The 57276-nt window shown below is 69.9% G+C and carries 48 protein-coding genes (2 of these 48 cut by a window edge); 25 read left to right on the top strand and 23 right to left on the bottom strand.

Annotation, left to right across the window (positions count from 1 at the left end; all coding sequences use genetic code 11):
* Positions 1-752 carry the 3' portion of a LysR family transcriptional regulator gene (locus OHB21_RS28550; RefSeq protein ID WP_195124193.1) on the top strand. The gene continues 142 nt to the left of window position 1, outside the view, so only the last 752 of its 894 coding nucleotides appear in the window; its start codon lies beyond the left edge, outside the window; it ends in the stop codon at positions 750-752.
* Positions 753-769: 17 nt separating this feature from the next.
* Here the strand turns inward: OHB21_RS28550 and OHB21_RS28545 are convergent, their stop codons facing one another.
* On the bottom strand, positions 770-1246 hold the full coding sequence (locus OHB21_RS28545; protein WP_067501832.1) for a nitroreductase family deazaflavin-dependent oxidoreductase: 477 nt from the start codon (positions 1244-1246) through the stop codon (positions 770-772).
* 121 nt (positions 1247-1367) lie between these two features.
* On the opposite strand from OHB21_RS28545, the gene OHB21_RS28540 reads away from it, so the two are divergent.
* Entirely contained in the window at positions 1368-2096 is a 729-nt protein-coding gene (locus OHB21_RS28540; protein ID WP_067501835.1) for an endonuclease/exonuclease/phosphatase family protein, read from the top strand.
* A gap of 132 nt (positions 2097-2228) precedes the next feature.
* Complete coding sequence (locus OHB21_RS28535; RefSeq protein WP_067501837.1) at positions 2229-4421, top strand: MMPL family transporter; 2193 nt, start codon at positions 2229-2231, stop codon at positions 4419-4421.
* 21 nt (positions 4422-4442) lie between these two features.
* Here OHB21_RS28535 and OHB21_RS28530 read toward each other — a convergent pair whose 3' ends face one another.
* Positions 4443-5063 (bottom strand): alpha/beta hydrolase, encoded by a 621-nt coding sequence (locus OHB21_RS28530; protein ID WP_195124192.1) that lies wholly within the window; start codon positions 5061-5063, stop codon positions 4443-4445.
* Positions 5064-5510: 447 nt separating this feature from the next.
* Here OHB21_RS28530 and OHB21_RS28525 point away from each other — a divergent pair, with 447 nt between their 5' ends.
* Positions 5511-6833: a family 1 glycosylhydrolase gene (locus OHB21_RS28525; RefSeq protein ID WP_195124191.1), complete on the top strand. Its 1323-nt coding sequence runs from the start codon at positions 5511-5513 to the stop codon at positions 6831-6833.
* Here the strand turns inward: OHB21_RS28525 and OHB21_RS28520 are convergent.
* Both OHB21_RS28520 and OHB21_RS28515 read right to left on the bottom strand, forming a co-directional pair.
* The gene (locus OHB21_RS28520; protein ID WP_067501846.1) at positions 6817-8067 is read right to left on the bottom strand and encodes a PucR family transcriptional regulator; all 1251 of its coding nucleotides are present in this window, start codon (positions 8065-8067) and stop codon (positions 6817-6819) included. The genes OHB21_RS28525 and OHB21_RS28520 overlap by 17 nt on opposite strands.
* 140 nt (positions 8068-8207) lie before the next feature.
* Positions 8208-9827 (bottom strand): amidohydrolase, encoded by a 1620-nt coding sequence (locus tag OHB21_RS28515; RefSeq protein ID WP_195124190.1) that lies wholly within the window; start codon positions 9825-9827, stop codon positions 8208-8210.
* Positions 9828-10038: 211 nt separating this feature from the next.
* On the opposite strand from OHB21_RS28515, the gene OHB21_RS28510 reads away from it, so the two are divergent.
* Positions 10039-11259, top strand: coding sequence for a cytochrome P450 (locus OHB21_RS28510; protein ID WP_067501852.1), 1221 nt, complete (start codon positions 10039-10041; stop codon positions 11257-11259).
* Positions 11260-11293: 34 nt separating this feature from the next.
* A complete protein-coding gene (locus tag OHB21_RS28505) occupies positions 11294-11854 on the top strand; it encodes a TetR/AcrR family transcriptional regulator (protein WP_067501854.1) in 561 nt (186 codons plus the stop codon).
* Between the two features lie 64 nt (positions 11855-11918).
* On the opposite strand, the gene ctaD is transcribed toward OHB21_RS28505, so the two are convergent.
* Positions 11919-13661 carry an aa3-type cytochrome oxidase subunit I gene (ctaD, locus tag OHB21_RS28500; RefSeq protein WP_067502163.1) on the bottom strand — a complete coding sequence of 581 codons (1743 nt, stop codon included), beginning with the start codon at positions 13659-13661 and terminating at the stop codon, positions 11919-11921.
* Between the two features lie 432 nt (positions 13662-14093).
* On the opposite strand from ctaD, the gene OHB21_RS28495 reads away from it, so the two are divergent.
* Positions 14094-14822 (top strand): TetR/AcrR family transcriptional regulator, encoded by a 729-nt coding sequence (locus OHB21_RS28495; RefSeq protein ID WP_084537227.1) that lies wholly within the window; start codon positions 14094-14096, stop codon positions 14820-14822.
* A 3-nt stretch (positions 14823-14825) separates the two neighbouring features.
* Here OHB21_RS28495 and OHB21_RS28490 read toward each other — a convergent pair whose 3' ends face one another.
* The 4 genes from OHB21_RS28490 to OHB21_RS28475 form a co-directional block, all read right to left on the bottom strand.
* Complete coding sequence (locus tag OHB21_RS28490; RefSeq protein WP_195124189.1) at positions 14826-15815, bottom strand: AurF N-oxygenase family protein; 990 nt, start codon at positions 15813-15815, stop codon at positions 14826-14828.
* Positions 15816-15949: 134 nt separating this feature from the next.
* Positions 15950-17986 (bottom strand): CocE/NonD family hydrolase, encoded by a 2037-nt coding sequence (locus OHB21_RS28485; RefSeq protein WP_067502171.1) that lies wholly within the window; start codon positions 17984-17986, stop codon positions 15950-15952.
* A gap of 150 nt (positions 17987-18136) precedes the next feature.
* Positions 18137-18832 (bottom strand): TetR/AcrR family transcriptional regulator, encoded by a 696-nt coding sequence (locus OHB21_RS28480; RefSeq protein ID WP_067501860.1) that lies wholly within the window; start codon positions 18830-18832, stop codon positions 18137-18139.
* Between the two features lie 150 nt (positions 18833-18982).
* Positions 18983-19678, bottom strand: a complete 696-nt coding sequence (locus tag OHB21_RS28475) for a MerR family transcriptional regulator (RefSeq protein WP_067501864.1) — start codon at positions 19676-19678, stop codon at positions 18983-18985.
* 97 nt (positions 19679-19775) lie between these two features.
* On the opposite strand from OHB21_RS28475, the gene OHB21_RS28470 reads away from it, so the two are divergent.
* Positions 19776-21509, top strand: coding sequence for a GMC oxidoreductase (locus tag OHB21_RS28470; RefSeq protein ID WP_195124188.1), 1734 nt, complete (start codon positions 19776-19778; stop codon positions 21507-21509).
* A 257-nt stretch (positions 21510-21766) separates the two neighbouring features.
* Positions 21767-23338 (top strand): GMC family oxidoreductase N-terminal domain-containing protein, encoded by a 1572-nt coding sequence (locus OHB21_RS28465; protein ID WP_084537248.1) that lies wholly within the window; start codon positions 21767-21769, stop codon positions 23336-23338.
* Positions 23339-24036: 698 nt separating this feature from the next.
* Here the strand turns inward: OHB21_RS28465 and OHB21_RS28460 are convergent.
* The gene (locus OHB21_RS28460; RefSeq protein ID WP_067501876.1) at positions 24037-24768 is read right to left on the bottom strand and encodes a MerR family transcriptional regulator; all 732 of its coding nucleotides are present in this window, start codon (positions 24766-24768) and stop codon (positions 24037-24039) included.
* Between the two features lie 115 nt (positions 24769-24883).
* Here OHB21_RS28460 and OHB21_RS28455 point away from each other — a divergent pair, with 115 nt between their 5' ends.
* Positions 24884-26101 (top strand): erythromycin esterase family protein, encoded by a 1218-nt coding sequence (locus tag OHB21_RS28455; protein ID WP_067501879.1) that lies wholly within the window; start codon positions 24884-24886, stop codon positions 26099-26101.
* A 299-nt stretch (positions 26102-26400) separates the two neighbouring features.
* Positions 26401-27843 carry an NADP-dependent phosphogluconate dehydrogenase gene (gndA, locus tag OHB21_RS28450; RefSeq protein WP_067501882.1) on the top strand — a complete coding sequence of 481 codons (1443 nt, stop codon included), beginning with the start codon at positions 26401-26403 and terminating at the stop codon, positions 27841-27843.
* 74 nt (positions 27844-27917) lie between these two features.
* Here the strand turns inward: gndA and OHB21_RS28445 are convergent, their stop codons facing one another.
* A complete protein-coding gene (locus OHB21_RS28445; RefSeq protein ID WP_067501884.1) occupies positions 27918-28394 on the bottom strand; it encodes an HAD-IIIC family phosphatase in 477 nt (158 codons plus the stop codon).
* 743 nt (positions 28395-29137) lie between these two features.
* On the opposite strand from OHB21_RS28445, the gene OHB21_RS28440 reads away from it, so the two are divergent.
* The 3 genes from OHB21_RS28440 to OHB21_RS28430 all read left to right on the top strand — a co-directional run bounded on the left by OHB21_RS28440 (position 29138) and on the right by OHB21_RS28430 (position 32383).
* Entirely contained in the window at positions 29138-30358 is a 1221-nt protein-coding gene (locus tag OHB21_RS28440) for a PucR family transcriptional regulator (protein ID WP_067501887.1), read from the top strand.
* Between the two features lie 548 nt (positions 30359-30906).
* Positions 30907-31524, top strand: coding sequence for a YdcF family protein (locus tag OHB21_RS28435; protein ID WP_067501890.1), 618 nt, complete (start codon positions 30907-30909; stop codon positions 31522-31524).
* Between the two features lie 31 nt (positions 31525-31555).
* Positions 31556-32383 carry a hotdog family protein gene (locus tag OHB21_RS28430; RefSeq protein WP_067501893.1) on the top strand — a complete coding sequence of 276 codons (828 nt, stop codon included), beginning with the start codon at positions 31556-31558 and terminating at the stop codon, positions 32381-32383.
* 60 nt (positions 32384-32443) lie between these two features.
* On the opposite strand, the gene OHB21_RS28425 is transcribed toward OHB21_RS28430, so the two are convergent.
* From OHB21_RS28425 to OHB21_RS28410, 4 genes are all read right to left on the bottom strand, one after another.
* Positions 32444-33469, bottom strand: a complete 1026-nt coding sequence (locus tag OHB21_RS28425; RefSeq protein ID WP_067501896.1) for an MsnO8 family LLM class oxidoreductase — start codon at positions 33467-33469, stop codon at positions 32444-32446.
* A gap of 202 nt (positions 33470-33671) precedes the next feature.
* Positions 33672-34721 carry an alpha/beta hydrolase gene (locus OHB21_RS28420; protein WP_067501899.1) on the bottom strand — a complete coding sequence of 350 codons (1050 nt, stop codon included), beginning with the start codon at positions 34719-34721 and terminating at the stop codon, positions 33672-33674.
* On the bottom strand, positions 34718-34942 hold the full coding sequence (locus OHB21_RS28415; protein WP_195124187.1) for a hypothetical protein: 225 nt from the start codon (positions 34940-34942) through the stop codon (positions 34718-34720). The genes OHB21_RS28420 and OHB21_RS28415 overlap by 4 nt, the downstream gene beginning before the upstream one ends.
* Before the next feature lie 52 nt (positions 34943-34994).
* On the bottom strand, positions 34995-35990 hold the full coding sequence (locus tag OHB21_RS28410; RefSeq protein ID WP_067501904.1) for a hypothetical protein: 996 nt from the start codon (positions 35988-35990) through the stop codon (positions 34995-34997).
* A 385-nt stretch (positions 35991-36375) separates the two neighbouring features.
* Here OHB21_RS28410 and OHB21_RS28405 point away from each other — a divergent pair, with 385 nt between their 5' ends.
* Entirely contained in the window at positions 36376-37926 is a 1551-nt protein-coding gene (locus OHB21_RS28405; RefSeq protein WP_067501909.1) for an acyl-CoA carboxylase subunit beta, read from the top strand.
* 21 nt (positions 37927-37947) lie between these two features.
* Here OHB21_RS28405 and OHB21_RS28400 read toward each other — a convergent pair whose 3' ends face one another.
* Together OHB21_RS28400 and OHB21_RS28395 are read right to left on the bottom strand one after the other, a co-directional pair.
* The gene (locus OHB21_RS28400; RefSeq protein ID WP_067501912.1) at positions 37948-38538 is read right to left on the bottom strand and encodes an Rv1733c family protein; all 591 of its coding nucleotides are present in this window, start codon (positions 38536-38538) and stop codon (positions 37948-37950) included.
* The gene (locus OHB21_RS28395) at positions 38535-39182 is read right to left on the bottom strand and encodes a TetR/AcrR family transcriptional regulator (RefSeq protein ID WP_067501915.1); all 648 of its coding nucleotides are present in this window, start codon (positions 39180-39182) and stop codon (positions 38535-38537) included. Before OHB21_RS28395 ends, OHB21_RS28400 begins: the two co-directional genes overlap by 4 nt.
* Before the next feature lie 354 nt (positions 39183-39536).
* On the opposite strand from OHB21_RS28395, the gene OHB21_RS28390 reads away from it, so the two are divergent.
* On the top strand, positions 39537-41633 hold the full coding sequence (locus tag OHB21_RS28390) for an AMP-binding protein (protein WP_067501918.1): 2097 nt from the start codon (positions 39537-39539) through the stop codon (positions 41631-41633).
* 241 nt (positions 41634-41874) lie between these two features.
* On the opposite strand, the gene OHB21_RS28385 is transcribed toward OHB21_RS28390, so the two are convergent.
* Positions 41875-42732 carry a helix-turn-helix domain-containing protein gene (locus tag OHB21_RS28385; protein ID WP_067501921.1) on the bottom strand — a complete coding sequence of 286 codons (858 nt, stop codon included), beginning with the start codon at positions 42730-42732 and terminating at the stop codon, positions 41875-41877.
* Between the two features lie 294 nt (positions 42733-43026).
* On the opposite strand from OHB21_RS28385, the gene OHB21_RS28380 reads away from it, so the two are divergent.
* Positions 43027-44280, top strand: a complete 1254-nt coding sequence (locus OHB21_RS28380; protein WP_147265753.1) for a hypothetical protein — start codon at positions 43027-43029, stop codon at positions 44278-44280.
* A 4-nt stretch (positions 44281-44284) separates the two neighbouring features.
* Here OHB21_RS28380 and OHB21_RS28375 read toward each other — a convergent pair whose 3' ends face one another.
* Positions 44285-45706, bottom strand: a complete 1422-nt coding sequence (locus OHB21_RS28375; RefSeq protein WP_067501927.1) for a lipase family protein — start codon at positions 45704-45706, stop codon at positions 44285-44287.
* 229 nt (positions 45707-45935) lie between these two features.
* A complete protein-coding gene (locus OHB21_RS28370) occupies positions 45936-47150 on the bottom strand; it encodes a lipase family protein (RefSeq protein WP_195124186.1) in 1215 nt (404 codons plus the stop codon).
* Between the two features lie 276 nt (positions 47151-47426).
* Between OHB21_RS28370 and OHB21_RS28365 the strand changes: the two genes are divergently transcribed.
* Positions 47427-47669 carry a hypothetical protein gene (locus tag OHB21_RS28365; RefSeq protein WP_067501933.1) on the top strand — a complete coding sequence of 81 codons (243 nt, stop codon included), beginning with the start codon at positions 47427-47429 and terminating at the stop codon, positions 47667-47669.
* Here OHB21_RS28365 and OHB21_RS28360 read toward each other — a convergent pair.
* Positions 47666-48790: a lipase family protein gene (locus OHB21_RS28360; protein ID WP_067501936.1), complete on the bottom strand. Its 1125-nt coding sequence runs from the start codon at positions 48788-48790 to the stop codon at positions 47666-47668. The genes OHB21_RS28365 and OHB21_RS28360 overlap by 4 nt on opposite strands.
* Positions 48791-48959: 169 nt before the next feature.
* Between OHB21_RS28360 and OHB21_RS28355 the strand changes: the two genes are divergently transcribed.
* The 3 genes from OHB21_RS28355 (at position 48960) to OHB21_RS28345 (ending at position 51059) form a co-directional block, all read left to right on the top strand.
* Positions 48960-49481, top strand: coding sequence for a DUF2599 domain-containing protein (locus OHB21_RS28355; protein WP_232331583.1), 522 nt, complete (start codon positions 48960-48962; stop codon positions 49479-49481).
* Between the two features lie 57 nt (positions 49482-49538).
* The gene (locus OHB21_RS28350; RefSeq protein ID WP_067501942.1) at positions 49539-50198 is read left to right on the top strand and encodes an NAD(P)H-binding protein; all 660 of its coding nucleotides are present in this window, start codon (positions 49539-49541) and stop codon (positions 50196-50198) included.
* A 558-nt stretch (positions 50199-50756) separates the two neighbouring features.
* Positions 50757-51059: a hypothetical protein gene (locus OHB21_RS28345; protein WP_113974995.1), complete on the top strand. Its 303-nt coding sequence runs from the start codon at positions 50757-50759 to the stop codon at positions 51057-51059.
* A 1237-nt stretch (positions 51060-52296) separates the two neighbouring features.
* Here the strand turns inward: OHB21_RS28345 and OHB21_RS28340 are convergent.
* Positions 52297-53190 carry a helix-turn-helix domain-containing protein gene (locus tag OHB21_RS28340; protein WP_067501945.1) on the bottom strand — a complete coding sequence of 298 codons (894 nt, stop codon included), beginning with the start codon at positions 53188-53190 and terminating at the stop codon, positions 52297-52299.
* A gap of 89 nt (positions 53191-53279) precedes the next feature.
* Positions 53280-53510, bottom strand: coding sequence for a DUF397 domain-containing protein (locus OHB21_RS28335; RefSeq protein WP_067501948.1), 231 nt, complete (start codon positions 53508-53510; stop codon positions 53280-53282).
* A 364-nt stretch (positions 53511-53874) separates the two neighbouring features.
* Here OHB21_RS28335 and OHB21_RS28330 point away from each other — a divergent pair, with 364 nt between their 5' ends.
* The 4 genes from OHB21_RS28330 to OHB21_RS28315 form a co-directional block, all read left to right on the top strand.
* Positions 53875-54672: an SAM-dependent methyltransferase gene (locus OHB21_RS28330; protein ID WP_067501951.1), complete on the top strand. Its 798-nt coding sequence runs from the start codon at positions 53875-53877 to the stop codon at positions 54670-54672.
* Positions 54673-54888: 216 nt separating this feature from the next.
* The gene (locus tag OHB21_RS28325) at positions 54889-55119 is read left to right on the top strand and encodes a hypothetical protein (protein ID WP_067501954.1); all 231 of its coding nucleotides are present in this window, start codon (positions 54889-54891) and stop codon (positions 55117-55119) included.
* 988 nt (positions 55120-56107) lie between these two features.
* Complete coding sequence (locus OHB21_RS28320) at positions 56108-56287, top strand: hypothetical protein (protein WP_067501956.1); 180 nt, start codon at positions 56108-56110, stop codon at positions 56285-56287.
* Between the two features lie 707 nt (positions 56288-56994).
* Positions 56995-57276, top strand: the beginning of a protein-coding gene (locus tag OHB21_RS28315; RefSeq protein ID WP_067501958.1) for a PucR family transcriptional regulator. The gene runs 975 nt beyond the window's last position; only the first 282 of its 1257 coding nucleotides appear in the window; its start codon is at positions 56995-56997; its stop codon lies beyond the right edge, outside the window.

Here is a 57276-nt window from a genome sequence, read left to right as displayed (position 1 = left end):
TGCTCGAACGCACCGGCCGCAGCGTCACCCTCACCCCCGCCGGGCACACCCTCGTCGCGCACGCCGACGCCGTCCTGGCCCGCCTCGAAGAGGCCGAAGCCGACCTCGCCGACGCGCGCGCCGGACTCACCGGCCCGCTGCGCATCGGCGCGTTCCCCAGCGCCACACAGACTTTCATCCCGTCCACCCTCACCCGGCTGGCCGGCGACCACCCCGGCCTGGAACCCCGCGTCACCGAACTCGACCCCGCCGAGGTCGCCGACGCCCTGCGCGCGGGCACACTCGACGTCGCCCTCATCCACGACTACGACCTCGTGCCGTTCCCCACCGAACCCGGCATCCACACCGAACCGCTGCACCGCGAGGCCATGTTCCTCGCCGCCGCAGGCGCCACCCCGCACACCACCCTCGACACCTGGCGCGACGCACCCTGGATCGTCGCCACTCCGGGCACCCGCTGCCACGCCATGACCGTCCGAGCCTGCGCCGCAGCGGGTTTCACCCCGCACGTGCGCCACTACATCGACGACTTCGCCACCGTGCTGACCTTCGTGGCGCAAGGTCACGGCGTCGCGTTGATCCCCGAACTGAGCACCGCCGGTCCCCCGCCCGGCGTGCACCTCGCGCGGCTGCCCATCGCCCGCACCACCATCATCGCCTGCCGCGCGGGCGCGGGCCGCCACCCCGCCGTCAGCGCGTTCGCGGCCGCGGTGCGCGCGGCCGTCGACGGAGTCCGGGCGGATAGGCGGTGAATTCTGTTGCCGCGCAATCAGCTACGCGTCAGTTCGAAGATGCGGAACTCCCGCCCACCCGACAGCTCGTACTCCATCTCGTACCCCGGCCAGAACTCCACGGCGTGATCCCACGCCCGCTTGCGATCCACACCCGTGATCTCGGTGACGCGCACCGTGAACACCTCACCCCGGTGCCGCACCGTCGCCGACCTCGCCGCGCGCAGGTTCGCCGACCACGCCGGATGCGCCTTGCTCCCCCAATTCGAGCCGATCACAAGGAAATCCGCGCCGCGCGGCACATACAGCAGCGACGTGGTGCGCGGCAGACCCGACTTGCGGCCCGCCACCGTCACCTCGAGGGACGGCAGACCGGCCAGATCCAGCACGCCCAACCGGTCACCGCTGACGCGGCGCACGAACCGTTCCAGCGGCAGCACCACCGGCGCGGCGCGCATCATCCACGGCTGCCGCCCGAGGCGACGCGCCAGACCGGGCAGCGGATTCGACACCATGCCCGAATCCTGACATGCCGCAGCGCACACGCCCGCACGAGCGGGCCCGAGCGAGGGCGATCTCACACCCGGCGCGAGCAACCCGACAATTCCCCCCGCCCGATCGGTACCATCACCCCATGTGATCACCGTCGCCACCTGGAACGTGCTGCATCGCATCCACGCCGACAACTGGGGCGGGTTCGGCGGCGACCGCTGGCCCGACGAAGCCGAACGCGTCGCCGCCGTCACCGAGACGGTCGCGGGCCGCGCCGAACACATCATCGCGCTCCAGGAAGTCAGCGGCGATCTGCTCACCAGCCTGCGCCTGGCGCTGCCCGACCGGTCCGTGCACGCGCTGCGCTATCCGCGCGTGCCCATTCCGCGCCGGCGCGCCGCCGACCTCGTCGATCCCGCCGAGTATCTCGTGCTGCTGGTGGACGGTCCCGCGAAAGAGGTGGCCGCCGCGCCGTTTCCGGACGACCCGGGCAACGGCGCGATCACCGTGCACGCGTCGGGCTTGCGCGTCACCGCCACCCACATCACCGGGGACCGGCGCGGCCGGGGCCAGATCGCCTCCCTCGCAACGCAAGACGATCCCGTGGGCCGCCCGACCGTACTGCTCGGCGATTTCAACACCGACCGCGCCGGCGTGGCGGACGCCCTCGGCCCCGAGTTCACCCTCGCGCCGATCGACGAGACCGGCCTGCCCACGCGCCCGCGCACCAGCGGCCCCAAATCGCAGTTCATCGACCACATCGCGGTGCGCGGCGCGCACGTGGGCGCCGCCGTCGTCGAAGACGTGAAGGGCCGCTCCGATCACAACCTGGTGCGCGCGGTCATCGAGACCCGGCCCTCGGCGAATAGTTAAGCATTCTCATTTCAGAGTGTTCGGTACCTTGGAGGGCGGATCCATCCCGCACCGCCCTCCGAAAGGACGCGCTCCCTTGGCAATCCACGCGGCGACCACGGCACCCCACCCCCTCCCGCACGGAGCCCGCTGATGTTCGCGCGCTGGGGGGATCTCGTCTTCCGCCTGCGATTCGGCGTGCTCGGCGCCGTCATCGCGGGCCTGCTCACCCTCGGCTTCTACGGCATCGGCGTCGAGAACCACCTCAGCGCCAGTGGATTGGAAGACCCCGGCTCCGAATCCGCGCGCGCCGCACAGCTCAGCGATCAGGCGTGGGGCCGCGACCATGAATCCGATGTCCTGCTGCTGTTCACCGCCCCGGAGGGCGCCACCGTCGACGACCCGGCCTTCGCCGACAAGGTCATCGAACACCTCGACGCCCTCCCCCGGGAACACCCCGACCAGATCACCGGCGTCAACGGCGCCTACTGGCCCACCGAGACCGGACGTGTCAGCGGCGCCATGTTCGCCGACGACAGCCGCACCCACGCCTTCGCCTCCCTCGCCATCCGCGGCGACAACGACACCGAGATCATGCGCAACTACCGGGACGTCGAGGACGCGCTCACCCTCACCGGAGTCGACATGCAAGTGGCCGGGCTGCAACCGATCGCGGTCACCTTGCAGGACACCCTCACCGACGACATCAAACGGGTCGAAGTCCTCGCCCTGCCCGTCGTCGCGGTGCTGCTGTTCTTCATCTTCGGCGGCGTGGTCGCCGCGGCACTCCCCCTCGCCATGGGCGTGCTCACCATCGCGGGCGCGAACGGGATCATCCGGTGGCTCACCACCGTCACCGACGTCAACATCCTCATCACCGGCGTCGTCTCCATGATCGGCATCGGGCTGGCCATCGACTACGGACTGTTCATCGTCAGCCGCTTCCGCGAGGAACTCGCCGCCGGACACGACACACCCGCCGCCGTGCGGCGCGCCGTCACCACCGCCGGACGCACCGTGGTGTTCTCCGCCGTCATGATCGTCGCCAGCCTCGGCGGACTGCTGCTCTTCCCGCAAGGGTTCCTGAAATCCCTCGCCTACGGCGCCATCGCCGCCGTGCTGCTCGCCGCGCTCTGCGCCCTCACGATCCTGCCCGCCGCGCTGGGCATCCTCGGGCCGCGCGTGGACATGCTGGGCGTCAAGCGATTCCGGCGCACCAAATCCGCCGCCGAAGTGGAGCAAGGGTTCTGGGCGCGCACCACCGACTGGGTACTGCGCCGCCCCGGACGCGTCGCCGCGCCGATCCTGCTCGGGCTCGTGCTGCTCATCGTCCCCATGAACAACCTCGCCTTCGGCGGAATGAGCGAAACGTACCTGCCGCCGGACAATTCCACCCGCCTCGCGCAAGCCGAGTTCGACGAGACCTTCCCACTGCGCCAACCCGACCCGCTGCAACTGGTCGTGATCACCGAGAACCGCGACGCCATCGGCGATCTCTACGACCTCGTCAACGAAGCGCCCGGCCTCAGAACCGATTTCAGCGTGCCCGCCGACGCGCCCCAGCGCGACGACCTCTACCGCCTGCGCGCCACGCTCGAAGATGCCGACAACGCCGGGCCCACCATCGACTACCTGCGCGCGCTCGACCTCCCCGCCGACGTCACCCTCCTCGTCGGCGGACAACCCGCCATCCAGCACGACACCATCGACACGCTCCTCGAGCGCATGCCGATCATGATCGTCGTGGTCCTGCTCGTCACCACGCTGCTCATGTTCCTCACGTTCGGCTCGCTCATCCTGCCCATCAAGGCCGCGCTCATGAGCGCGCTCGGACTCGGCTCCACACTCGGCATCCTCACCTGGATCTTCATCGACGGGCACGGCGCCGGCCTGCTGAACTTCACCCCGCAACCGATCATGTCGGCGGTGCTCGTCGTCATCATCGCCGTCGTCTACGGACTGTCCACCGACTACGAGGTATTCCTGCTCTCCCGCATGGTCGAGGCGCGAGCGCGCGGCGCCACCACCGCCGAGGCCATCCGCGCCGGCACCGCCCACACCGGCGGCATCATCACCGCCGCGGCCCTCATCCTGCTCGTCGTCACCGGCGCCTTCGCCTTCTCCGACCTGGTGATGATGCAGTACGTCGCCTACGGCATGATCGCCGCACTCCTCATCGACGCCACCATCCTCCGCATGCTCCTCGTCCCCGCCGTCATGCAGATGTTGGGCGACCGCTGCTGGTGGGCCCCGACCTGGATGAGAACCCTCCAGCGCAAACTCGGCCTCACCGAACCCCTCCTCGACGACGAACCCCCCGAACCCCTCACCGTCACCGCCCGCTGAACCCAGCGCGGCCGCCCCGCTTCAGAATCCCTGCGCCCGAATCCACTCCCGCGCAAGCGTCCGATCCGCGGCGGTGATCGAGTGTCCCACCGGCAGCACATAGTGGGTCACCTGAGCACCAGCGCGCCGCAACCGCCCGGCCAACCGCAGCCCGTCCCCAGCCGACCGCCGAACGTCGTTCGCCCCATCGATCATCAGCACGGGCACCCTCGCAAGGTCGCAACCGGGGTCATCGGCAAAAGGCGACAGGGACCGGAACAGGATCGCGCCCGCCAGAAGGCCCGGCTGCGCCGTCAGCAGCGCAGTAGCCATAATCGCGCCATTAGAGAAGCCGACCGCCAAGGGCGCTGGGCCGAGATCGAGGGCGGCGCACCATGTTTCGATACAGCTCGCGAGCACCGACACTCGCGCCAGCAGATCCGCCTCGTCCACCCGGCGATCCGGGAACCGCTGAAAGAACGCGTACCCGCTCGCCAGCGCCACGCCGCCGCGGATCCCGAACTGCGCCGCACCCGGCGACAGCTCGCCGGCCAGCGGCAACAGATCCAACTCGGTGCCATCCGAGCCGTGCAGCAGAACGAGCGGCGCCCTACCGGGCTCGGAGGCGGGGAGGTAGCGGTAGACATGTTTCGATGCAGGCATGAGGTAGTCCGTCGGGAGGCGAGTACCGAGTATCGCACCGCTGATCTTCCGCCACCCGGTGGCGTGAGCGCCGGTACTGGTTCGACACCGGCACAGCCGTCGCCATCGACCTCTGACTCCCTCCCCTCTGTGCCGCGTGACCACGGATGTGGGTGAGGGAAAAGGGTTGGTGATTTGGGGGTACGGATGGAAGGTGAGATTGCATGGTTAGATGCGCATATCTACGTATCTGGATTGTTTTTCACCGACGTCAGGAACCCCCGGGTTTGTTCACTTGCCGGCCGAACTGTCCAGCAACCGCTCACCGCCACTCGAAATCGACTGATCTGATTTTCACTTCTCCCCTCTTCCCGTCCCCCGGACCGTTACAGTGTTCGCCGTGGTCCTCCCCGACCGGCTCCCCTCCCCCGGGACGCCAGCCGGTCCCCGTTCCGGAACAGGAGTGCGATGCGATCACCGACCCGCCGCCAGATTCTCGCCGCCGTCGCGGGTGCCACCGCGGCCGCCCTCGTCGGCATGCCGACGGTGCACGCCAGGCCGGCCCCGCCCACGCGGATCCCGCCGCTCGGTGACGACTTCCTCTGGGGCGTCGCGTCCTCCGGTTACCAGTCGGAAGGCGATGCACCCGACAGCAATTGGTCGCGCTACGTCGCGCAGGGCAAGACCACCGACCCCTACCTCAACACCGTCGACTTCCACGGCCGCTACCGCTCCGACATCGGTCTCGCGGCGCAACTCGGCGTGCGGGTGTACCGGATCGGCATCGAGTGGGCGCGCGTGCAACCGCGCCCCGGCGAGTGGGACGAGAACGGATTCCGCTTCTACGACAACGTGATCGCCGCGATCCGCGCCGCCGGGATGCGCCCGATGCTCACCCTCGACCACTGGGTCTTCCCCGGCTGGCAGGTCGACCGCGGCGGCTGGCGCAACCAGGGCATCGTCGACGACTGGCTCGCCAACGCCCGTCGCGTGGTGGACCGCTACGCCCGGCACGACCCGCTGTGGGTGACGTTCAACGAGCCGCTCATGTACGTGCTCAACGAAGTCCGCCACGGCGGCCTCGGCCCCGCCGACGTCCCCGCCATGCACGACCGGATCGCCCAGGCGCACAACGCGATCTACGACCACATCCACCGCGTACACCCCGGGGCCATGGTGACCAGCAATGTCGCCTACATCCCCGCCGCCGAGGACGTGGTGAACAAGCCGCTCATCGACAAGATCGCCGCCCGGCTCGACTACATCGGCATCGACTACTACTACGGCCTGTCCCCCGACAACCTCAGCGGCACCGCCAGTTTCACCGAGCTATGGAAGAACCCGCTCCAGCCCGAAGGCATCTACTACGCGCTCGAACACTACGCGCGGGCCTTCCCCGGCAAACCGCTCTACATCGTGGAGAACGGCATCCCCACCGAGAACGGCCTGCCCCGCGCCGACGGTTACACGCGCGCCGACAACCTGCGCGACACCGTCTACTGGCTCCAGCGCGCCAAGGCCGACGGCATCAACCTGATGGGCTACAACTACTGGAGCCTCACCGACAACTACGAATGGGGCTCCTACACACCGCGATTCGGCCTCTACACGGTGGACGTGCTGACCGATCCCACGCTCACTCGCAGGCCGACCGACGCCGTGGACGCCTACAAGGCGCTCATCGGCGCGGGCGGCGTGCCCGCCGACTATCTGCCCACGCGCGCACCGAAGGACTGTTCACTGGTCGACGCGCTCGCCAGCTGCGTCGCACCGCTCACGCTTCCGCGCTGAGTTCCTCGCCCCGCTCGCCCTCGCGATGCGCCCGTGCCACCAGCGCCGACCGCAGGTACCAGAGTCCCGAGGCCTGAGTCGGGTCGAACGCGATGAGCTGACCGATGCGTTTCAGGCGGTAGTCGACGGTGTTGGTGTGCACGTGCAGCATCCTGGCCGTGCGCTGGCGGTTCAGGTTGGTGCCGATGTGCACGCGCAACGTCTCCAGCAGTTCCGGATAGTCGTCGAGCGGGTCGAGCAGCGAGCCGAGGAAATCGCGCGCGGGCCCCGGCCGGGTGAGCTGGTATTCGAGGGCGAGATCGTGGAATCGGTAGAGCCCCGACACGCACTGCATGCGGTGCACCATGTCGAGCAGTTCGTGCGCCTGGTCGGCGGCCTGCGGGATCTCCGCCGACGCGGCCTCGACGGTCGCGACCCGCACCGGCACCTGCGCCGCCTGCGACAGGCGGGTGACCAGATCATCCAGGTCCGCATCGTCCAGCGCGGTGGTTGGGATGAGGATGGTGCCGCCGTCGACGCTCAGCAGCGAGAGCGCGGCGTCCGCGCAGCGCGTGGCCAGTTCGGCCTGTAGTCGGCGTAACTTCCTGCGCGCCACCACTTTCGCGTCGAGGCGCGGATTCCCCTCGTCCTTGTGCGGCGGAATCGACACCGCGAGCACGTGATACGACTCCGCGACCTGGATCCCGCACTCGCGGGCCATGGTCGAGGTGCTGTTGCCGCCGAGCAACGCCGAGGTGAGCGTGTGCACGGCCGTGTGGTGCTCGCTCACCACCGCGCGCAGTTCGCGCACGTACGCGACCGACACGGTGACGTTGATGGTGTCGAGGATGTCCATGAACCGGCGCGCGACGTTCACCAGGCTGCCCTGGTCCTGCGTGGTCGAGTTGGACAGAATCAGATCGAAACCCAGCTTGAAGCCCTCGTGGATGGCGTGCTGGATGGTGTCGATCGGGATACCTTCGCGCGCCCAGCCCGCCGCGGCGGCGCCGACCCGGTCGATGTCCTCGCCGACCTCGTCGCCGTCCAGCATGCGCACGGCGAGTTCGAGACACACCCTGGTCACGGCGGTGACGTCGCCGCTCAGCGCCTCGCCGGGCAAGGTGCCGCAGGGGACGACGTTCTCGATGAAGTGGCCCACCATGCGCTGCGAGAGCATCCTGGTGTCCTTCAGATGCGTCGACACCGGGCGGCCCGAGACCATGAGATCAGGATCGGCCATGTGTGGTGCGGTCATAGCGGTCCTTCCACCGGATACCTCAGCGCACCAACGTAACCGGTCGACACACTATTGTGGAGCCGCCCGGATTCGGTTTGTGAGACTCCAGCGCGGCCACATTTCGATCTTGTGAGTTCCTACAGCGGTTGTTTCGACGATCAACTCTCGAACGTCGGCTTGCCTTCGAGATACGTTGCGCGCACAGGGATATCGGCCAATTCGTCCGGATCCACGATGCGCGGGTCGGCGTCGAGGACGCACAGATCGGCGTACTTGCCGGGCGTGAGGGAGCCGGCGATGTCGTCGGCGAACAACTGGTAGGCGGCGTCGATCGTCTGGGCGCGCAACGCTTCCTCGACGGTGATGCACTCCTCCGGCGCCAGGACACGCCCGCCGCGGGACCGTCGCGTCACCGCGGCGGCGATATTGCGCAGCGGTTCCTCCTCGGTGACGGGGCTGTCGTTGTGGAACGAGATGCGCACGCCGGCGTCCAGCGCGGATCTCGTGCGCACCCAGTGCGCGCCCCGCTCGGGCCCGAACAGATCGTCCACCAGGACATCACCCCAGTAGTAGAGGTGATCCACGAAGAGGCTGCACGCGATGCCGAGTCGCGCGGCGCGCTGGAACTGCACGGCCGTCATCGCTCCGCAGTGCTCGAGGCGCAGCCGGTGGTCGGTGCGCGGATATCGTTGCAGCGCATGCTCGTACACGTCGAGGACAGTGTCGACGCCGAGGTCGCCGTGCACGTGACAGGCGATCTGCCAGCCCGCCGGGTAGTACGCTCCGACGATGCGGTCCAGCTCCTCCTCGGTGTAGTTGGCGTGCCCGCGGTGATCGTGGCCGAGGCCGAGCGCGGCGGTGGCCGGTGTGTTCAAGTACGGGAACGAGGTGTCGATATTGCCCACCCAGGGCGACCCGTCCAGCCACACCTTCATGCCGATCTGGCGAAACATGTCGTCGCCGTTGGTGATCGGGCAGAACGTCTCCCCCATCGGGTTGGCCATCTCGTAGGCGCGCAGCCGCACCTTCCCCCGCCCCTGCTGGTAGAGCGCGGCGGTGAGCGGACGCATCTGTTCCGCGAAAGCCATATCGCTGCACAGGGTTACGCCGCGCGAGGCCAGGTCGGCCTGCTCGCGGGCGAGCAGTTCGGGATCGGTGAGCTGATCGACCAGGATCGGCGCCACCACCGACAGCACCGCGGGCGCCTCGAATACCTTGCCGGTGAGCAGACCGTGCTCGTCGCGATCGTAGGAGCCGCCCGGCGGATCAGGGACGCCGTCGTCGAGTTCGGCCAGGCGCAGGGCGGCGCTGTTGGCCCAGGCCAGATGTCCGGAGTTCTGCCAGACAACGATCGGCCGGTTCGGGCCGAGTTCGTCCAGCCACGCCTTCGTGGGCTCCGGGAAACCGGTCTGCAACAGAACGTCCACGCCGTAGAAGATCAGCGGACGGCCCGCGGGCGCGTCGGCGACGGCGCTCAGGATCGCGGCATGCGCGTCGTCGGCGGTGGGGCACGTGGTGACCGGCCGGATGTCGACGACGGTGTCGGAGTAGAGCATCTGATCCTGGGTGGGGTGGGTGTGCGCCTCCACGAATCCCGGCAGGAGACAGCGTCCGGCCAGGTCGATCACGTCGGTGCCGGGACCGCGCAGCCGCAGCACCTCCGCCCCGCCGACGGCGCAGATCCGTCCCCGCTCGACCGCGATGGCGGTCGCGCCGGCGAATTCGGGGTCCATGGTCAGGATCGGGCCGCCGGTGAAGATCAGGTCGGCTGTGCTCATCGACACCTCCGTGCACGCGGGTTGTTCAGCGGGGGAACGGCTTTGCCACTGGATTGCGAAGAGCTTGCGAGTACCGACGATACCGCCGCGAAGTCGGCTTCATGGGCAAGATCAGCGTTTGCTGATCATTTACTTTCATCCCCGATCACCTCCGGTTCCGCAACTGAAACCCGTTCTAGACATTTCTTCACATTTGTCTTACGGTCGATATATGACAGCTGGTGTGTCCCACGAGTCCGCGTTCGAGCTCCGGTCCGGCGAGTCGTGGCGCGAGCCCTGGCCGATGTACACGTGGTTGCGCGATCACGATCCGGTGCACCACGCCGTCCCGCCCGGACGACCCGACCAGGACTACTACGTGCTGTCCCGGTTCGCCGACGTGTACGACGCCGTCCGCGACGCCGAGACGTTCTCGTCGGCGTCCGGCATCACCGTCGACTACCACGACCTCGACAAACTCGGCCTCGGCGACAACAAGCCGTTCGTGTTCACCGACGCGCCCGACCACACCGTGTTCCGCAGGCGGGTGGCCAAGGGGTTCACGCCGCGCCAGGTCGAAGAGATCCGCCCCGCGGTGCGGCGGTTCGTGGTGGAACGGCTCGAGCGGCTGCGCGCGGCCGGTGGCGGTGACATCGTCACCGAGCTGTTCAAGCCCTTGCCCACCATGGTCGTCGCGCACTATCTCGGTGTGCCAGAAGCGGACCGGGCCGAGTTCGACGGCTGGACCGACGCGATCGTCGCCGCGGGCTCGGTCGGCGACGTCGCCTCGGCGCAGCAGGCGGTCGGCGAGCTGATGGCCTACTTCACCGCCATGATCGAACGCCGTCGCACCGAACCGGCCGACGACACCATCAGCCACCTGGTCGCCTCGGGCCTCGGCGGCCCCGACGACATTCCCGGCCTCCTCCAGATCCTGGGCTTCGCGTTCACGATGATCACCGGCGGCAACGACACCACCACCGGAAACCTCGGCGGCGCCGTGCAATTGCTCACCGTGCACCGGGATCAGCGGCAGCGTTTGATCGACGATCCCGGGCTCATCCCCGACTCCGTGCCCGAGTTCCTGCGGCTCACCTCCCCCGTGCAGAACATGGCGCGCACCGCGACCCGCGACGTGCAGATCGAGGGCGTGACCATTCCGGCCGGGCGGCGCGCGCTGCTGCTCTACGCCTCGGCCAACCGGGACGAACGCGAATTCGGCCCGGACGCGGGCGAATTGGACGTCACGCGCAAGCCGCGCACCATTCTCACCTTCGGCCACGGCAACCATCACTGCCTCGGCGCGGCCGCCGCCCGCATGCAGGCCACCATCGCCCTGCAAGAGCTGCTGGCCCGCTGCCCGAATTTCGCCGTCGATCTGGACGGCATCCGCTACGCGGAGGGCAACTACGTGCGCAGGCCGGTCAGCGTTCCGTTCGTGGCGGACGCGTGAGCGCGCGCGGGCCGGCGACGAGCGGAGGCCGGGCATGAGTGGCTGGTTGGCCGACGAGCGCAGCACGCTTGCGGCACAACGCATTCTGGACGCCGCGGCGGAACTGTTCGCCCAGCAGGGCGTCGCCGAGACGCAGATGGCCGATATCGCGGAGGCGGCCGGATGCTCCCGGGCGACGCTGTACCGGTACTTCGAGAACCGGCAGGCGGTGCGGTTGGCGTTCGTGCACCGCGAGGCCCGGCGTCTGGGGGCGGCGGTCGCGGCCGAAGTGGGCGGGATCGCCGATCCGGGTGAGCGGGTGGTGGCGGCGGTGCTCGCCGCCGTGCGCGCGGTGCGGGCCGATCCGCTGCTCATCGCCTGGTTCCGGCCCGCCGACGCCGGAGTGGCCGTCGAGATCGGACAGTCCTCGGCGGTGATCGAAGGATTGACGGCCGCGTTCCTGCCGGAGGAACTCGGCACCCGGGAGGATCGCACGCGCTGGGCACGCTGGCTGACCCGGTTGATCGTCTCGCTATTGACCGTGCCCGGCGTGGACGACAGCGACGAGCGCGCGATGCTCGAGCAGTTCCTCGCGCCGCTGTTCGTGTCCCGCTGACCGTGCGAAAGGCCGTGGATACCAACGAGATATCCACGGTCTCCACGAGCCGAAGCCGCCGGGACTAGGTGCCGGCGGTCGCCTTCTCCTCGACGGCGTGCCCGTGCTTTCCGGAACCCCACCCCACGTGCGCCTCGGCGCGCATCCGGTCCACCATGTGCGGGTAGTGCAGCTCGAAAGCCGGTCGCTCCGAACGGATCCGGGGCAGCTCGTAGAAGTTGTGCCGCGGCGGCGGGCAGGTGGTGGCCCACTCCAGGGAGTTCCCGTAGCCCCACGGGTCGTCGACCGTGACGACCTCGCCGTACCGGTAGCTCTTGAAGACGTTCCAGAGGAACGGCAGCAGCGACGCGCCGAGGATGAACGACCCGATGGTCGACACCGTGTTCAGCGTCGTGAAGCCGTCCGACGGCAGGTAGTCGGCGTAGCGGCGCGGCATCCCTTCGTTGCCCAGCCAGTGCTGCACCAGGAACGTGGTGTGGAATCCGATGAAGGTGGTCCAGAAGTGCCACTTGCCGAGCCGTTCGTCGAGCATGCGGCCGGTCATCTTCGGGAACCAGAAGTAGATCCCGGCGTAGGTCGCGAAGGCGATGGTGCCGAAGAGCACGTAGTGGAAGTGCGCCACCACGAAGTAGGTGTCGGACACGTGGAAGTCCATCGGGGGCGAGGCCAGGATGACGCCGGACAAGCCACCGAACAGGAACGTCACGATGAAACCGATGGAGAACAGCATCGGCGTCTCGAAGGTCAGGTGCCCGCGCCACATGGTGCCGATCCAGTTGAAGAACTTCACGCCCGTCGGAACCGCGATGAGGAAGGTCATGAACGAGAAGTACGGCAGCAGTACCGCACCGGTGGCGAACATGTGGTGTGCCCACACCGCCACCGACAGCGCGGCGATGGCCAGGGTCGCGTACACCAGCGTGGTGTAGCCGAAGATCGGCTTGCGCGAGAACACCGGGAAGATCTCGGACACGATGCCGAAGAACGGCAGCGCGATGATGTACACCTCGGGGTGCCCGAAATACCAGAACAGGTGCTGGAACAGGATCACCCCGCCGGTGGCCGGGTCGTAGATGTGTCCACCCAGATGCCGGTCGTAGGCGAGCGCGAACAGCGCGGCCGTGAGAATCGGGAAGGCCAGCAGGATCAGCACGCTGGTCACCACGATGTTCCAGGTGAAGATCGGCATCCGGAACATGGTCATGCCCGGAGCGCGCAGGCACACCACCGTGGTGATCATGTTGACCGCGCCGAGGATGGTGCCCAGACCCGACACCGCCAAGCCGAGGATCCACAGGTCCGCGCCGACGCCCGGGGCGTGGACGATATCGCTGAGCGGCACGTAGGCCGTCCAGCCGAAGTCGGCCGCGCCGCCCGGGGTGACGAAGCCCGCCGTCGCCATCGACGCACCGAACAGGTACAGCCAGTAGCTGAAGGCGTTCAGGCGCGGGAACGCCACATCGGGCGCGCCGATCTGCAAGGGCAGGACGATATTGGCGAATGCGAACACCACGGCGGTCGCGTAGAACAGCAGCATGATCGTGCCGTGCATGGTGAACAGCTGATTGAACTGCTCGGTCGAGAGGAACTGCATCCCCGGGCGCGCCAGCTCGCCGCGCATCAGCAGCGCCATCAGCCCGCCGATGAGGAAGAACGACATCGACGTGAACAAGTACATGGTGCCGAGCACCTTGGGGTCGGTCGTCGTGACCAGCTTCAGGATGAACGACCCCTTGGGGCCCGTCCGCGCCGGGAAGGGTCGTACCGCCTCGAGTTCCGGCTCCGGCCTGGGAGCTACGGCTGTCACCACATTCTCCTCGTCGCGCGTCGAAATCCGGTCCGTAGCCCGCGACCGCCTCGCGGAACCCACGATGAACGACGCAGAGCATACGCCGGGCAATTGCGCAAGGCCTTCGATTCGGGCACCTTGCCGCCGTGTCGTTACCCCCGCCGGAAACGGCCGTTACCTGCGCGAATGTGAATCGGAAGCTTTTGTCTCAGCGCGGATCCCGGGTGCGGACGAGGGCGAAACACCGTCGTGATCGCGGTTTCGCGGACACGGCGACAGTACTGGGCTATCGTCTCCGTCGCATGGCCGTCGCACTCGGCGCCACGCGCCCCCTGCGGGTCGGCGGCCATGTATCCACGCTCCCCCGCCGGCGTTGTGCGGCAACAAGATCGGGTTCGGCGTCCGCCGCGATCGCCCGTGGCCCGCGCGCGCATCCTCTAGACTCGGGCCGTGTCGCTGTCGCCGTCCGCCGAGTCGCCGCCCACCGGCGGCAGGCAGGCGCGCTGGCAACCGCACAACGACCGCCGCCGCGAACGCATCGTCACAGCGCTGATCGAGCTCATCGAGGAGACACCGCTCGGCGTCGAGGTGCCGATGCAGCGGATCACCGAACGCGCCGGACTCTCCAAATCCGTGGTGTACCGGCAGTTCTCGGGCCGCGACGACCTCGACCGGCGCACCAGGACCGCCATCGGCGACCAGTTCACCGACGATATCGACACCGCCCTCGACATCAGCGACGGCTCCATCCGCGCCATCCTGCACCGCACCATCGGCGCGGTGGTGGACTGGATCGACCGGCACGCCCGCCTCTACGACTTCCTGCGCCGCGGCCCCGCGCTCGGCGACCCCGACGACGTGGACGCGGCCAGCAGCCTGAAGGATCGCATCGCCGCGCGCACCAGGCAGCTGGTCTCCGGGCTGGCCGGGGTGATCGGCGTGGTGGACGAGCCGGTCGCCGACACCATGACGTTCGCGATCGTCTCCATGACCGAGGCCACGGTCTCGCGCTGGGCGCGCTCCCCCGACCGGGCCATGGACCGCGACACTCTGGTCGGGGAACTGTCCGCCTACGCGTGGAGCGTGATCGACGGTGTCGCCCGCGCGCACCGGCTCGCCCTCGATCCGGACGAGCCGCTGCTCGCGGTCCTCAGCCGCCTCGCCGACGCCGACGGCTGAGCGTCAGGCGGCCCGGCGTTCCGGCTCGCTGCGGTAGCGGGCGAGATCGCCGTCGATGCGCAGCATCCGCCACACCCGCTTGGCGACCGGATTCATCAGGCCCAGATCGGTCGCCAGCCTGCGGATGTCGCCGAAGTAGCCGGACAGGATGCGCCGCTGGTGCGGCCCGTCCCAGAACGCCTCGCGCCACACCTGGGCCGGGATGTCGAACTGCTTGGCGAACGACCGCGACGGTGCCATGATCTCCCCGGCCAGCCACCGCATGGCCAGCGGGAATGCCAGCGAGCACACCGCGCGCCCCGCCGGATTCATGCGCTCCAGGTGCGCGGCGAGGAATTCGTTGGCGAAGGAGATGTGCCTGGCCTCCTCGGCGATGTGGATCTCCATGGTCCGCAGCACCGCGGGCGGGATGTTGCCGCCGTCGCGGATGATCGCCTTCTGGTAGTGGTCGATCGGCTCCTCGCCGCCCAGGATGCCGATGAACAGGATGACGTGCGCGTACCCGCCCGCCACGCCGATCAGCGGCGAGAGCGCGCGGAACAGCGGCCGCATACCGGGCACGTCGTCACCGATGCGGTTCACCAGCTCCTGGAACATCTGGATGTGGTTGCACTCTTCGGTCATCTCGTGCAGGCAGTACCGGAACTCCGGGGAGCCGTTGGGCAGCTTCATGATGTACTGCATCATCCCGCGGATCAGCACGCTCTCGAAGGCCGCGCCGACCTTGATGACGTTGGCGGTGCGCCAGCGGCCGATCTCGATCTGCCGCTGCCGCGGCAGCGAGCGGTACCACTCGGTGGCGCCGAGCGGATCGAACTCCGGCGACAGGACCCACCGGGGATCGTCCCGGTCGATCGCGAATTCCGGTCCGTCCCAGTCGATGTCCAGGTAAGGGTCGAACTTCCGGTGCACCGAACCGTCGGACAGGGTCGCCAGGGTATCCCAGTAGGCCTGGTCGAACAGTCGGTTGCGAACCGATTCGGACAGCGTCATCGATGCCTCCTCGCTCCAGGCCGGCGCCCCGCCCCGGCCACTGCGCACGCCTCTCGCGTGATGTGACCCAGAATATATGGGACTCACAGTCCCACACAATGGGGCGCGGCCGGTCGCGACCGAAATGTGCCCCGCTACCAGCCGGGATTCCCGGAAATCGGAATGTTGACCCAGCTCGGGCGATTCGGATCGAGTTCGACGTGCTGCGGGCGCAGCTCGCTCTCGTTGAGCAACGGGCGCAGCGGCATACCGCGCGGGAAGTTGAAGGCGTACACGTCGACGCGCAGGCGATGGCCCGGTTTCAGCACGCCGTCGGTGGCGGGCAGGCCGATGTCGACGATGGTCGGTTCCCCCGGCTTGAGCGGCAGCCGGTCGGCCAGCGTGAGATACGGGTACGGATCGGTGTAGTCGCCGTTGGGTGAACGAGTCGCCTTGGCGTCGTTCACTTTTCGCAGCGAGGCCTGGAGCTGGCCGCTGGTCCACACCGTCGACCTGCCGTCCGGGGCGACATCGTTGACGGTGACAGCCCAGTAGCCGTCGGTGGTGTCGAGCACGGTGTTGAGGTGCACCGCGATCGGTCCCGACACCCGCGTCGGCTCGGCGACGGGTGCGCTGGTGAAGGTGAGGCCGTTGAGTTCGTTGATCCGCGCGTCCTCGGCGCACACGTCGAGCAAGCTGGTCATGCCTGCCGTGCCGGTGGCCGAATCACGGGAGCACAGGCTCGCGAGCCCCGGCGCCACCGTCAGGCGCGCCGGAGCGCCGGGCCGGGTGGACAGGCTGCCGTCGTGCACGCTGTTCGCCGTGCCCGAGCGCGCGGCGTCGAGATACATCCGCCGGTACTCCATACCGGGGCGCGGGAAGGCGCTGTCGCTGGTCCAGCCGTTGCCCTGCTGCCAGAGCGTCACATTGTCGTAGCGGTCGATGCCGTTGTCGATGCCCTTGAGCCACTTGTCGAACCACGCGCGCTGCAACACGTCCAGGCGCGGGGGCGCGCCGGGCAGGCCGTTGCCGCTGCCGTTGGTGAGGTGGTAGATGTCGCCCATGATGAGCTTTTTCTGCGCGTCCGGCACATCCACGGCCTGATAGACGCGCGGCGAGGAGTAGGTGAAGATGTCGTGCCAGCCGCCGTAGACGAAGGTCGGGATGTTCACCCGCTCCGGATGCCCGAGCCAGGCGGTGCGGATGGGGCTGTCGTCGGTGAGCAGCACTTGCAAGTCGGGCGGGATGGCGTCCACGCTGGGCACGGTCAGCGATGCGAGCAGGTAGTTGAAGAAGGTGAACGGGTCGGCGATGCGGTCCTGTAGCCAGCGGCCGTCGAATCGGCCGGTGAGCATCGATTGGACGTCGGGCACCAGCTTGGTGCCGTTCACCGCGAGCAACCACGCGGGCAGGAAGCCCAGACCCACGCCGCCGCCGGTCGCGGCGATATCGCGCAGCAGATCGCTGCCGGGCACGATCGGGAAGATGGCCTTCAGCGGCTCGGGGCGGCGCTCGGCGGTGTGCACCTGATTGATCGCCGAGTACGAGATGCCGTTCATCCCGACCTTGCCGTCCGACCACGGTTGGCGCGCCGCCCATTCCACGACCTCGACGCCGTCCTGCTGCTCGCGCTCGCCGAACACCTGCCAGGTGCCCTGGGAGAAGCCGGTGCCGCGCACGTCGACCACCACCTGCGCGTACCCACTCTGCACCAGCTTGCGGTCGACGCCGAAGGCGCGCAGCGAGCCCGCGGGCAACACCTTGGTGACGTCGGTGAGCCCGCCCAGGCCGATGCCGGACAGGTCGAAGGTCTTGAAGAACTCGGTGAGCGCGTCGGCCAGCACCGGGAAGGTCAACACCGAATCCGCGAGGTTCGACACGAGTTTCGTGTACGGGGTGAGGTTCACGATGGTCGGCACCGGCGACTCGATCGGGCGGCCCGCCGCGTCCGCCGGGCGGTACACGTTGCCCTTGAGCACCGTGCCGTCGCTCATCGTGATCGGCACGTCCCACTCGATGTGCACGTTCGGATGGGCGCGCGGTCCGTCGTGGGTGGCGGTCCACTGGGCGCCCAGCGCGCCCCCGTCGGGCGCCGCCTGTCCGCTCTGCGCCGCCACGGCGCCCATTCCGATCGTCACCACGGTGACCAGCCCCGCAATCAGGGTGCGCGCGAGTCGGCGTCCTCGATACATGTTGCCCCGCTCCTCGCCGATGCACCGGTGCACCGGACCTGCCCTTCCGGCGAGAAACTGTAATCGGTGACACAGTCTGGGACAATAGTTGCCCAGGACACACCAAGTCCCGTGCGCGCAACCCCCGAGGGCGATCCGTACGGCAAACTCTCAGCGTCGAAAACCCAGCAGTGCCACCAGGTTCGCCACCTGCAACTCGAAGAGTTCGGTCCGGTCGGCGAAGGTGTCGCGGCCGTACATGTCGAACACGTCGAAGCTCACCGCGCCGAACAGCGCACTCCACACCGAGACGCCGCGCGCCAGCAGCCAGTCCGGCAGATCCAGCGCGAATTCGTCACGGATCGCCGCGAAACTGCCGGACAGCGGCCCGGAGACGGCCACCGTCCGGGACGGTTCGTCCACCAGGCCCGCGGCGTAGGCGTCGGCGATGACGCGCATCAACGCGACTATCACGCGCACACCGGGATCCACGGTTTGCTCGGCGGGCGCCTCGTAGCCCGGCACGGGCGTGCCGAAAAGCAGTCCGTACCAAGCGGGTTCGGCCAGCGCCCAGTCGCGCACGGCGTGCGCGGCCGCGCGCAGCCGCGCGGACGGGTCGGCGGGCGCGTCCGCGAGACCGGCGTCCACCGCGTCGCCCAGGGCGTTGTAGCCGTCCACGACCAGCAGCGTCAGCAGCTCGTCCCGGCTGCGCACGTACCGGTAGACGGCCGAGGAGACGACGCCCAGATCCCGCGCGACGGCCCGCAGCGACAACGCCGACGCTCCGTGCACCGCCAGATGCTCGCGGCCGATCCGGACGATGTCCGCCATGGTCTTGGCCCTGGCCTCGGCGCGCGGTGTTCCCATGGTGAACCACTGTAGAGAACACCGCTCTCGGTACGGGGCCGGCGGTCGACGTTCGCCCGCCGCCCACCGGGTCGCACTGCGGACAGGAGCGCATCGCAGGCCCGTGCTCGCCAGCGGAATCACAGTGGCGAGCGCGCACCTCAGAGCGCGTCAGCGACCGGCCGGGCCGTCCAATTCCCGCACGGCGCGCTCGATCTCGTCGGCCAGGGTCGCACCGCCCACCTCCCAGGCGGCGGCGCGGAAGCGGTCGCGGAACCGGCTGAGGTCGGTGCCGATACCCTCGCCGCCGTAGCTCGTCTCGGCGGCGTCGCGGAAGGTGCGGACCATCTCGTCGGCCAGATCGGCGATGCGGGCGCGGATGAGTTTGCGCAGCGCACCGCTGAGGGTGATGTCGGTGCCGACGTCGTAGAGAATCAGGGCGCCCTTGAGCATCGGCTGGTCGGGGATGCGCCAGCCCGCGCCCTCGCGCTCCACGTACTGGGCGGCGATCAGTTCGTCCAGGATGTCGGCGCGGCGATCACCCAGCAACGCGGTGAGTTCGTCGTCGTCGATCACCACCGACTGGTCGGCCCCGCCCGGATAACGCGGGTCCAGCACCGCGCGCCAGTCGGCCTGGGCGCCCTGCTGGGCCTCGGCGTCGAGCACTTCGCGGATCGCGTCGAGCCGCAGCCCGCGCGCCTGCATCCCGGAGATGTCGCGCAACCGCGCCAGGTGGTCGTCGGTGTAGACCGCCTCCTTGCCCGCGCGACCGGGTTTGGGCAGCACACCGAGCGAGTGGTAGTAGCGGATGGTGCGCGCCGGTACGCCGCTCAGGTCGGCCAGTTGCAGGCGGGAGTATCGGGACACGCGACCAGCATAGATACTCGGCGCCACCTTCGTTGACAGTTGCTACTGTCCGGATTAGCGTAACGCGCGTCACTGTCGACCGACCCAGGAGCCACGCATGTCCCAGCGAACGACCGACTTCGACGTCCTGATCGTCGGTTCCGGCTTCGGCGGCAGCGTGACCGCGTTGCGCCTGGTGGAGAAGGGGTACAAGGTCGGCGTGCTGGAGGCGGGCCGCCGCTTCGCCGACGACGAGCTGCCCAAGACCAGCTGGGACCTGCGCAACTTCCTGTGGGCGCCCGCGCTGGGCTGCTACGGCATCCAGCGCATCCACCTGCTGCGCGATGTGCTCATCCTGGGCGGCGCGGGCGTGGGCGGCGGGTCGCTCAACTACGCCAACACCCTCTACGTGCCGCCGGAGCCGTTCTTCCGTGACGCGCAGTGGCGCGACATCACCGACTGGCGCGACGAACTCACCCCGTACTACGAGCAGGCCCAGCGCATGCTCGGCGTGGTGCGCAACCCGCACATGACGCCCGCAGACGAGATCTTCAAGAAGGTCGCCGACGATCTGGGCGTGGGCGACACCTTCGTGCAGACTCCGGTCGGCGTGTTCTTCGGGGAGCCGGGCAAGACCGTGGAGGACCCCTACTTCGGCGGCGTCGGCCCCGATCGCACGGGCTGCATCGAGTGCGGCGACTGCATGGTCGGCTGCAAGTTCGGCGCCAAGAACACCCTCGTCAAGAACTACCTGTACCTGGCCGAGAAGGCGGGCGCCGAGGTGGTGCCGATGACGACCGTGAGCGCGATCCGGCCGCTGCCCGACGGCACCTGGGACGTCGACGCCAAGCGCACGGGCGCGCTGATCCGCAAGCAGCCCAAGACCTTCACCGCCAAGCACGTGGTGCTGGCGGCGGGGACGCGCGGCACCCAGAAGCTGCTGTTCGACATGCGCGACAAGGGTGTGCTGCCCAACCTCTCGGACCGCTTGGGCGTGCTCACCCGCACCAATTCCGAGTCCATCGTGGGCGCGGCCACCAGAAAGGTCACGCCGGGCGTGGACTTCACCAAGGGTGTGGCGATCACGTCGTCGATCCATCCGACGCCCGACACCCACATCGAACCCGTCCGCTACGGCAAGGGGTCCAACTCGATGGGCCTGTTGCAGACGCTGATGGTCGACGGCGGCGGACGCCTGCCGCGCTGGCTGAAATTCGTGCTGCTGGTGCTGCGGCACCCGATGCGGCTGGTGCAGTTCCTGAGCACCAAGAACTGGAGCGAGCGCACGATCATCTCGCTGGTGATGCAGCATCTGGACAACTCCATCACCACCTACACCAAGCGCGGCCTGTTCGGGCGCAAGCTGACCTCGAAACAGGGCCACGGCGAACCGAATCCGACGTGGATCCCGGTCGGCAACGAGGTCACCCGCAAGGTGGCCGACGAGATCGGCGGCGTCGCGGGCGGCAGCTGGGGCGAGATCTTCAACATCCCGCTCACCGCGCACTTCCTCGGCGGGGCGGCGATCGGGGCCGATCCGGAACACGGCGTGATCGACCCCTACCACCGCGTCTACGGCTACCCCACGCTCAGTGTGGTGGACGGGGCCGCCGTGTCGGCCAACCTCGGCGTGAACCCGTCGCTCACCATCACCGCCCAGGCCGAGCGCGCCGCCGCGTACTGGCCGAACAAGGGTGAAGTGGACAACCGGCCCGAGCAGAGCGAGGGCTACCGGCGCATCTCCCCCGTCGCGCCGAGCAAGCCCGTGGTGCCCGCGGGCGCGCCGGGCGCACTCGTGCTGCCGATCACCCCGGTCCGCCGCAGCGACCAGGAGGCGCCGGCCGCCGGCTGAGCCTGCCGTCCGGCGTACTTCCCCGAAAAGCCAACTCCGCGTGCTAGTTTCGCAGCACGTGGGCCGGCAGGGGTGGATCGCCGGCGCGCGTGCCGTCCGGGCAACGGCACGCGGAGGACACGCGACTCCCCCGAACGGACCGCCCCGCCCCCGCAAGGTGGCGGGGCGGTCTGCGCGAAACGGGACCGTCGGCGGGTCGTCGCTCGTATCTTTGCCCTATCCAGCACAGATCGGAGTGGACAGTGGCAGCAGAGCAGATCGCGGCTGATTACATCGTGGTCGGAACGGGATCGGCGGGTGCGGTGGTCGCCAATCGGCTCAGCGCCGATCCGGGCACCCGCGTCGTGGTACTCGAGGCGGGCCCGCCGGACAAGGACAAGTTCACCCATATCCCCGCCGCGTTCGCGAAGCTGTTCCGCACCGAACTCGACTGGGACTACCTCACCGAACCGCAGCCGCACCTGGGCGACCGGCAGATCTACTGGCCGCGCGGCAAGACCTACGGCGGCTCGTCGTCGATGAACGCCATGATGTGGGTGCGCGGCTTCCGCGCCGACTACGACGAGTGGGCGCTGCTGGCCGGCGACGAGTGGGGGTTCGGCGCGGCGGTCGAGCAGTTCCGGCGCATCGAGCACGTCGAGGACGCGCAGTACCCCGACGAGGGCACCACCGGTCCGCTGCACATCTCGCATCAGCGCAGCCCGCGCCCGTCCACGGCGGCGTTCCTGGAGGCCGTGCGGGAGTCGGGTTTCGTGGTGGAGCCGCCGAACCGTCCGCAGCCCGAAGGGTTTTCGCAGACGATGGTCACCCAGCGCAACGGACGGCGCTGGAGCACCTCGGACGCATACCTGCGCCCGGCGCTGAAGCGGCCGAATCTCACCGTGCTGGATCGAGCCCAGGTGACACGCGTGCTGTTCGACGGCACTCGTGCGGTGGGCGTCGAGTACCGGCAGGGCCAGGTGACCCGCACGGTGACCGCGAGCCGCGAGGTGGTGCTGAGCGGCGGCGCGATCAACAGCCCGCAGCTGCTGATGCTCTCGGGCATCGGCGATTCCGAGGAGCTGCGGGCGCTGGGCATCGACGTGGTGGCGCACGCCCCCGAGGTCGGCGCCAACCTCCAGGACCACCTGGTGGCCGGGATCGGGTACGACTGCCCGGATTCGCTGTTCGGCGCGGACAAGAAGCCGATCCAGCTGCTGGACTACCTGCTGCGCGGGCGCGGCATGCTCACCTCGAACATCGGTGAGGCGTACGGGTTCGTGCGGTCGCGGCCCGAGCTCGAGCACCCCGACCTCGAGCTGGTCTACGCGCCCGCCCCGTTCTACAACGAGGGCCTGATCGATCCGGCCGGGCACGGCAACATCCTCGCCACCGTGCTGCTGCGGCCCTACAGCCGGGGGCGGATCGCGCTGGCGTCGTCGGATCCCACGGCGAAGCCGGTCATCGATCCGCGCTACCTCTCCGACCCGGAGGGCATCGACCGCGCCGCGCTGATCGCGGGCCTGCGTACCTGCGCGCGCATCGCCGAGGCGCCCGCGCTGAAGGCCGTGCACGGCAAGCTCGTCTACCCGCCGAACGCGCCGCAGGAGCTCGAGGACGTCATCGACCTCGCGATCAACGGGTTCTCCCACACCCTCTACCACCCGGTGGGCACCTGCCGCATGGGCACCGACCCGGCCAGCGTGGTCACGCCGAAGCTGGAGGTGCGCGGGGTGCAGGGGTTGCGCGTCGCGGACGCGTCGGTGATGCCGCTGCTGGTGCGCGGGCACACCCACGCGCCGAGCGTGTTCGTCGGCGAGCAGGCGGCGAAGTTCCTGCTCGGCGGATAGGCGTACCCGCGATCGCACCGGATGCGGGCGGCGCCGGCGGCGAATGCCAGCGCCGCCGGCAGCGAACCGAGCACTCCCCCGGATCACCGCGCCGCCCACGGCCCAGGCCCGCAGCGCGGGGGCCTGCGAACGCCCGGCGACCGCAAGGGGCGTGCGAAGCCACGCGGGCGCTCTCACGCGACCGACCCGCACCGGGACCAGGCTCGCACCGATCTCGCGGCGCTCGTGCACCGGGATCGCGGCGGCCCCGAAGCCACGACCGGACCCTGCACCGAGAGCAACGGCCACCACCTGATCTCGGAGAACGCGAAGGTCCGCTGTCCCCAGCCGATCGGCGACAGCCAACTCGGCCAGGGCGGAACCAACCGGGGCACATCGAGATTCGCGGACCCGGACGCGTCGCCCATCCCGCGCACCGGATACGCGCCCAGCGGCAGGGCGACGCCGATGCCGTTCGCCACCCGCGCCGTCGGGGCGAACTCCCGGCGATCGCGCCGAGTCCGGGAACCCCGTGCCTGTCACCGCGGTGGCCGGCACGCCGAGGGTGAGCGTGGCCGCCAGCGGCGCGATCCGGGAAACCGGTGCGGCGCCGATCAATTCGCGCCACCCGCGTTTCGCGTCGGCGCGGCCGCGGCGGACCGCGAGGACGGTGTGCATCAGGGCGATGGTGAGCGCGAGCCGGGCGAAGGACTGGCACATCACCATCGCGAGAGCGTGTTCGTGGTTGTCACCGGGGCCGCCTGTTCGAGCATCGCGAGGTAGGCGTCGAGTTGCGCGGCGCCCGCGAGGAGGGTGCGGCCGCGGGTGGTCAGCCGGGCCTGCCAGGAGTCGAGGAAGGTGGTCAGGGCGTCCGCGCCGCCCGCCTCGCGCAACGTGTCGAGGAACCGCGCGACCTGGGGTAGCAGGTAGCCGCCCTGGCGGAGTTGGCGGGCGATCTCGGCGTCGCGGACGCAGGCGGGTCCGTAGTGCCGGTAGCCGGTCGAGCGGTCGCGGTCGGGGTGCAGGATGCCGTGCGTCTCCCAGGTGCGCAGGGTGGCGGGGTGCAGGCCGAGGCGGCGCGCGAGTTCGCCGGTGGTCAAGGGCCTGCCGGGAATCGGGGTGGGCGGCGAGGTGGTGAGGGTGCTCAGGGCCGTCGCGACTTCGGCGCGGGTGCGGCGCTCGGTGCGCAGCGCGACGTGGGCGGCGTCGAGGAGCCGGTAGACGGATTCGAGATCACCGCGATTGGTCGCGCGCAGGATCTCGGCGGCGTGCTGGTGTCCGTGGCCGGTGCGCAGCGCGAGGAACGCGCGCAGCGCCTGGGCGTGCAGTGGTGTGTAGCGCCGGTAGCCGGTCTGGCTGCGTTCGGTGGGCGGCAGGATGCCCGCGTCGTCGTAGTTGCGGATCGCCTGGGCCGACAATCCGTGTTCGCGGGCCAGGTCGATGGGGCGCAGGGTGACACCTCCGATTGAGGCTTTTCGGGCCTATTACCAGGTGCTTTGCGGCAAAGTTTCATTCGATTCTTCAACGATAGCGTCGAAGGGGACGGATTACGGAAGGGGTACTCATATGTCCACTGTCGCCGCACTGTCCGGGATCGGCCGCCCGCTCGAGGACGCCGCGAGGATCGGCCGCGCGCTCGATGAGCTGCTCGCGTTGCGGGGCGAACCGCCCGCCCTGCTGGGGCTCGGCGAGCCGACGCACGGGATCGAGGCGTTCCCGTTGCTGCGCAACGAGATTCTGGCGCACCTGGTCGAACGCGGGTTCCGCTCGATCGCGCTGGAGACGGACTTCTTCGCGGCCCCCGTGGTCGACGCTTACGTCGCCGGGGCGGCCGGGGACCTGGACGAAGTACTCGAGACCGGGTTCAGCCATCGGTTCGGCCACGTGCCCGGCAACCGAGAACTGGTCGAGTGGATGCGCGCGCACAACGCGGGCCGGCCACCACGGGACCGGGTCCGCTTCTACGGCTTCGAGCCATCCCTCGAGTATGCGTCCGCGCCGAGTCCGCGGCGATGGCTGTGCGCGGTCCGGGACTACCTGCCCGTCGCGGTGCGACCCGCCTCCGCCCGCGATCTCGAGGATCTGCTCGGTGACGACGGCGACTGGTCGAACGAGGCCGCTATGTACGACGCGGCCGCGTCCGTCGGCGACTCCGACCGCGCCCGCGCGTTGCGGGTGGTCGCCGACGATCTGGCGAGCGCCCTGCGCCGGACCGCCCCCTCCCTGCACGCCGACGATCCGGCCGCCTACGACCAGGCCGCGATCGACGCCCGGACCGCGCTCGGCCTGCTCCGCTATCACGCGGCCATGGCGACACCCGCGCCCGATCGCATGGCGAACCTGCTCAGCGTGCGCGCCGAGATGATGGCCGACAATCTCCTGTCGATCCGCGCCGCCGAGCGCGATCGCGGACCGACCCTGGTCTTCGCCCACAACGTGCACCTCCAGCGCTCGAAGCCCACGATGCGGGCCGGCGACGAGACCGCGCAGTGGTGCGGCACGGGCGCACTCGTCGCCCTCGCGCTCGGCGAGCGCTATCTGGTCATCGCCAGCGACGCGAACCCGGACAGCGCGCCCGGCACCCTCCAGCACTTCCTGGCCGAATCCACCACCCGCCGCACCCTCTTCCCCACCGCCGAACTCGGCGACCTCCTCCCCGCCTCGGTCACCGCGGGCGCCCCCATCCTCCCCGGCCACATCCCGCTCACCCCGGCCGATCTCGTAGGCGCCGACGCCGTTCTCTTCGTCGCCGATACCGATGGAACCCGGCATCAGTACTGGTAGGCCGATTCCGCGGTGCCACAAGCTCTTCCCGAGCAACACCCCGGGCAAATCGCCACCGGCGCGGCCTGATCGACGCGCGGGATCGAGGCGATTGCGGTGTGGCACCCGGGACTTCGACACCGGTCTCGCCGCGAACGGGACCTCGGGTTCGACCGGGTTCGGCGGCGTGGAGGTGGACGGGTGCGCCGGGGCCCACCCGCCACCCAGTAGCTTGGCTGACAGGTCGTGTCGCCCGGAGACGGCGGGCGGCCGCGGGACCACAAGTCGTATCTACCGGACCGAACGAAGAGAGTTGAGCAATGACCTCCACCGCGCGTGCGCAGATCGGTGTGACCGGGCTGGCCGTGATGGGCAGCAATATCGCCCGCAACTTCGCCAAGCACGGCTACACCGTCGCGCTGCACAACCGTTCCGTGGCCAAGACCGACGCGCTGCTCGCCGAGCACGGCGGCGACGGTGACTTCGTGCGCACCGAGACCGTGGCCGAGTTCGTCGCGGCGCTGGAGAAGCCGCGCCGGGTGTTGATCATGGTGAAGGCGGGCGACGCGACCGACGCCGTCATCGAGGAGCTGGCCGCCGAGATGGAGCCCGGCGACATCATCATCGACGGCGGCAACGCCCTCTACACCGACACCATCCGCCGCGAGGCCGCCCTGCGCGAGCGCGGCCTCAACTTCGTCGGCGCGGGCATCTCCGGCGGCGAGGAGGGCGCGCTGAACGGTCCGGCCATCATGCCGGGCGGGCCGAAGGAGTCCTACGCATCGCTGGGCCCGCTGCTGGAGTCGATCGCGGCGCAGGTGGACGGCACCCCGTGCTGCACCCACATCGGTCCCGACGGGTCCGGCCACTTCGTCAAGATGGTGCACAACGGCATCGAGTACGCCGATATGCAGCTCATCGGCGAGGCCTATCACCTGTTCCGCGACGCGCTCGGGTTCGACGCCGCGCGGATCGGCGAGGTGTTCACCCGGTGGAACTCCGGCGATCTGGAGAGCTACCTGGTGGAGATCACCGCCGAGGTGCTCGCGCAGGTGGACGCCAAGACCGGCAAGCCCCTGGTGGACGTGATCGTCGACGCGGCCGAGCAGAAGGGCACCGGCCGCTGGACTGTGAAGTCGGCGCTGGATCTGGGTGTGCCGGTGACCGGCATCGCCGAGGCGGTGTTCGCGCGGGCGCTGTCGGGCTCGCGCGCGCAGCGCAAGGCCGCGGTGGGCTTGGCGTCGGGCAAACTTGCCGAGAAGCCGACCGACGTCGAGCAGTTCACCGAGGACATCCGGCAGGCGCTCTACGCGTCGAAGGTCGTCGCGTACGCGCAGGGTTTCGACCAGATCGCCGCGGGCAGCGCCGAATACGGCTGGGATCTGAAGCCCGGTGACCTGGCGACGATCTGGCGTGGCGGCTGCATCATCCGCGCTCGCTTCCTGAACCGGATCAAGGAGGCCTACGAGCAGGACCCCGCCCTGCCCAGCCTGATCCTCGCCCCGTACTTCCGCGAGGCCATCGAGACGGCGATCGACAGCTGGCGGCGGGTGGTGTCCACGGCGACGCTGCTCGGCATCCCGGTCCCGGCGTTCGCGTCCTCGCTGTCGTACTACGACGCCCTGCGCGCCGAGCGCCTGCCCGCCGCGCTCACCCAGGGGCAGCGCGACTTCTTCGGCGCGCACACCTACGAGCGCGTCGACGCCGAGGGCAAGTTCCACACGCTGTGGAGCGGTGACCGCAGCGAAGTCGCCGCGGGCTGAAGCGGGAATCGGCTCCGCGAGAACGACTCTCGCGGAGCCGTCGCGCACCGCCGCCTCGCGCGCGGCGTCCCCGCCTACAGCGCGGGGACGCGCAGGAAGCCCAGCGGCGGCGTGGGTGTGGGCCCGGTCCCGACGACGCGGCGGAAGTCGGGCAGGGCGGTGAGGACGTCGATATTGCGCGCCGCGTAGCAGCGGACCTGAGGGAGGGCGCGGGCCACCTCGGCGCGTTCGACGGGTTCGGCGTCGACGAACGCGATGCTGTCCAGACTCAGGCCGAGGGTGCGGGCGATGCGGACGATGCCCGCCGACTTGCGGCCCCAGCCGATCTCGAGGGCGGAGAACATCTCGTAGACCCCGTGGCGGTAGAGGCGCTCGAGGGTCAGGTCGCGGTCGCTGCGGCTGGCGACGGCGTGCAATATGCCGCGCTCGCTGAGCATGCGCAGGGTGCGCAGGGCGGCCGGGCGGGGCGGGCCGCTGGTCGCGTCGCAGACGACACCGTCCCACAGGGTGTTGTCCAGTTCCCAGACAAGACATCTCAGAGACGGTCTCATCGCCGGAGCCCCTATCGCTTCGTCACCGCTGCCTTCCCTGCCGTGCCGCGCGGTGGATGGGTACCGCACAACCATCCCGGACACGGCGCGCACCGGACAAGCCCCACGTTCCAGGGTGCGAGATCCGGCCCGGGTGATACTACCGGCACAACGGCGGCTCGCCACCCGGTCGCCCCCGCGGCAAACGGCGGGCACCCCCGAGCCGCGATCCCGCGATCGCCCCTCCACCGCAAGGAGATTCGATCCGGAAGCGAATTATCGCGCGGGCGCGGACATATTCCGAAAAGGCCGATCGTCGACCCCTGGAATCGGACGGACCCCTGCGCACCACTCCGGGAAAATCGCCATTCGGGCACCCGCCGAAGGAAATTCGAGAGAATTCCGCACGCTTTCTCCGAGCCGCGCCGAAACCCCACTGCGCGAGCGTATCCCGTGGTCAGCAGATCACCGAGGCTCGAGTCGCCACCATTACCACCCGTCACCGGGTACACCCGTCGAGCCGTCCGGAAGCATCACCGAAGAGCCGCCACACCGCCGAGAATCGTGCACCGCGCGCACTTCACATTTCGATAAATCCTGATCAACCGACCGGTAGCGGATCGCCCGGTCTGTGAGCGGTCACAAGCCTTTCCGCGCCGCTCCCCCGCGATCTCACAGAACCCGCCGAATCGTTCCGGCGGGCCCGCGCGGCGGTTAGTGTGAATGCGCCGCACAGCAAAATCCTCCGGCGGAAGGAGTCGCCAATGACCGTCGACAGTGGAGCACGGCCCAGCCTGACCGTTTCGGGCCGGCCCATGTCGTCACCGTTGCAGGATGTCCGCGCGCTATCCCGGCAGATGGTCGGTCACTTCGTGGAGAACGTGATCCCCTGCGGCACCCTGCCCGGCGACGCCATCAGCGGCGACGTCACCACGATCACCCGCGTCTGCCTCGAGTTCGCCGTCAGCATGCTCGACGGCCGCGACATCCCGGCCAAGTTGCAGCGCCTCCAGGACGCCGCGGCGGGCTGGGCGCGCGAGGGCGTGCCCATCGACACCATCCACCACTCCATCCACGAGGGGTTCAAGATCGGGTTCGATCTGGTGGTGTCCAGTGCGACCATCAAGGACTACACCAACCTGGTGGACGGCGCGAAGATGGTGCTGGAGATGCTCGACCAGATCACCTCCGCCATCTCCGTCGCCTACGTGCGCGAACTGCGCGCGGTGGTCAGCGAACACCACACTGCCGTGCACACACTCACCTCCGCGCTGCTCGGCGGGCACAGCACGTCCACGATGGCGCGCGAGTGCGGCATCGCGATCGCCGACTCGTACGCGGTGATCGCCGTCGCCATCCCGCCGCACCGCGACGAACGCAATCCGGCGGTCGACGGCCAGGTCGTCGCGCGCCGCAAGCTGCGCCGGGTGCAGGCCGAGCTGGCCACCCGCTGCGGCAACGGCGCGCTCTCGCTGCTCAGCGTGGACGGCGGCACGATCCTCATCCCGTCCACCCTGCTGGAGCAGGTCGCCCTCGACGGTCTGATCACCGACCTCTCGCGCGCCGCGCAGGTCGGCATCACCGCGACCATGGTCGAGGCCACGCCCAAGCAGATCCCCGACGCGGCCGACCAGGCCCACGAGCTGCTGGACATGGTGCAGCGGCTGGAGGCGGTGGCCGGGCTGTACCGGTTCGACGAACTCGCGCTCGAATACCAGCTCACCCGTCCCGGGCCGGGCCGCGAATACCTCGGATCGCTACTGGACCCGCTCGACGAGCACCCGGAACTGCTGGAGACCTTGCAGCGCCACATCGCCAACAACTTGAACCGGCAGCGCACCGCGCGGGTGCTGCACGTGCATACCAACACCGTGGACTACCGCCTCAAGCGGATCGGGCAGCTCACCGGGTTCGATCCGTCGCAGCCGTCGGGGCTGTGGTACCTGCGCTCGGCGCTGGTCGCCCGCTCGTATCGCACATCCTGACCGGGTTCGCACACCTCGCCGCCGGGCGCTCCGAAAGGGCGTCCGGCGGTGTCGTTTCCGGTGCCGGATCGACGAATGCCCACCGAGCGGAAGTGCGTTCGGGGCCGCTCGGTGGGCGCCTCGTCGCGCGCGGGGCACGCGCGATCCGGTCAGGATGTTCGGGTTGCTCCACCACCTCCGTTCCTCCGCGGCGCGAGGTCGTCGCCGACCACGCTCCGGAGTTCTCGGCTGTCGTACGGTTTCCACGGTAGGAGCGCACCGGCGCCGAAATGCCCGGATTCGGTGGGGCACTGGAGAGCTCACGAACAATCTCGCTCACGGCTTTGTCGCCCCCACAGCGGGATTCGATTGTCGCCCGCGCCAAGGCCGGGCCCCGAAGTTCGCGCGCCCGCCCACCCGCACGTGCACATGCACAGCTACCGGCCGGCCGCACCGTGAATTGTCCTGATATCCAGCGATTTCCAGGTCGCCCGCGCGGGGCTGCGTGATCATGGAGCGGTCGTTTCCCGCCGTCGAAGGCGACTCGATGGCCAGTCGATGGAGGAGCCATGCTCGAATTCGCGCTCTCACCCGCCAGTTCCGGCCGCCGAGCCGCCCGCGCCCTGCTCGGCGCCGCCACCGTGGCGGCCGCGCTGCTCACCGCTCCCCTCGCCTTCGCCGAGGTGCACACCGGATCGGCGGGGCCGCTGGCGATTCCGCAGCCGGCCGCGCTGCCCTCGCTCGGCTTCCGGGGACCCGACACCGCGATCGTGGTGCTGGGCCACGGCCTGCTGCCCGACGGCGGGATGCGGCCCGAGCTCATCGCCCGCCTGCACGCCGGTTTCGCGCAGGCGCTGCTGGCGCCCGGTTCGCCGGTGATCGTCACCGGCGGGAATCCGCGCAACGGCGTCACCGAGGCGCGCGCCATGGCGGACTGGTTGATCGCGCACGGGATCGCGCCGCAGCGGGTGATCGTGGAGGACCACGCCGCGTCCACGGTCCAGAACGCGGCGCATTCGGCGCGCATCATCCGCGAGATCGGCGCGCGCGACGCGGTGGTGATCACCTCCACCGACCACGTGGACCGCGCCGTGCGCGACTTCCTCGGCGCGGGTGTTCCGGTGGTCGCGACGGTGACACCCGACCAGACTCCGATGATCGCCGCGCCGTTCGGGCCGCCGCGCTGACCCACTGTCCCCCACCGATCCTGGAGTAGGTATGAGCGAAACCGTGTGCGCGCCACCGAGCTGGACGGTGGAACCCGGCGAACTCGACGACTGCGCGCGAGCGGTGCGCGAGCTCGGGATGTCCGGGCGCGCCGCGGCCGCCGTCCTCGCCGCGTCGTCTCTCGAACGCGCCCGGCGCGATGCGCTCGCGGAACGGATCGCCGCGAGCGCGCCGCCGCGCGTGCTGCACGCCGATCAGGTGGTCGACCTCGGCGGACCGCTGACCGCCGGTGAGCGGGTGACGTGCGCCGTGCATGTCGAATCCCTGCGGTACTTCTCGGATTACGAGGTGCTGTGCCTGCGCGGCACGCTCACCGACGCGGCGGGCGTGGTCCGGTACGCGGATTCGACCACCCTGCTCACCCGGGTGGGTGCGGGGTGCTCCGCCGCGCCGGACGGGCCGTCGAGCCCCCGCCGCCGCCCCACACCGAGCGCGCCGGAACGCGCGCCGCGCACCGACTTCCGGTTCGAGCAACTGCGCGTAGGGGCCGAACTGCCGACGCGGGTGTGCATCCCCGGCGGCCTCGATATCGTCACAGACCTCGCCGAACCCGGCTCGCTCTCGGCCACCGACCACGCCCTCGTGTTCGGCTACCTCACCGACTGGCTCGGCGATCCCGCCGCGCTCCTGCGCCTGCGCGCCCAGCGCGCCCCGAACCTGCACCGCCCGCACCGCTCTCGTGAACGCACCCCGGTGACTATCAGCGGCCGGGTCACCGCCCTCGACGCCCGCAAGCGCACCGCCACCGTCGGCCTCGACCTGCGCACCGGGGATCGGCGTCTGGCGGGCCATCTCTCGGCAGAGGTGCGGGTGCGGTAGGCGGGACTCGGACCAACCGTCGTATTCGGATGCGTGTCCCCCCAGCCGAATCCCGCGTCGTCAAGCGGCCGACGGTTGCGGTTCCCGCACCGGCAGTCCGACCAGGCGGGCGAGGCGGCGGTGTGAGTCGAGGCGGGCGGCGCGGTCGAAAGTGGAAGTGTGGACCAGGATTTCGTCGGCCGCCGTGCGGGTGAGCAGGAGTTCCAGGGATTCGGCGACCTCGTCCTCGGTGCCGTGGATCTGGTCGCGCAGGGCCTCCTCGAACAAGGTGCGTTCGCGGGGTGTCATGGCGAGGCGCTCGATGCCCGCGGGGTCGTCGAGGACCGGGAACTCCCCGCGCGTGCGGGAGTACGCGCTCGACCACGCCTCGGGCAGGAGCAGGCGACGGGCCTCGCCCACGCTGTCGGCGATGAGGACCGTGCCGGACACGATGACGTACGGCCGTGCGCCCCACTCGGTTTCGCGGAACTCGGCGCGGTAGGTGTCGATGGCCCGCACCATCCGGTCCGTGCCCGCGACGGCGGCGATCACCAGCGGCAGCCCGAATCTCGCGGCGCGGGCGGCGCCCGATCCCGTGGCGAGCAGGTAGGCGGGAATGCGCAGTCCCTCGGCGGGCCAGGCGTGGACGCCGCCGACACCATCGCGGAGATAGGCGAGGAGTTCGGCCAGCGCGGCGTCGAAATCCTCGGCGTCCGACCGGTCGCGCCCGAGCGCGCGGCGCACGCCATCGGTGAACCCGACCGACCGGCCGAGCCCCATATCGATCCGCCCCGGCGACAGCGATTCCAGCGTGCCGAACTGCTCGGCCACCACGAGTGGTTGATGGTTGGGCAGCATCACCCCGCCCGTGCCCACCCGGATGCGCGAGGTCGCCGCCGCGACGGCAGCCGCCAGCACCGTCGGCGCGGACCCCGCCACCCCGGGCACACTGTGGTGCTCCGACACCCAGAACCGGTGGTACCCCCACGCCTCGGCCAGCCGCGCGAACTCCACGGTCTCCCGCAGCGCCTCCGGGTGCGACTGCCCACGCCGGACCCGCGACCGATCGAGGACGGAGAACCGGACATCCCGCAGCGCTGAACCCATACCCCTCTCAACGCTCCCGCCCGGCGTGCATTCCGGAGTCATCGCCGCGCATCCAATCCACCGGAACCGACACCGTCATCGCCCAGATGTCACCGCGCTGCCCCGGACACCCCAGCGCACCGGTCCACCACCGCGAACGACGGCCCGCCGCAAGCACTCTGGGCACCGGGAGGCCGACAGTCCGAACTCCGCACCGCCCACCTCAGCCCGTCGCGTCCAGCGCCTCCTCCAGCACCGCCCACGCCTTGGGCAGCTGCGCCTCGAAATCCGGCCACGTGTGCATCCCCAGCGGCGGATACTCCACCACCGCCGGGATGCCCAGCTCCGCGAGGCGCGCGGCGAAACGCTCCGTGCAGCGCAACGCCCCCGCCTCCAGCGCGAGTCCTCCCCCTGCGAGGCCCAGCGCGTCGGCGACCGAGGGGGACTCGGCGATGGCGATCAGGTCGGCGTCGGTCGGGGCGCCGGTGGCGGCCGAGAGGTAGACGGCGGTGCCGCGCAGCCGCTCGGCGTGCAGCACGCTGTCGTGTTCGCGCCACTGCTCCGAAGACGGTGGGCCCCAGAGGTTCTCCGGATTCCCACCCCGCGAGGCGACCGTGATGGTGGTGACGGCCCGCCCGAGCGGGTCGGCCGTCGAGTAGCACCCGCTCATACCGGCGACCGCGCGATAGAACCCGGGGTGACGCTGCGCGAGCATGACCGCCGCCTGGGCGCCCATGGAGACGCCCGCTACGGCGCGGTGCCCGTTCGACCGCAGCACCGACTCCACCACCGGTGGCAGCTCCTCGGTGAGGAAGGTCTCCCAGCGGTTGAGTCCGAGCGCCGCGTCGTGGCGCTCCCAGTCGCTGTACATGCTGCCGGTGCCGCCGCTGGTGAGCACCACGTCGACGGGTTTGTCGGCGAAGAACTCCGCCGCGCCGCCCTTGGTCAGCCAGCCCGAGACCGGCTCGCCGTCCACCCCGTCGAGCAGGTACAGCGTCGGGCGCGGGTCCTCCCCCGCGCCCCGCAGCACGTCGACCGGCACCACGCGGCCCATCGCCGCCGAGGTGATGTGGAGGCGGTCGTGGCGCGGCCCGACCTTCTCCACGGCGTAGAGCCCGACCCTGGTCATCTTCGGGTCCACGGCGGGCGGTGTCGCGGCGGGCGCGGCGATCGGCAGCGGCGGGGTGGCGACGGCGTCGCCCCGCATGGGAGCCAGCAGCGCGGCGGTCGCGAGGGTGAGCATCGCGGCCGCCGTGGTCGTCTTCGCCTTCATACCGATCGCACCCCGGCGGTCGAGATATTCCGTGTTCCCGGAGTGGAATTCACGTCACGGCGTACGCCCACCCCGGTGAACCGCGCCGCGGGCACAAAATTCTCCGGATCGAATTGTCGCGGGAGCCACAATATTACGTTCGGCGACCATTCATCGGGCAGCCAACGGATAGCGGTTTCCCGGGCGCGCGCCCGGTCCGCATCGGTCGACGCGATGATCACTCGTTACTCCTCAGGCGTGGTGCGGGCCATGCCCGACGATATGGCGGCGTGATCAGGCCGATCGGGCGATTCGAGTTTTGTTGGCAGAGATGACTATCGGCTCACCCGCCGGCTGGATTTCGTCACAACCCGGTGGTTCCCCGGCACCGCCGATCGAATCACCCGAATCCGCCAGGGGATACAAACCGGGCGGCCGGCCCGCCGCGCGCAGCCGCCCCAGCGCCTCGTGCGCGCGCCCCGCCAACTCCGGCACCCGCGCGGTCGCGCCGGCCGCGAAAGTGGCGGTGAGCGGCACCTCGGCCGCCTCGCTGAGCAGGTCCAGCACCTCGGCGGTCACGGCCAGCGGCGTCAGCGCGGTCGACGAATCCAGCGGCACCAGCACCGTGCCGCCCTCGGTGGACAGCAGCGACAGCGCACGCGACCCGAGCGGATCGGCCAGCGCCGCCTGCACCCGGCGCAGTTTGCGCCGACCGGCCGAGGCCGCGCCACCGGGCCGCAACTCCTCGGCGTGCGCCGGGATCGACACCGCCACCACCTGGTAACAGGGCGCGACCACGATCCCGGTCTGCCGGGCGAGCTGGGCGACGCCGTGCCCGCTGAGCAGCGCCGACACCAGCGTCTGCGCGGCCGTCTGGTGTTCGCGCGCGACCATCCGGTGCTCCTCGACATACGCCGCCGAGGCCGCCACCGTGACCATCTCCAGCGCCCGGACCATGAGCCGGGTCTGGGTGACGAGATCGTCGGTGTCGGCGCGGCCGACGTGTTCGGCGAGGAAGTCCAGACCCGAGCGCAGGCTGTCGTGATAGGCGCCGAGCACGCTTTCCAACGCCACACCTTCGCGCGCCCAGCGGGTGGCGCTGCCCGCGATCCGGGGCGGCTGCGCGGTCACGAGAGCGTGCGGCTCGAGCACTTCCACCGCCTCGGCCAGACAGGTGCGCGTGATCGTCGCGAGATCACCCGGCGGCTCGCCGCGCCCGGGAATTCGCAGATGTTCCACGAGTTTCGAGTGCAGCGATGTGATGCCCGACCCGGCCTTTGTGCCCGCCATGACTCTCGGAGCTTAGTCGCGCCCGGCGCGAAAAAACTTCCTCGACAACGCTTTCTGGATATTCATCAGCCCGATCACCCTCGGTTGGGGACGATCACAAGCAGATCACGACGACCGGTACGAAACGCACGCACCCCACCCGTCGCGCACGGTCCTCGCGGGAACAGGTCCGGCCGCTCGCCCGCGCGCGTAACGGGCCGACCGGCGTGCCGATAGGACAACCGACCAAGAGCGTGACGACACCCGCTGTGACCCTCCCCATGGGATCGCCGCCACCGGTGTGCGGAGGGTCTCGGCGACGGTTACCATCGAGCGCTGCGCCTCCTTACGGACACCCACCGTTCGGCATGGCGCAACGGCGAGTTCGAAGGACATTGACAGGCATATGAGCGGTACGCGAGAAAAGCTGGAAGAGCTGCAGGCCATCCTGGAGCTCGCCGAGGAACCCGCGGGTGAGACCGGCATCGCGAAACGCAAGGCCAAGGAGATCCCCAGCGCCCGCGAACGCGTCCGCATGCTGCTCGACCCCGGCACCTTCGTGGAGATGGGCGCGCTCATGCGCCACCCCGGCCAGCCGGGTGCCATGTACGGCGACGGCGTGGTCACCGGGCGCGGCTACATCGACAACCGCCCCGTCGTGGTGATCGCGCACGACCAGACCGTGCACGGCGGCTCGGTCGGCGAGATGTTCGGCCGCAAGGTGGCCGCCGCCATGGAGTTCGCCTACGAGAACGCCTGCCCCGTCATCGCGATCAACGACTCCGGTGGCGCGCGCATCCAGGACGCCGTGGCCTCGCTGGCCTGGTACGCGCTCATGTGCCGCCGCCAGGAGGACCTGTCCGGCTTCGTGCCCCAGATCGCGATCATGCTCGGCAAGTGCGCCGCGGGCTCGGTCTACGGGCCGGTCAACATGGACGTGCTGGTGGCGACCGAGAAGTCCTACATGTTCGTCACCGGCCCCGAGGTGATCAAGGCGGTCACAGGCGAGTCGGTCACCGCCGAGGAGTTGGGCGGAGCCGCAGTGCAGGCGAGCAACGGCACCGTGCACCACGTGGCCCCGACCGAGCGCGAGGCGTTCGACTGGGTGCGCGACTACCTGAGCTACCTGCCGTCGAGCTGCCTGGAGGAGCCGCCGGTGGTCAACCCGGGCCTGGAACCGGAGATGACCGCGACCGATCTGGAGCTGGACTCGATCATCCCCGACTCCGACAAGGTCGGCTACGACATGCGCGACATCCTGCTGCGCATCTTCGACGACGGCGCCTTCCACGAGATCGGCGCGGCCACCGCGGGCAACCTCATCACCGGGTTCGCCCGCGTCGACGGGCGCAGCATCGGCGTCGTCGCCAACCAGCCGCAGGTGCTCGGCGGCGCGCTGGACGCGCAGTGCTCGGACAAGGCCACCCACTTCATCCGGCTGTGCAACGCCTTCGGCCTGCCGCTGGTGTTCGTGGTGGACACCCCGGGCGTGCTTCCGGGCTTGGAGGAGGAGCGCAACGGCGTCATCAAGCGCGGTGGCCGCTTCTTCCGCGCGGTCATCGAGGCGACCGTCCCGATCGTGACCGTCGTGACCCGCAAGGCGTACGGCGGCGGGTACGCGGTGATGGGCTGCAAGCAGCTGGGCGCCGATATCAGCCTGGCCTGGCCGACCGCGCGGATCGCGGTGATGGGCGCGGAGAGCATGGTCGGCATCACCGGCCGCAGGCAGCTCGAGGCCGCCCCCGCCGAGCAGCGCGCGCAGGTGCGCCAGCAGATGATCGACTTCTACAACGCCACCATGGCGACCCCGTGGATAGCGGCCGAGCGCGGCTACATCGACGCCGTCATCGAGCCCTCGCGCACCCGGTTGGAGATCCGCAAGGCGCTGCGCCTGCTGCGCGGCAAGGATCCCCGGCCGAAGAACAACCCGCGCAAGCACAGCCTGTTCCCGGTGTAGGGCTCACACCGCCGGCAGAGCTCACACCGCGCCGCGCCCGCCCCAGATCGTGCCCACGGCCGCCCATTCGGCCTCCCACCGGCGCGAGCGGCGGCGATCCAGGGCGGCCACCAGCAGCACGTAGACGCTCGCGAACATGACGAACGCGCCGAAAACCACGGCGGCGCAGAGCACTACGGCCCGGCTCAGCGGCCGCGTCTCGGCGGGCGGCTCCACCACCCGGCCGCCGTCGTCGAGCCAGACGCTCACCGTCGCGCCCTCCCGCACCAGGGAGGTCGCCCGGTGCTCGGCCACCCGCGTGTTCCCGTGCTCGTCCACCCACGACACCTTCGCGGGGGTGATCGGCGCGTACAGCGGCGCCTTGCCCACCTCCACCACCGTGGCGTCGATCCGGCGCAACTCCGCCAGACGCTGCTGCGCCGCCACCGTTTCCGTGTGATACACGCTGGTGCCGAGTGTCCCCGCCACCACGGGGATCAGTGCCAGGAACAGCGTGACGAGCAGCAGGGCGGTCCAGGACTGCACGCGGTCCTCCCGGCGGCGCATCGGGTTGCGGTCCAGCCCGGCGCGGCGGCACGTCCTGCGCAGCAGCCCTGCGCGCGCGGTGGTCATGGTGCCGACTCCTCGTACTCGGGTTCGCCAGCCAGTCCGGCCAGGGTGTCGAAGAAGCCCTCGATCAGGGCGGGCAGCGCGTCGGGGTCCTCGCCCGCCGCCCACGTCTGCAAGGCGGCGACGATGAGCCCGGAGCAGGCGGCCACCACGGTGGCCGGGCGCAGATCGGTCGCGGGGTCCACGCCGAGACGTTCGGCGACCACGGCCACCGATTCGCGCAGTCCTTCCGCGCGGATGCGCTGGTAGTCGGCGAGCAGGGCGGGTTCGCGGTCGAAGCGCTGGAACAGGGCCCACCGGCGGGCCAGCAGCGGTGCGCGAGCGCCCCCGTATTCGGCGGTGAGCCAGTCGTGGACGGCGTTGCGGTAGGCGCGCAGCGGCGGTTCGTGTGCGGGACGGCGGCGCAGCGCCTCGTTGACCTGGTGCACGTCCTGGTCGATATCGCCGAGGATGGCGGCCTCGATGGACGGGAAATGCCTGCTGAAGGTGCGGCGGGTGACGCCGGCGCGTTCGGCGATGTCCTCGACCGCCACGGCGTGCAGGCCGCGCTCGGTGAGCAGGTCGAAGGCCGCGCGGGACAGCGCTTCCCGGCTGCGCCGGGTGCGCAGCCTGCGGCCGTCCAGGTCGACGTCGTCGTCGGTGCCCATGCCCTCAGCGTACCAGTATTGTCCCGGCGAGACATTACCCGGCCGAGGGGGTGCGTAGCCGGGAGTTCGCCGCTTCCCCAAAAAGCCCCGGGCGAAATTATGAGTAGTCACAAATACTCCCGAAATCCCGTGCGGAACCACGTGTTCATGCCTGTACCCGAATGGTCGACGACAAAACTCCAGAAGGCCGCACAGTTTGTGCCCACGCACAGTTGAAAGCACCCCGCTGTAGGCCGTAAAACAGGCTCTCACCTGCCAGTATTACCGACTCTTGACCATTCGCGAATCCGGCGCTACAAAGGAATTCTCCGCCGACCCGAGCTGTTCGAACCGGCCGACGAGAATTGCAAGCCAGTGGTTACCGATGTCATCGATGTGACCGCGGAATTCCCGATCCCCCGCAAGGCGGTCTGGGACCTGCTCCGCGAGCCGCAGACTTACCCCCGAGTTTTCCCCGGTATCGGCGCGTGCGAGCCGATGGAGTCCGTCGGGGGCCACCAGGTCCTGCGCCTGCGCATCGGCACCGCCGAATCCGGGGTGCGCACCCAGGTCGTGCAGGTGCGGGTGGGGCGCTGGTACGAGAGCCTGGAGCTGATCTGCCCGGCGCTGGGCAGTTTCGCCTCCGTCCGCCTGCGCGGCGACGAGGAGCGCACCCGCATCGCGGTCACGTTCTTCGCGCCGGGCCGGGTGCACCCCGCCGTCCCGGCGCTGAGCAACGGCGACGTGACCGCCTGGGCCGAGCGCGGTTTGCGCCGCATCGCCGACCTGGTCCGTGGCGCGACCACGTCAGTGGTGGTCAACGGCGAGAACTCGCCCCTGCGCCGGCGGGCGCAGGTGGTGCGGCAGATCGTGTCCACCGGCGTCGTGCGCGCGCATCGGCCCGACGTGGGATTCAAAGCGCTGCGCCGCCTTTCGGAATGGGGATTCAATCTCGCGGGCGGCTATGCCGCCGCCGCGGCGTTCGCCCCCGACCGGCCGGGCCTCATCGACGCCAACGGTGTGCGCACCTTCGGCGAACTGCACGAGCGCACCACCGCCATCGCCGGCGCCCTCGAGATGCTGGGCCTGAGCGCGGGCGACGCCGTGGGCCTGCTCGCGCGCAACCATCGCGGCATGGTCGAAACCATGGTCGCCGCGGGCAAACTCGGCGTCGACGTCGCACTGCTCAACACCGGCCTGCCCGCCCGGCGCATCGAGGAGGTCGTGCAGCGCGACAAGCTCGCCGCGCTGTTCGTGGACGGCGAATTCGACCACCTCATCCAGTACCTGCACGACGACCTCCCCCGCTACGCCACCGACGCCGCGAGCCTGGGCCGTCCCACGCTGGACGACCTGGCCGAGATGGGTCACACCGACTTCCGCAAACCCACCCATCCCGGCAAGCTCATCGTCCTCACCTCGGGCACCTCCGGCACGCCGAAGGGCGCGCGGCGCCCGCACGCCAAGGGGTTCAGCACCATCGCGGCGCTGCTCTCGCGCATCCCGCTGGGTATGGACGAGACCATGCTCATCCCCGCGCCGCTGTTCCACACCTGGGGGCTGGCCGCGCTGCAACTGAGCACGGCGCTGCGTTCGACCGTGGTGCTGCCCGACCAGTTCGACGCCGAGGACTGCCTGCGGCTCATCGCCGAACACCGGGTGAGCACGTTCATCGCGGTGCCGATCATGGTGCACCGCATCCTCGAACTGCCCTCCGCCGTGCGCGCCCGCTACGACACCTCGTGCCTGCGAATCGTGGCGAGCTGCGGCGCGCCACTGGCCGCGAGCACGGTGCTGGACTTCCTGGACGCGTTCGGCGACGTCCTCTACAACGTGTACGGGTCCACGGAGGTGAGCTGGGGCAGCATCGCCGATCCGGCGGACCTGCGCGCCGCGCCCACCACCGCCGGGCGGCCGCCGCTGGGCACCAGGGTCGCGATCCTCGGGCCCGACCACCGCCCGCTGCCGGTCGGGGCGACCGGCCACATCTTCGTGGGCAACCACATGCTCTTCGATGGGTACGTCAACGCCTCGCCGCCCGACGAGGCCGACGGCATGCTCGACACCGGCGACCTCGGCTACCTCGACGCCGCGGGCCGGCTGTTCATCGCGGGCCGCGACGACGAGATGATCATCTCCGGCGGCGAGAACGTCTTCCCGCGCCCCGTGGAGGAGGCGCTGGCCTACCTGCCGCAGGTGCGCGAGGTGGCGGTGGTGGGCGTCCCGGACCGCGAGTACGGGCAGCGGCTGGCCGCGTTCGTGGTGAAACGTGAAGGCGCGGGCCTGGATTCGGACATGGTGCGCACCTACATCCGCAACCGGCTGAGCCGGTTCTCGGTGCCGCGCGACGTCACCTTTCTCAACGCGCTGCCGCGCGGTGAGACGGGCAAGATCCTCAAGCGCCTGCTCACCGGCACCGACGGCGCCACGCAGCACCCGATCATCGGCACCATCGCGCCCGGCCCGTCCTGAGCGAAAACCGTTGGCGCTGTGACTCGTCAGCACGGCGCGGGGCAAGGTGCTGGAGGTCTTCCAGTCCCGGCCCGGACCTCTGTCAGGGCCCGCTCGGCGCGCCTATGCTCGCCAGCGACGGCCTCGGCGCGGGTCACCCGCAGGGCCCGGCACGAGACTATGGCCGGGGCCGCACACGGTCCGTCCCGGCTCGCGCGGCATGCTCCCAATCACCGTCGCCGCGGGCCGGGGCGGGCCGGCCTCATTCGGGGCCGGACGGCTCGTCCACCGTGCGCGGCTGATGGTCGCGCAGCGATTCCAGGAACCCGCGCGTGTACTGCGGCGGGGTGGCGTGCACCGACAGCGTGTTGACCACCGCGCGGTAGGCGGCCAGATCCGACTGCTTGTCCAGGTACAGCGCGCCGGTGAGCTGCTGGAGGTAGACGATGTCGGGCAGGTCGGACTCGGTGAACCGCAGCATGGTGAACCCGCCGTCGGCCAGCGCCGGGCCGCCCACGTGATCGGGCAGCACCTGCAGGGTGATGTTGGGCTGGTCGGCCGCCTGCACCACCCGCTCGATCTGCTCGCGCCAGACGGCCGACCCGCCGATCCGCCTGCGCAGCGCCGCCTCCTCCACGATCAGCCACACCTGCGGCGGCTTGGCCCTGGTGAGAATGTGCTGCCTGCCCATGCGCAGCGCGACCCGCCGTTCGATGGCGTCGACGGACTCGTTCGGGTGCGCGAGCATCAGCAGGGCGCGCGCGTAGTCGGCGGTCTGGAGCAGTTCGGGGACGGCCCTGGGTTCGTAGCAGCGGATCAGCCGGGCGGCCTGTTCCAGGCCCAGATAGGTGTCGAACCACTTCGGCAGCCAGTCGCTGTCGTGGTGCCACCAGCCCGAGGTGTTGGCCTGCCTGGCCAGTTCCAGGAACTCCGCGCGCTCGGTCTCGTCGGTGACGCCGTACAGCGTGAGCAGGTCGACCAGATCGCGCTCCCGGAAGCCGGTGCGGCCGAGTTCGAGCCTGCTGATCTTGGAGTGCGAGCCGCGGATGTGCTCGCCCGCCGCCTCGCGGGTGACCCCCGCGGCCTCGCGCAACCGCCGCAGGCGGCCGCCGAGCAGCATGCGCAGGACGGTCGGGCCGCCCTCGGCGACGGAATGTCTTCCGGCCGAGGCGCTTTCCGGCGAGGGTCGCGCTCCCGATGTCGGCATCCACCGAGTCTGCCACGAATTCGCCGCGACACTCCAGGGACTTCGATCCCGTTTCGCGCCAGAGCTGTTGTGATCCGTACCGGTGGGACCGGTCGGTTTCCGCTCGTCCCCGGTCACCACTCCCGCACCAATCTCGGCCCGGGACCGATCGCCGCGCGGGTCGGCGACGAATCCCTACCGAGTCGCGTGTGGCAAGAGGGTGATCGTATGGCGACGGTGGGTGTCTCGACCGATATCTCGGTGGTCCGCGTGGTACTGCTGCCGAACCCCCGGTCGGACGGCCCCTCCGGCGGCCCCTCCGGCGGGCCACCCGAGCAGATCGACCGCGAGGTCGACCGGGCCGGCCCCGCCGCGGCGGTGACCGCCGTGCTCGGCGACCTCGCCGACCGGACGCTCTCGCTGATCGAGAACATCGCCGTCACCTACCGCACGCCCGGGGAGCGCCGCGAACTCGTCACGCACCTGGGCGCCGGGCGCTGGCGCACCACGTCGCTGGTCTCGGTGCGAGCGGCGCTGCTGGCCTTCGTGCGCGAACACCGCGAACTGGACCGTTTCGGCACCCTGCTCGGGCTCGAGGTCTCCGAACGCGAACTCACCTATCTCGTCACCGGGCCGTCCCGGGAACGCGTGCTCGCCGCCGGGGCGTGGAAGCGCGGCGACGACGCGGCCGCCGAGGCGTTCGACCACGTGCATCCCGCGCTCATCACCCACGGGCTGCGGATCGACGGCATCGCGCTGTTCGGCACGAAGCGGCTCCGACCCGCACTGCGCGAGCAGGTGGCGCGCGCGTTCGATGCCGAGACCGTCACGCTCGACGGTCCGCCCGACCCCGCCGCCCTCGGCGCGGCGGTGATCGCCGCCGGACAACTCCCCGAGGACGAGCCGGCGACCGTCCTGCTCGACGACGACACCCGCCGCGCCGCCGGACTGCTGCCGGTCGGCATCGCGCTGGCCACGCTGCTCGGGCTGGCCGGGCCCACGGTCGCCCACCTCACCGACGACGCCGTGTGGACGCGTCCGGTGACCGTCAGCGAGGCGGCCGCGCCCGGACCGGCCGACCCCGCGACGCAGCCCGCCGACGCGCACGCCGCACCGCCCGCCCCCGTGCCGATCCGCATCGAGGCCACCCACGACGCCGCCGCGCCCGCGCCGCCGCCGGTCGCCCCGCGGCCCGTGGTCGCCGCGCCCACCCGGGCCCCCTCCGTTCCGGTCGCCACACCGGCCCCCACGTCCGCCGCCGATGCATCCGTCCTGCCCGAGGCTCCCCCATCCGTCACGACCGACCCCGCCACGCCCACCGAACCGCCGTTGCCCACCACCACCTCCGTCGGCGCGCCGGGCCCCGACGGGCTGTTCCCCGGCGAGTCGCCGCCACCGCCGCCGGACGCCGACCCGGCCGTGGTGTCGGCCTGGTGGGACAACCACTGGCGCATGAAACAGCTGTGGCTGCAAGGCAAGTGAGCGTTCAGCACTCGCTCACGGCGGGAATCCCGCGCAGGCGTTCGTCCAGCCACCCGACCGCCTCGGGATAGCCCACCACCGCGCCGATCAGGTGTTCGCCGGGCACACCGCGATACACGGCCGTGACGCCGAGCCTGCACTGCTCGTGGTACAGGTTGCGCGCGCCCTCGGCCGGGATCCACCACTCCTGTTCCCCGTTGTAGATGTAGAGCGGCACCGCCGAGGCCATGTTCTCCATGCGCGTCACGCGGTAGATCTCCTCGGCGAACTCCGAGCGCAGCGGATCGGGGAAGTTCGCGGCGATGTCGATGGGCAGCAACAGGATTCCGACCGCGCCGAAGGTGCTCGAGCAGGTGTCCTTCACCGGCGAGGTGGCGATCCACCCGGCCAGGTTGTTCATCCGCTCCACGATCCCCGGGCGTTCGCGGCCGATGCCGAACACCGCCCCCATGAACACCGCCGAGGCCAGATTCCCGTTCATGCTGCGGGCCAGGATCTCGTAGTCGGCCGGGACACCTCCGAGCGCCGCGCCCGCCACCACACCGGTGAGTTCCGGGGCGTACCCGGCGAGCAGCTTCACGGCGCCGTGCGTCGCGATCGCGCCGCCGGAGTACCCGGTGAGCGCGAAACGGCTCGTGCCGAATTCGGCGGGCAGCAGCGCGCGCACCGCCCGAATGCCGTCCAGCACAGCGTGTCCCGCGACATACGGTTCGGCGTAGGCCATGCGCGGGCCCTCGTGGTCGGGAATCAGCACGGCGTAGCCGCGCAGCAGCGCCAATTGTGTTGTGGGCGGGAGGAAGTCGGTGATGCCGGTGTTGCTGGTCCACCCGTGGGCCATGCTGTAGCCGGGTGCGCACTCGCGCCCCAACGCGTTGATGGGGAGGTTGTTCACCAGCACCGGCCTGCCCTCCGGCCCCGGCCACGGGGTCGCGGGCACCACGAGCGTGGCGGTCGCGAACGACGGGCGGCCGTACGCGTCGGCGGTGCGGTATTTGGTCAGCAGCGCCCGCTCGAACGGCATCAGCACCATCATGGCCGCCGTCGGCGTCACGTCCCTGACCTCGATGATCTCCCCCGGGGCGAGGTCGGCCAGGTGTGCGGGCCAGGCGTCGAAGATCGGGTCGCCGACCGGGGCGGGCAGTACGGCCGCGTGCAGAGCGGTCGCCGTCGGCGAGAGCACCGCGTGCTCGGGGGCCGCCACGTCGGGCACCGGCGGGGGCGCGACGAGGGGCGGTGGGATCACCCGGTCGATCCACTCCTGCAAGCCCGGTAGCAGCGAACCCGACGCGTCGGGCAGCGGCGGCAGCCCCGACAGATCGGGGATTCCGGGGATGACCGGTGGCGGCGGCGGTTGCGCGGCGGCGCTTCCGGCCAGGACCGGAAGCGCCAGCAGGACCGTCGTGACGAGGGCGGGCAAGCATCTCATGGCACACACCTTCGGATGCGTGGGCTGTTCGCCTGGCCCAGGGAGATGCGGCCGCGGACCCCCGATCGCCCCCTGTCGCGCCGAGGGCCAGGGATTCAGGGTAGGCCCCGGCGACCGCCCGGACACCGGCTCGTGCCCGAGTTGTGCGCGTCATGACGCCGAATCGCAACAACCGGGCGAATCCACCTGGCGCACGGTGGATTCGGCCCGGTCGGCGCGGGGAACCGCCTCAGCAGTTGCTCGGCGCGGGCTCCCCCCGGAAGCGGGCCTCCAGCCAGCCCAGCGCGGCCGGGATGCCCAGCACCGCCGCGGTGAGGTGGTCGGGCACCGGGATCTCCTCGGACTGCACCCGCACCCCGGCCTCGCACCAGCGCCGGTTCGTGTTGACGATCGCGTCCACCGGCACCAGACCGTCGATGGGCGAATGCCATTCGAAGACAGGGGTTTTCGGGACGCCGTCGTAGAGCTCGAGGCTGTTCTCCTCCACCACGGCCCTGGCCCGCGGGTCGTCGATCATGGAGGTGGTCTTGGCGAAGTCCATCGCGCCCCGGCCCGCGCCGGTGGCGATGATGTCGTTGGTGCAGCTGTTGGCCATGGCGGCGCGGGCGGCCAAGCCCCGGTCGTTGAGCTGCTCGCTGAGCGGGAAACGCTCGGGATACTCCCGCTCCAGGCCGAAACCCGCCGCCATGGCGAGCCCGAACACCGGGTGCGAGCCCAGACCGAGACCTTCCAGCATTTTCACCAGGTTCATCGGGACGCCGCCCATCGCCGCGCCCGCGATCTCGAGGTCCGGCGCGTACGTGGGCGCCAGCGCCGCCGCCCAGGCCGTCGCCATACCGCCGCCGGAGTATCCGGTCATCGCGACCGGGCTCGACTGCACCCGCAGCTCCGGCAACTGCTTGACGGCGCGGATGCCGTCCAGGGTGATCTGCCCGCCCAATTTCGCTGCGCCGTAAGCGAAATTGGGGCCGAGGTGATCGGGCAGCGCGACGGTCCAGCCGCGCTGCAACAGCACGTTCCAGGCTGGCGCCTCGCGCACGACCAGGTTGGGATCGCCGGTGTAGAGCACGCGCGAAACCGAGCAATCCGCGCCCAGGCCGTTGATGATGTGCTGGAACGACAGCAGCGGGCCGTTCTCGCGGTGCGCGCCCGGCGTGAGCACCGTGGTGGTGGCCGCGATGGGCTTGCCCTCGGAGTTCGTCGAACGGAATCGGACCACCCGCACCGTGGTGTCCGGGAAGATCGGCAGCGGCGGCATCGGGCGCACCGCGAGCACCTCCCCGGGTCGCTTGTCCGCCAGATCCGGCGGCGTCGCGAAGAACGGGTCCGGATCAGGCGCCGGGTACAGCGGCGCGGAATGTCCCGCTCCGGCCACCGCGACCAGCATCAGCGCGCCGAACGCCAGCGCCGCGGCCGTGCGTATCGAGCGTAGGGCCTGACTCATGGACGTATGCCTCCCCTCGGGTCCAGCAATGGAGTTCATCCTGGAGGTGGAGCGACGAAGACGGCAGAACCACCGGAGCTTATGTGGACAACTCACAAGCGCGACCGCGACACGCTGTGCCGCGCCCGGGTCACCCTTCTGACGAATCTCCAACGCCGGCCCAGCCGCCCTGTGACTTGTCCAGCAGGCCGGGTGCACCATGTACTACTCCATGGTCGGGCGCTTAGCGTGATTCCCGTCGACGCAGCGTGGCGGCGATGGGAAGGAGACGGTGACATGAACGGCACGACGGCCACGGGCACCTATCGCGCGGCTGTACCCGAGACCCCGGATCGACGCGTCACCGTCTACTTCGAAGGTCCCACCGCCGACGACACCCTGGTCCTGGAGTACGCGGCCACCAGCGCCGAGGCGTGGGCGTTCACCACCGCCGCCCTCGGCGCCGGGCTCACCGTCACCATCGACGGCAAGGTCCGTCCGGAGCTGCCCCGGCTCCCCTGCCGCTCGCTCTGGGGTTAACGGCCGAAGACCCGGTCCAGGAAGGCCACCGTCGCCGGAAGGGAGTCGCGCGCGGTGGCCAGGTGATCGCCCCGGAACAGCTCGACCTCCACGTCCGTGCCGTGCGCGAACAGTTCGGTCACCAGTTTCGCGGTGAGCGGGATGGGCACGTCGCGGTCGGTGACGCCTTGGCCGAGGTAGAGCGGCACCGTGTAGCCGGCGACCGGCACGCGCATCATCGAGTCGACCACCGCCAGCAGTGCCGGATCATCGAGCGGGGCCGCGAGCATCGATCCGATGGACACGTCACGCACCTGCTCGTCGGCCTCGAAGACGCAGTCGTTCTCCACGATGCTCAGCACCCGCTGCCCCTCCGCCGTCAGGAAGCGGTCCAGGTCCAGTTCCGGCGCGGTCGCGCGCAATCCGGCCATGATCATCGCGAAGTACGCCGTCGTCATGCGCAGCGGCAGCTCCGGCACCCAGGGGCCCAGCAGCGGCGCGACCAGTTCCAGATTCGACGGCGGACCGGTCGCCACCGCGCCGTGCAATCGCAGCTCGGGGGCGTCGGCGGGCGCGAGGTGGGCGGTGAACAGCGCGGTCTGCCCGCCCTGGGACTGGCCGACGACAGCCCAGTCGGCGCTCAGCTCCGGCACCAGCGTACGGGCGGCTCGCACCGCGTCGATCATGCTGCGCGCCTGCGAGGGGCCGTCCAGGTAGGGATGTGTGCCCGGTGTGCCCAGGCCGACGTAATCGGACAGCACCACGGCGTATCCCGCCCGCAGCAGCGTGGGATACAGCGTGTCGAGATAGAAGAGCCGGGGTTCCTTGGTGAACGTGCAGTGATCGGCGATGCCGACGGTGCCGTGCGCGTAGGCGACCACCGGCCAGCCGCCGGGCGGCGGGGTCCCCGGTGGCACGTAGATGGCTCCGCCGCTCTGCATCGGCCCGCGCGGACCTCGCGACCAGTACGTCATGGACAGGCCGAGGCTCGCCTCCTCGACCGCGACCACGCTCGGTACCGGCGCGGACCACGTCACTGCTCCCGGCGCACCACCCCCGGGGTTCGCCGTCACCGGCCCGGCGCCGATCAGCACCGCGGCCACCGCCCCCAGCGCACCCGCCGCGATCCGTGTCCGCGTCATCGACCGATGATTGCCCCCGGTGTCCGATTCGGCAAGCCACCACAATCGGTGTCCCGCCGTGTCGCGGCCGGCGCACCGACCTGCGCCGACGGTGTCGCGACGCCCGGCACGACTACGCTCGGACCCATTCGGCCGGGCAGTGGCCGGACGACGACAGGGAGGATCGGGAGTGAGCCGGCTGGTTCGGAGTGAGCGCACGGCACGGATGGCCGCGGCGCTGGGGGGTGCGCTGATCCTGGCCGGCGTGGCCGGGTGCGGAACTGGTGACGAGAACGCGGCCGCACCGAGTACGACCGTCACCACGACCACCGCGCCGACGGCGACAGCGCCGACCGAGTCCGCCACGCCCGTGGCCGCGCAGCCCACCGTCGACCCGTACGCGGGCGTGCCCCTCATCGAGGGCGTCGAATGGACCGACGGTGTCGACGGAGCGCGCCTGATGGTCTATCCGTCCCAGGCCGGGCGCCGGACCACCTACCCCGGCTCGGACGAGCGCGCCTGGCAGGAAGTGCTCGTGCTCTCGCCGCGGGCCTCGACGCCGGGCATGCGCGATCAGTTCATCTGCCACTGGGACTGGGCGCGCCTGGCCCAGCCGAACAAGCCCAGCTGGAATCTGGAACCGTGGCGGCCCGATGTGGGCTATGCCGCCACCGTCCAGGCCGCGTGCAATCCCGGCGGCCCCGAACGCTGACCGCCCGGGGCGCGGCCCCTCCCGTTCACACCGACCGTTTCGGAAAGGACGCTCCCCATGCACGTCGTGACCGCCGGTGGACACGGCAAGATCGCCCTGTTGCTCGCCCCGCTGCTCACCGCCGCGGGCCATTCCGTGGACAGCCTCATCCGCAATCCCGCGCACGCGCCCGACGTCGAAGCCACCGGCGCCCGGCCGGTACTGCTCGATCTGGAACATGCCGAGCCCAGCGAGGTGGCGGCCGCGCTGCGGGGCGCCGACGCCGCCGTGTTCGCTGCCGGCGCCGGTCCGGGCAGCGGCGTGGAGCGCAAATACACGGTGGACAAAGGAGGTTCGGTCGCGCTCGCCGAAGCCGCCGAGAGCGCCGGGGTGCGCCGGTTCGTGCAGATCTCCGCCATGGGCACGGGCCTGCCGCCCGCGCCCGGCTCCGACGAGGTGTGGATCGCCTATCTGGACGCGAAAACCCAAGCGGAGGAGGACCTTCGGGCGCGGGATCTGGACTGGACGATTCTGCGTCCGGGCCGGCTCGTCGATACACCGGGCACCGGCCTGGTCACGCTCACCACCGAGCGCGCCGGGCGCGCGGACGTACCGCGCGCGGATGTGGCGGCCGTGCTCGCGGCGGTGCTGACGGCGCCGGGGACCACCCGCACCACCCTCGAGCTCGTCGCGGGCGCGACACCCGTCGCCGACGCCGTGGCCGCCATCGGTAACTAGAGGATTGCTGAAATCCGTGGGGCGCAGCGGATTCCGAGGTCGCGGAGCCGCCGCACCGCGACACCCACGAACTTTCGGCAACGATTCGGAAACAAAGTCCGCGAAATGGCGCGCGGCGCGCGTGAAGTCGGTTCGCCAATCGGGCGCGCCGCGAATCCGATCAACCCCGTCGGGTGCACTCGCGCCGCGCGCGCCGCGAACTGTTCTCGGACCGCCGTACCGAACCGCCGTGCGCGCCGACGCCGTGACGTGGGCCGACATCACGCCACCTGGGCGCGCATCGCGCCTGGCAGGGCGCGGGCACGCACTATATCCGGCGTGCCGCACCTCCCGATGCCGGACCGTCCGGTCGGGACTTCGGCCCTGGTGCGTCGGCGCGCGAAAATCCTTTCAGCCGAACGGAATAGATCGTGCAGATGTGCTTGCATCTGAAAGGTGCACGGACCTAAACTCAGTTCCGCACAGCTATATAGGGGACAACCGAGGGTGGCCGCACCGGCAAACCAAGACAAAAGTCGCCAGCAATTTGCTGCCACCCCGAAAGTCAGGGGTGTTCTTATGGATCGATCACTCGACGGCCGGATCGGATATGCCGACCCCGCGCCGTTCGACCTGTCACACACCGGTGGAACCGTGAGTCCGCCACCGGCCCGCAGCGGGCCCCAGACGCACGCGTGCTCGCGGGAGACCGCCGTCGCGTTCGTCATCGATGCCGTCGAATCGACCGGCGCGGCCACGCGCAACGACTTCGACATCGACCGGATCGTCTCCACGGCGCACGCCATGGCCGACGACTGGGACCTGAATACCTTGCAGCCGGAGACCTTCTGGCGCATCGCGTCCAGCTGCATCAGGCAGTAACCGGACGCACCACACGACGCCGCGGACGAACAACGCCGCGCGTCAAGGGTTTTCGTCTGTGAACACCCGCCCCTTCCGGACACCACCACGGTCCGCACGGGACCGAACAGGCGCCACACACCGCGCGACCGCCTGCGTCCCGCCTCTCATATCGCTTCACGTTCCGCCCGCCGCCCGCTCGGGCGCACCAGCTTTACGCGCCCGAGCGCACGGCCGCCGACGGGCGAGGTCGTCCGTCCGGGTGCGATTGCGCGCCAATCTTCTTGACGCATCATGGTTTTCAGGATGGGCACTGAAGACCGGATCGCGCGGGACGGCCGACGTGGCGATGAACGGCGACCGCCCAGGCCGGCCGGTGGGGCGACATCACGAATCAGCCGTCATCAATCGGCCATCATCAATCAGCCGAGCGCCACGGCCGAGCTTCGCCCGGCGGCCATCGCACTCCCCCGCCGGCCGCACAGCGGCCCACGTCCGCGGACGGTCGCGCGCGGCGTCGACTCCGCCGCCGGCCCCACACCGCGGACTCGGTGAGCAGGTCCAAGCCGGGGCACTCTTCCGGCCCGCTGCCTCCATACGGCTTGCGGCCCGACGGGCACGGTCTCGCGTGCTCCGAGACCGCGTCCGGCCACCCCACCCAGCACTGCCTCCCGCACCCGCTCGGCGTCGCTCGGCCGAGGCGTCATCGCTCCGCCGAACGCCCAGCACTCTGCGCAGGCCCTGTAGCGAGGCAAGCACAGCGCCGCCCGCACGGCGAGAGGCGACAGGCGCCACCGAGATTCGGCGCCGGACCGCGTCGAATTCTCGGCGCGAAACACCTGGAAGCTGGTGTCTACAGCGCTTGACGCACCGGTGGCCGATATTCGTAACACTTGGCACTCCCCCGAACCGCGAGGAGGTCGACGCGGCCTCGCCCGCAACACCCGGCCGTTGCGACAAGTCGGTCAACACGTGAGGGATCGGCGTCGCAGAGCGCTGTTGTCCGTGGCGGCCACGTTCGGCGCGACCGCCGACGACGTACGCCCGGTCCGGCAACCCGGAGCACAGCGCACTTCCCCATCGAAAACGACCGTATGGTTCGTGACATGTGAACTCGACCGGCGCGCAACAGCTTCCACGTATCGGCCGCACTATCGCCGCATTCCCCGCGCCGTGGGCATCATCGAGCAACTGCCCGGCGGACGCACAGCAATCGGGCCGGCACCGTCAGGTACCGGCCCGGATTCGGTCTGGTGGCCTAGGAGTCGCGCCCTCGGGCGTACTCGCGCAGCTTCTCGATCGAGTCGCCGGGCGGCAGCGCCTGCACGCTCAGGCGGTCCATCACCGAGCGGTACTGCGCGAGGTCCTGCCTGCGGTCCAGATACAGTGCGCTGGTGAGATGTTCGAGGTAGACGACGTCGGGCAGTTCCGCCTCGGAGAAGCGCAGGATGCTGAACGAGCTGCCCGCGGCGGCGTGCTCGCCCGCCGAGAACGGCAGCACCTGGATGGTGACGTTCGGCAGTCCGGCGAGTTCGATGAGGTGTTCCATCTGCTCGCGGTGCACGTCGGGGCCGCCGACGGGCCGGTGCAGCGCCGCCTCGTCGATGACCGCCCACACGACCGGCGGGTCGGCGCGGAACAGGATCTCCTGGCGCAGCCTGCGCACGTCGACGCGGCGCTCGGTATCGGCGTCGTCGCTGCCGAGGGTGAGCACGGCCCGCGCGTAATCCGGCGTCTGCAACAGACCGGGCACGAGATGTGCCTCGTACGTACGGATCTTGATCGCGGCCTGCTCCAGGCCGAGGTAGGTGCTGAACCACGAGGGCAGCAGATCACTGTAGCGGTGCCACCAGCCGGGCTCGTTGGCCTGCCTGGCCAGATCCAGGAACTGTTCGCGCTCGGCGGGATCGTTGACGCCGTAGAGCGTCAACAGATCCCGGATGTCGCGTTCCTTGAATCCGGTGCGGCCCAACTCCAGCCGACTGATCTTCGCGTGCGAGCCGCGGATGGCATCACCCGCGGCCTCGCGGGTGATGTTGCGACTCTCACGAAGTTTCCGTAGCTGACCGCCGAGGGCGATCCGGAGGACAGTCGGACCACGTTCCACGACAGCCGATTGCACGAAGCCGTCGTCGTTGGGTTCTGCGATCATGGAGTTCGTCTCCGATACTCGAGGTTGCCCACCAGTGTGTCACAAAGACGTCCGCCCGAGACACACCGCACCGACCGCAATGTTACCTTTCAGCTAGTCAAATCGTCGAACTCTCCGGCTTTCGCGCCGCGCACGAACGCATCGATCTCGGGCCGGGTGTAGAAGACGACGGCGCCGTCCGGAAAGCGCGAGTTGCGCACCGCGACCAGTCCGCCGCTCGCTTCGGCCATCTCGACGCAATTGCCGCCACTGGGGCCGCTGAACGAACTCTTGCGCCACGCGCCGGTGATCCTGGGCAGGGTTGTTTCCGAGTTCACCATTTCCCACTCCTCGGTTGAGCCAGTGTGAGGGATCCATTCGAGTCGGCGCTTGCAGATGCACGCTCAAACGTTCTTGCATTTGCACCGACGCCTGGACGATAGCACGAAGTTCACCCTGTGGCACCGGATGTTTCGGACCTACCGGTCGGCTTTGTGACCGGTGATTCCGGCCCGTCGGTGAACTCCGTGTTCAGGTCCTCGAACAGACCCGCCGGACCGACTTGAATCTTGTACTGTCACAGTGCACATCGGATGTACCAGCCATTCGCGACACCGGGCCGGACGCCCACGGCGCGCCCCGAAACGCGGTCACCGGCCGATACGTCCGGCCACGCACACCCGCTCGCCTGAGGAGTCTTACGCAATGTCCGAAGACCACAGCCCGCTGATCCGGACCGACATTCCACATTCGGCACGAATCTGGAACTACTGGATGGGCGGCAAGGACTACTACGAGATCGATCGCATCGCGGGCGACGCGGGCATCGAGGTCGACCCCGACATCACCGCGATGGCCACCCAGTCGCGCCAGTTCCTCATCCGCGCCGTCCGATTCCTCGCCGGTGAGAAGGGCATTCGCCAGTTCCTCGACATCGGCACCGGCCTGCCCACCATGCAGAACACCCACGAGGTGGCCCAGAGCGTGGCGCCCGAGTCGAAGATCGTCTACGTCGACAACGACCCGCTGGTGCTCACCCACGCCCGCGCGCTGCTCACCAGCACCACCCCCGAGGGCGTCACCACCTACATCGATTCCGACTACCACAAGCCCGAGCTGATCATCAAAGACGCGCAGAACGTCTTGAACTTCAACGAACCGATCGGTGTCATGTTCATGGGCGTGCTCGGCCACGCCAAGACCTACGACGACATGAAGCGGATCGTGAAAACCGTGCTGGACGCCGTGCCTTCGGGCAGTTACCTGGTGCTGTGGGACGGTACCGACGACAGCCAGGCGTACGTGACGCTGTGCGAGAACTACACCGGCACCGGCGGCACCCCCTACATTCCGCGCCCCCAGGCCGACATCAAGGCCGTCTTCGAGGGCCTGGAGTTGGTGGAGCCCGGTTTCACCTCCATCACCCAATGGCGCGCGCCGTCCACCGAGGTGGGCGAGGTCCGCCCGATTTCGGCGTACGGCGGCGTCGCGCGCAAACCCTGACACGTCACGAGAATTCCACGGGCGCAACGGCGGCCACTTGCCCTCGGGCAGGCGGCCGCCGTTCGTATTTCTGTTGGTCGTTCGTGCAGATGTACTTGCATCTGTAAGGAACGCGGCTCTAAACTCGATCACAGAAACGCGGGGAGGTGCGCAGGGAGTTCTCGCCGGCGTCACCACACTTCACCTCCCCATCGTCGGACGCGAGGGGCGGTCGAAATGAGCCAACCATTCCGAACTCCCCACCGGGTCGCCCAGGGCGGCCTCGGTGTAGAGACGCTGCGGGCTCGATCCGCGGGAGAATTCACCGCCGACTGCGGCGCGGAGCCGGGCGGCCTCACCTACCGCCGCGCGCGGGAGATCCTCTTCGCCCACGAGGTGCACGGGCCCCAGTGCCGGCAGTGGCTGGCCGCTGCGGCCTACCTGTCCGCCGGCCTGGACGACGAGTAGTCTCCGGGCGAAAAGTGCTGGTGGACAAGCCTTTACCGGGTATGTCCACGTCGACGGGCCGCTGATCTCGAGCGCCGCCACAGTCCCGCTCTGCCGACTCGGGCGCGCGATCACAGGATGCGCCGACATCTCGCAGGTCGCGTTCGATCGCGCGCCCGCCCACCTGACCGGTTCCCGAGGTGAACGGGCGATCCCGTCGGCGTTCGGCGGATCGCTCCGGATATGGACCAGCTTCACCGGATGAACGTTCAACACGTCCTCGACTACACCTGCCGAATTGGCGTCCGCACCGGACATTACGGACGCTTGTGTTGAATGACGTCGCAAAAACCGGGCGGTAGGTATCAATTTGATCCGTGCCCGGTTCCAGTAATTCCCGTACCCCCGGATTCAGCCCGCGGGAGCATCGCGCGGATCGGCGCCGACGTGCGTACGGCGCACCGCCGGACGTTCGATCGCACCCGCGTCGGATGGTCCAGTCGTGCGGGCCCGGGGTGACACAGTCGTACGCATCCGTCACGCCGAGCGGCATCGCAGAGCAGAGCTCGGCACGACCTTATATCCAGAGCGCGGGTTCGCGAACTCCGCCCACGACGCCGACCCCCACGTGTACCGGCCGTCTCTCCTCCCCCTGGTCTCCACGGGATGCACCGCGCATCTGGGGAGCGCGATCGCGGCATGCACACCCGATCGTGCGACGCGCCCCTTGCACGCGGGTCGCGGACCGCTTCTCGAACAGCGACCTCGAATTCCGCTGCGGCGCTGCGATTCCGGGCACGGCAACCCGCCGGGGCACACCCACTCGCCAGGCAACGATCCGGCAAGTGCCAAACCCGTTACCGGACAGCGATGTTCGCACAGATGCACTTGCATCCGTACCGGACACCCGCATAGGATCGGCCCGGAAGTAAGGGGAGCCTCTACCCGCCGAGCCCGCGCCGACGACGCCGTGCCACGCCTCGGCGCCGCCTGTCCGAAGGTCGTTCGCATGGATCAGCCGCCACATCGCACCCGCCGTCTCGGCGTCGCCGATATCGCCGCCGTATACGGCGCCGAGGCCGTCCAGCACCGCATCGCCCAACTCCGCGCCTGCGGCCAGCACTACGCCGCCCTCGCCATCGAACGCGAAATCCGCTCCGCCACAGGCAAAGAGGGCATGAGCGCGTAGACCGCCCTCCCCGGCCACCCCTCGCCACCTACTCCCGACACCCACGTCACGTCGCCAAGCTCCACCGCACCTCGACGCAACAAACGACCCACCACGAATCCCCCACGCCACCAATCGGACCGAATCACCGCGCCCAGCCCCACCCCACCGGCGAGCAGAGCACCCACCCCCTCCACCAGGCGAAACCCACAACAAGGCCGAACAGACCACCCAAACGCACCCCGAACGCCAACCCAATGGGCCCACCTCACCTCCGCAAAGCGGGTACCCGGAGCGAAGCCGAAGGGACCGCCAACGTGCAGCCCGGAGCGAACGCGGAGGGACCACACTGGCACCGAGTGCCATATCGCTGAGCCGGGCGGTCGACGCCCGGCCGAGGCGGACTTCCGCCCCGCCGGGGATCGCGCCGACCCACCTGCCGGCGCGATCCCCGGCGGAGCGGTGAAGTGGCCCACACCACTGTCCATGAGGAAGTGTCAAGCGGGCAAGCGATGAATGTGCCGGATCACGAGCGAGCCGTATCCCGGGCGTGACGTGGGCGCTGGCGGAGGTCGCCCGATCGGATGCTCGGTTTGTCACCACGCACAACGCCGGAGCGCTGCAATGGATCTCACCGAACAGTTCCGGCACTCATAACTGTTTCGTATAGTGAGGCAACGATTCGGGCGCAGTTCCATCACGCCCGAGGTGGCACTGGAGCGCAACGAATGACCTTTACCGGGCTGGACCTGGCCGGCACCTCCGACGGGGCGCTCGAGATCGGCGGCCGGCCGGCCTCGGTCCCGCTGCAGGACACCGACCATGTGGCCTCGCACATGGTCGGCTACTTCGCGACCTACGTCGCGCCCTGCCACACCCTGCCCGGCGAAGCGCTGCGCGGCGACGTCACCAAGGTGACCCGGTTCTGCCTCACGCTGGCCGCGGACATGTTCGACCGGCGCACCGTGCCCGACGACGACCAGCTCGGCGAGGTCCGCGAATCGGCCGCG

It is taken from the genome of Nocardia puris (assembly GCF_036051655.1).
GTDB classification, from domain to species: Bacteria; Actinomycetota; Actinomycetes; order Mycobacteriales; family Mycobacteriaceae; genus Nocardia; species Nocardia puris.
Note: the sequence above shows the minus strand (reverse complement) of the source record. Positions and strands in the feature narration are given on the sequence as shown.

Excerpts from the sequence above, each read along its gene's own strand:
- OHB21_RS28360 (WP_067501936.1), bottom strand. The coding sequence starts at position 48,790 with ATGACGCGGACACGGATCGCGGCGGGTGCGCTGGGGGCGGTGGCCGCG.
- gndA (WP_067501882.1), top strand. The coding sequence starts at position 26,401 with ATGACCTCCACCGCGCGTGCGCAGATCGGTGTGACCGGGCTGGCCGTG.
- OHB21_RS28525 (WP_195124191.1), top strand. The coding sequence starts at position 5,511 with ATGCGATCACCGACCCGCCGCCAGATTCTCGCCGCCGTCGCGGGTGCC.
- OHB21_RS28420 (WP_067501899.1), bottom strand. The coding sequence starts at position 34,721 with ATGAAGGCGAAGACGACCACGGCGGCCGCGATGCTCACCCTCGCGACC.
- OHB21_RS28440 (WP_067501887.1), top strand. The coding sequence starts at position 29,138 with ATGACCGTCGACAGTGGAGCACGGCCCAGCCTGACCGTTTCGGGCCGG.
- OHB21_RS28335 (WP_067501948.1), bottom strand. The coding sequence starts at position 53,510 with ATGGTGAACTCGGAAACAACCCTGCCCAGGATCACCGGCGCGTGGCGC.
- OHB21_RS28545 (WP_067501832.1), bottom strand. The coding sequence starts at position 1,246 with ATGGTGTCGAATCCGCTGCCCGGTCTGGCGCGTCGCCTCGGGCGGCAG.
- OHB21_RS28430 (WP_067501893.1), top strand. The coding sequence starts at position 31,556 with ATGAGCGAAACCGTGTGCGCGCCACCGAGCTGGACGGTGGAACCCGGC.
- OHB21_RS28405 (WP_067501909.1), top strand. The coding sequence starts at position 36,376 with ATGAGCGGTACGCGAGAAAAGCTGGAAGAGCTGCAGGCCATCCTGGAG.
- OHB21_RS28330 (WP_067501951.1), top strand. The coding sequence starts at position 53,875 with ATGTCCGAAGACCACAGCCCGCTGATCCGGACCGACATTCCACATTCG.
- OHB21_RS28445 (WP_067501884.1), bottom strand. The coding sequence starts at position 28,394 with ATGAGACCGTCTCTGAGATGTCTTGTCTGGGAACTGGACAACACCCTG.
- OHB21_RS28520 (WP_067501846.1), bottom strand. The coding sequence starts at position 8,067 with ATGACCGCACCACACATGGCCGATCCTGATCTCATGGTCTCGGGCCGC.
- OHB21_RS28480 (WP_067501860.1), bottom strand. The coding sequence starts at position 18,832 with ATGGGAACACCGCGCGCCGAGGCCAGGGCCAAGACCATGGCGGACATC.
- OHB21_RS28485 (WP_067502171.1), bottom strand. The coding sequence starts at position 17,986 with ATGTATCGAGGACGCCGACTCGCGCGCACCCTGATTGCGGGGCTGGTC.
- OHB21_RS28510 (WP_067501852.1), top strand. The coding sequence starts at position 10,039 with ATGACAGCTGGTGTGTCCCACGAGTCCGCGTTCGAGCTCCGGTCCGGC.
- OHB21_RS28410 (WP_067501904.1), bottom strand. The coding sequence starts at position 35,990 with ATGGCGGGCACAAAGGCCGGGTCGGGCATCACATCGCTGCACTCGAAA.
- OHB21_RS28435 (WP_067501890.1), top strand. The coding sequence starts at position 30,907 with ATGCTCGAATTCGCGCTCTCACCCGCCAGTTCCGGCCGCCGAGCCGCC.
- OHB21_RS28505 (WP_067501854.1), top strand. The coding sequence starts at position 11,294 with ATGAGTGGCTGGTTGGCCGACGAGCGCAGCACGCTTGCGGCACAACGC.
- OHB21_RS28515 (WP_195124190.1), bottom strand. The coding sequence starts at position 9,827 with ATGAGCACAGCCGACCTGATCTTCACCGGCGGCCCGATCCTGACCATG.
- OHB21_RS28370 (WP_195124186.1), bottom strand. The coding sequence starts at position 47,150 with ATGAGTCAGGCCCTACGCTCGATACGCACGGCCGCGGCGCTGGCGTTC.
- OHB21_RS28365 (WP_067501933.1), top strand. The coding sequence starts at position 47,427 with ATGAACGGCACGACGGCCACGGGCACCTATCGCGCGGCTGTACCCGAG.
- OHB21_RS28425 (WP_067501896.1), bottom strand. The coding sequence starts at position 33,469 with ATGGGTTCAGCGCTGCGGGATGTCCGGTTCTCCGTCCTCGATCGGTCG.
- OHB21_RS28530 (WP_195124192.1), bottom strand. The coding sequence starts at position 5,063 with ATGCCTGCATCGAAACATGTCTACCGCTACCTCCCCGCCTCCGAGCCC.
- OHB21_RS28325 (WP_067501954.1), top strand. The coding sequence starts at position 54,889 with ATGAGCCAACCATTCCGAACTCCCCACCGGGTCGCCCAGGGCGGCCTC.
- OHB21_RS28350 (WP_067501942.1), top strand. The coding sequence starts at position 49,539 with ATGCACGTCGTGACCGCCGGTGGACACGGCAAGATCGCCCTGTTGCTC.
- OHB21_RS28340 (WP_067501945.1), bottom strand. The coding sequence starts at position 53,190 with ATGATCGCAGAACCCAACGACGACGGCTTCGTGCAATCGGCTGTCGTG.
- OHB21_RS28395 (WP_067501915.1), bottom strand. The coding sequence starts at position 39,182 with ATGGGCACCGACGACGACGTCGACCTGGACGGCCGCAGGCTGCGCACC.
- OHB21_RS28380 (WP_147265753.1), top strand. The coding sequence starts at position 43,027 with ATGGCGACGGTGGGTGTCTCGACCGATATCTCGGTGGTCCGCGTGGTA.
- OHB21_RS28455 (WP_067501879.1), top strand. The coding sequence starts at position 24,884 with ATGTCCACTGTCGCCGCACTGTCCGGGATCGGCCGCCCGCTCGAGGAC.
- OHB21_RS28400 (WP_067501912.1), bottom strand. The coding sequence starts at position 38,538 with ATGACCACCGCGCGCGCAGGGCTGCTGCGCAGGACGTGCCGCCGCGCC.
- OHB21_RS28345 (WP_113974995.1), top strand. The coding sequence starts at position 50,757 with ATGGATCGATCACTCGACGGCCGGATCGGATATGCCGACCCCGCGCCG.
- OHB21_RS28320 (WP_067501956.1), top strand. The coding sequence starts at position 56,108 with ATGGATCAGCCGCCACATCGCACCCGCCGTCTCGGCGTCGCCGATATC.
- OHB21_RS28470 (WP_195124188.1), top strand. The coding sequence starts at position 19,776 with ATGTCCCAGCGAACGACCGACTTCGACGTCCTGATCGTCGGTTCCGGC.
- OHB21_RS28375 (WP_067501927.1), bottom strand. The coding sequence starts at position 45,706 with ATGAGATGCTTGCCCGCCCTCGTCACGACGGTCCTGCTGGCGCTTCCG.
- OHB21_RS28535 (WP_067501837.1), top strand. The coding sequence starts at position 2,229 with ATGTTCGCGCGCTGGGGGGATCTCGTCTTCCGCCTGCGATTCGGCGTG.
- OHB21_RS28490 (WP_195124189.1), bottom strand. The coding sequence starts at position 15,815 with ATGACGCTGTCCGAATCGGTTCGCAACCGACTGTTCGACCAGGCCTAC.
- OHB21_RS28385 (WP_067501921.1), bottom strand. The coding sequence starts at position 42,732 with ATGCTGCTCGGCGGCCGCCTGCGGCGGTTGCGCGAGGCCGCGGGGGTC.